Genomic DNA, 42497 nt, shown 5'->3' with positions numbered 1-42497 from the left:
GTCCAGGGTGGGGGCAGGGGTGGGCTCGGCAGAGGCCGGGGCGGCGGTTTCCGCCGTGGACACCGGTGCGGCCCCGGTGGGCACCGCCCCGGTGGGCACCGCCCCGGTGGGGGGCAGCACCAGGCAGAGGAAGGGAGCGGCCCCCGCCAGCAAAACCAGCAGCGCCGCGCATAAAATTGTATGTTTCACAAGGGTACCTCCCGGCAGGGACGGCTTGCATTTTGCGGCGCGGCAGGCTACAATAATAGGCATATCTGCGGCGCCGGGCTTGTCCCGCCCGCTTGTTTCAGTATATTCATCGGCCGGGACGAATATGCCCCGCCGGGAAAGGCGTTTCCCATGACCGAACCGAACAACGCGCCCCATCGCCTGCCCTTTTTCGGGATGCTGGCGGTGTGTCTGCTCACCCTGGTGCTGCGCATCCTGGACCTTGCCTTCTTCACCGACCCCGCCACCGGGTTTGTGACCAACGGGTTCTACTTTGCCCGCATCGCCCTGCCCCTGGTGGCGGTGGCTCTCAGCTATCTGGCCTCCGGCGGGGTGGCCCGCCGTCCCCGGGCTTTGCTGGGCCCCTGCACCGGGCTGGGCATCTGTCTGCTCCTGCTCACCGCCGCCCTGGCGGCCACAGCCCTGCTCAGCCTGCCGGAACTGCTGTTCGGCAGCGTCACCGCCCTCATCGGCGCGGTGGCCGCCCTGCTCTCCGCCTTGTGGGCCCTGCTGTGGGGGGTGCGGGCCTTCGGACCTCTGGCCGACCCCACCCGCAACCTGCCCCACACCCTGGCCGCCCTGCCCGGCACCGCCTTTTTCCTGTGGACCATGATCAACCGTTTTGCGGTGGCCCCCGCCTCGGTCATGCGCCTGGGCTGCACCCTGGGGGTGCTCAGCGCCGCAGCGGCCCTGCTGTTCCTGGCCATGGTGCTGCGGGTGTTCCTGACCCCCGGTCTGCCGGTGGGCCATGCGGTGTTTGCCGCCGGCATGATCGCCTTTATGCTGTGCACCTGCCATGAACTGCCCCAGACGGTGTTTGCCTTTTTCCACGGCGGCGCCACCATGGCCGAGCTGGCCGCCTCCCTGGCCATGGGCCTGTGGGGTGTGGCCGGTCTGGTCTGCGCCTGGTACGCCACCGGCGAAGGGCTGCATCTGCTGCCCGACCACATGTACAGCCGCAAGAAATAACCGGGTTCTGCCCGCAAAAAAGCCGCCCTGCCTTCTGCCGGATGCAGAAAGGCGGGGCGGCTTGTCTTATTGCTTGTTTTACGGTTCCTGCCAGGTGTCCGGCGGCGCGGGCGGCGTTTTGCGGGCGGGCAGGCCCAGGGCCCGGGCCGCCTGCACCCCCGCCAGCCCCACCAGAAACAATCCGGCCAGGCCCAGCAGGGTCAGGGTGCTGCCGTTCAGCCCGTCCACGGTGCCGTCCACCAGCACCAGGGGCGGAAAGTTTTCCAGGTCCGCCTCCTCCAGGCCGTAATAGCCGGTGAGCAGGTCGTAATACAGGGCCCGGGTTTCCTCGTCCATGGGGCGGATGCTCCCCCGCACCGTCAGGTAGGACCCGTCCCAGAAATAGTTGTCCGGGTCGCTGCGCCACAGCCCGGTCTGCCGCAGTACCGCCTCCGCCCGGTCCATCCGGGCCGCGGGCACCCGCACCCCCAGGAAGGTCCTGCCGTCGGACAAAGGCACCAGGTATTCCCGGGCGGTGACCCGGGTGGACCCGTCGGCTGCGGTGGAGACGCTCTCGGCGTACCAGTCCCAGATGGTATCCAGGTTGGCCGCTGCGTAGCTGCCTTCCAGCTCCGCCGGGGTCAGGTCGTACAGATCCCGGGGCCCCTGCAGCAGCATTCCCACCGCCGGGGCAATCCAGGCCAGCAGCAACAGCCCCGGCAAGGCCGTCAGCGCGGCCCGCACCAGGGCGGCGGCACAGGTTGTGCGGGTGGGACAGGTGGTTGTCATGACAGGGCTCCTCTTTATACGTAGATTTCGTTGCGGCGGGGCGGCAGGCGCTTGACCTCGGCGTGGGGAGCCGCGGCCTCCCGCCAGGCGGCGGGGCTGGTGCCCGTCTCCCGCCGGAAGACCCGGCACAGGTAGTTGGCGCCGGAAAATCCGCACAGGCTGGCGATCATCTCCAGGTTGTACTCCCGGTCCAGCAGCAGCAGTTTGGCGGCTTCGATGCGGGTGTGGGTGAGGAACTTGCCCGGGGAGATGCCCATCTCGGCGGAAAAGACCCGCACCAGGTGGCATTTGCTCACCCCCATGGCTTCGGCCAGGTCCTCCACCCCGTACAGGGCCATATAGTTGTTGCGGATGCTCTCCACCGCTTCGGCCACCAGGGGCGAAAGCCGACGGGGCGGCTCGTCCGCGTGGGCCAGGGCGCACAGCAGGGCGTAGGGCGCCGCCCCCAGGGCGGGGTCCGGGGCGGCGCCGGGCTCGCTTTCCGGGGCGGAACACAGCCGGGCCAGCTGTTCGGCGGCGGTGGGGCAGGCTGCGCTGTCCACAAAGCAGGAGGCCGGCAGGCCGCGCAGGAATTCCGCCACTGCCGACCCGTCCAGCCGCAGGCAGAGCAGGTGGCAGGGAGACAGGGGACGCAGCGTCACATCCCCGAAGGCCAGCAGGATGTCCCCCGAATGCCCCTGCACGCCGTCGGCGCCGGGGGCGTCCAGGGCGCAGGCGCCGCTGGACAGCACCCCCGTCCACAGCCCCGCACCGTCCAGCACCAGGGGGTCTTCCCCCTGCAGTTCCCGGGTTTCGCAGGCCCGGCAGCAGCGTGTCCAGTCAAATATCAATTTCTGGCCTCCTATATCAATAAAATGCTATTTCATTTCCCATTCTAAGCTGATATTATAAGTTTGTCAAGAAAATCAGGCGCCCAAAGGCGTCAATAAAAAACCATTTGGAGGGTATCAACATGGCCAGTATCAGCTGCCGTCACATCTACAAGATTTATCCCGGCAATGTCACTGCCGTCAAGGATTTCAACCTGGAAATCGCTGACAAGGAATTCATCGTCTTCGTCGGTCCTTCCGGCTGCGGCAAGTCCACCACCCTGCGTATGATCGCCGGTCTGGAAGAAATTTCCAAGGGCGAAATGTACATCGGCGAGCGCCTGATCAACGACGTTCCCCCGAAAGACCGCGACATCGCCATGGTGTTCCAGAACTACGCTCTGTACCCGCACATGACCGTGTACAAGAACATGGCGTTCGGCCTGGAACTGCGCAAGATGCCCAAGGACGAGATCGACAAGCGCGTGCGTGAAGCCGCCAAGATCCTGGAAATCGAACACCTGCTCGACCGTAAGCCGAAGGCTCTGTCCGGTGGTCAGCGTCAGCGTGTTGCCCTGGGCCGCGCCATGGTCCGTAACCCGGCCGTCTTCCTGCTGGACGAACCTCTGTCCAACCTGGACGCCAAGCTGCGTACCTCCATGCGTACCGAGATCATCAAGCTGCACAAGAAGCTGGCTACCACCTTCATCTACGTTACCCATGACCAGACCGAGGCCATGACCATGGGCGACCGCATCGTGGTTATGCGCGACGGCGTCATCCAGCAGGTTGATACCCCGCAGAACCTGTACGATTATCCCTGCAACATCTTCGTTGCCGGCTTCATCGGCAGCCCGCAGATGAACTTCCTGGACGGCACCCTGAAGAAGAACGGCGACCAGTACTCTGTTGATCTGGCCGGCACCGACATTCCTCTGCCGAAGGCCAAGACCGCGGACGGCAAGCTGGACGCTTACGTCGGCAAGAGCCTGAAGGTCGGCATCCGTCCCGAAGACATGAAGGACGACGAAGAGTTCCTGGCCAAGCATCCCGACAGCAAGATCAACGCCGAAGTGGAAGTTTCCGAACTGATGGGCGCTGAAATCTACCTGTACCTGACCTATCAGGGCCAGAACCTGATGGCTCGTGTTGCCCCCACCTCCAAGGCTCGCCGCGGCAGCAAGGTCGTCATGGCCATGGATACCAACAAGATCCACCTGTTCGATCCTGATACCGAACTGACCATCCTGAACTGATCCGGTATTACAACTGAATCATTCTGAACGGCGGCCCCGCCTTCTGCGGCAGGGCCGCCGTTTTCGTAAACAACACACGGAACAGGAAAACATACCATGCGCATCACCGAACTGCTGAGCCCGCAGCGTATCGTGCTGGGGGCCAAAGTGGCCGACAAGGCCGCTGCCATCCACACCATGACCGCCCTGCTGGACGACGGGGGCTGTCTGCGCGACGCCGCCCGCTACGAGCGGGAAGTGCTGGACCGGGAAGCCCAGGGTTCCACCGGGGTGGGCGGCGGGGTGGCCATTCCCCACGCCAAAAGCGCCGGGGTGGCCAAACCTGCCCTGGCCGCCATGACCCTGTGCGAGGACCTGGACTACGGGGCCCTGGACGGCGCCCCGGTACGGCTGCTGTTTCAGATTGCGGTGCCGGACACCGACGCCAACCTGCATGTGGCGGTGCTGGCCGACCTGGCTCGCCTGCTGATGGACCCGGATTTCTGCACCCAGCTGCTGGAAGCCAAAACCCCGGAGGAATTTCTGCAGGTCATTGCCGACCGGGAGACCCCCGCCGCGGCAGGCCAGCCCGCTGCCCGGGAGCCGGAAAAAGGCCCCTGCCAGGTGCTGGCGGTGACCGCCTGCCCCATGGGGGTGGCCCACACCTTTATGGCGGCGGAGGCCCTGGAACGCCAGGCGGCCGCCATGGGCATTTCCCTCAAGGTGGAGACCAATGGCGCCGACGGCCCCCGCAATGTGCTGACCCCGGCCGAGATCGACGCCGCCGGGTGCATTGTGGTGGCGGCCGACCGCACGGTGGACCTGAACCGCTTTGCGGGCAAGCCGGTGCTGATTGTGCCGGTGGCCGAAGCCCTGCGCCATCCCGAAGCCCTGCTGCGGCGGGCGGTTTCGGGAGGTGTGCCGGTGATGAACATAAACCCCAACGACGAAACCTTCTTTCCGCCCCTGTCCGCCTCCCGGGATAATCTGCGCAGCCGGGGCCAGCATGTGTACGCCCACCTGATGAACGGCATCAACCACATGGTTCCCTTTGTCACCGGCGGGGGCATCCTCATTGCCCTGGGCTACTTTCTGGACCGGGCCAACGTGGGCAACATCACCTTCGGAAGTGGTACCTCCCTGTCCTGGCTGGTCACCCTGGTGGGACAGCTTGCCTTCCGGATGATGTACCCCATCATGGCCGGCTTTGTGGCCAGCGCCATGGCCGGTCCGGCTGCGTTGCTGCCCGGCATGATGGGGGGCTTCCTGGCTTACCAGGGGGTGACCATCGGTCCCGAAAGCACCTGGATTTCCTCCGGGTTCTGGGGGGCCATTCTGGCCGGGTTCGTGTCCGGCTGGCTCATCCGGGGGCTGCGCAAGCTGTTCAGCCGGTTCCCTGCCGGGCTGGACCCCCTCAAGACCACCCTGCTCTACCCCGTTCTGGGGCTGACCCTGATTTCCCTGTTCATGGTGGTGCTGATCAACCCGCCTTTGGGCCAGTTCAATGACTGGCTGTACCAATGCCTGGAGTCCATGCGCGGCGGCAGCCGGATGGTGCTGGGCGCCGTGCTGGGCGGCATGATGGCCGTGGACTTCGGCGGACCGGTGAACAAGGCCGCCTACCTGTTCGGCACCGTCACCCTGGCCGCCGGGCAGGAGCGATTCATGGCCGCAGTCATGCTGGGCGGTATGGTACCGCCGTTTGGCGTGGCCCTGGCCTGCACCCTGTTTCCCCGTCGGTTCACCAAAACCGAACGCCACTCTTCCCTGATGAACTATCTGCTGGGAGCCTCCTTCGTCACCGAAGGTGCTTTGCCCTTTGCCCTGCGGGACCCGCTGCGGGTCATTCCCAGCTGCATGGTCGGCTCCGCGTTGGCGGGTGCTCTTTCCATGCTGTTCGGCTGCGGGGTGCCGGCCCCTCACGGCGGGCTGTATCTGCTGCCCCTGGCCGAGCGCCCCTGGCTTCTTCTGGTTGCTCTGGCAGCCGGGTCGGTGGTAACGGCCGGACTGCTGGCGCTGCTGAAAGCCCCGGTGCCCGACAACGAATAAGTTCCCACCTGCACCCTTGCCCATGGCCCTGCGCCCGGGCAGGGGTGCTTTTTTGTGCGGTTTCCCTTTTATTGAATTCCTGTTTACAATATGATAGACTTGTGATATGAAAATAGTGAACAATGGAAAGAGAAGGACCTCCTTATGCCAAAACTGGGAATTGTGATTTCCAACTACAACGGCTGGCAGGATACCCTGGCCTGCCTGGAAAGCCTGCGGGCCCAGACCTGGCAGGACTTTGAGGTGCTGCTGCTGGACGACGCTTCCACCGACGATTCGGTGCAGCGGCTGCAGAGCGCGGCCCACAGACAGGTGGTTTTTCTGCCCCAGAAGGAAAACCGCGGCTTTGCGGCGGTGAACAATCTGGGCATGCGCCGGGCGCTGGCGGACGGAGCCGACTGGGTCATGCTGCTGAACAACGACACCGTCTGCGCCCCCGATATGCTGGAAAAGCTGATGACCCAGACCCCGCCGGAGGGGGTTTCCTGCCCCAAAATGCTGTTCATGGACCCGCCGGATGAAATCTGGTTTGCGGGAGGTACCCTGGACCGCCGCACCAGCAAGGTGGTGCATCTGGGCGGCCACGCCAAGGATGGGCCCGCCTACTCCGAAAAGAAGCAGGTGGGATTCATCACCTTCTGCTGTGTGCTGCTGCCCCGCAGCGTCATCGAGAAGGTGGGGTATCTGGACGAAGATCTCTTCATGTACTGTGAGGATGTGGATTACTGCATCCGGCTGACCGAAGCCGGTGTGCCCCTGTGGTATCTGCCCGACGCGGTGCTGCACCACAAGGCCGGAGGCACGGCGGGGGGAATGCTGTCGGTGTACTACATCACCCGCAACACCCTGACCCTGCGCTGCCGGGGCCGCGGCGCTGCCTATCGCCGCCTGGCCGGCACGCTGGCCGCCCTCAAGGGCGGAGCCTGCTGCCTTGCGGCCGCCGCCCTGGGCCACCGCAAGGGCCGCAGCTACGGCGAATGGCGGGGTGCGGTGGACTTTTTGCGGGGCCATACCGGCCGCATGGGGCAATAAACTCCCAACGAAAGGACCCTGTGTATGCAAGACTTGATCTCCATCGTCATCCCGGTTTACAACTGCGCCCCCTATCTGGATGCCTGCCTGGAAAGCCTGCGGGCCCAGACCTGGCAGAACTGGGAAGCGATTCTGGTGGACGACGGCAGCCGGGACGGTTCGGCGGCGCTGTGCGACGCCTGGGCGGCCAAAGAGCCCCGGGTGCGGGTGTTGCACCAGAAAAATGCGGGGGTCTCGGCAGCCCGCAACGCCGGTATCCAGGCCGTGCAGGGGGCGTATCTGGCCTTTGTGGACGGGGACGACCGGGTGGAGCCCGGTTACCTGGAAACCCTCTACCGCACCCTGGGCGACAACCAGATGGCGGTGTGCTGTGTCTTTGACCTTTCGGACTGGAACGAGAAGGTGCGGCAGGAGGTGGTGCCCCTGGATATCTTCCGGGCCACCCCTTCCCGGTATGCCAATCCCGTGTACACCAACTACCCCTGCAACAAGCTGTTTCTGACCGCCCTCATCCGGAATAACCGACTGGCCTTTCCCGCCGGGGTCCGCCGGTGCGAGGACGCCTATTTTGTGCAGGATTACCTGCTGTGCTGCCGTTCCATTGCGGTGTGCCCCCAAAAGCTCTACCACTACGACCAGCACGAAGGGTCGGCCATGCACCGGTTCTATGCCGGGGTGTGCGACGACGAGATTCCCCTGATGCAGCGGCAGTATGAGCTGTTCCACATTGCCGGGCCCAACAGCCTGGTCAAAGCTGAGGAAGACGCCTTCCGGGGCTGGCAGTACGGCAAGGTGCTGGGCATTCTGCGCTACATCCTGCAATACGCCCCGGACAGAAAGACCGCCCTGGCCCAGACCCAGCGGCTTCTGGGGGTACCTCTGGCCCGGCAAAGCCTGCTGGACCCGCCCCCCGGCACCGGCAAAAAGGCCCGGCTGGCAGCCTGGCTGCTGCGGGCCAACGCCTGGGGGCCTTTGCTCCGGGTTCTGGCCACCATGTAAATACAAAAGACCTTCCGTCCGGCAGATGCCGTGGGGAAGGTCTTTTTGCATTTGTAGCAGGTTTATTCCTGTTCCCAGGTACGCTCGCTGATGATGTACCGGGGACGGGACTTGGTTTCCATGTAAATTTTGCCGATGTATTCGCCGATCACGCCCAGGCAGATGAGCTGCACACCGGACACAAAGCAGATGATACTGGTCATGCTGGCCCAACCGGACACGGTAGATCCCAGGATAGCCTCAATAACCGCCCACAGCACACCCAGGAAGGAGACGACCGCCACCAGCACACCAAACCCGGTGATAAACCGTATAGGTTTGATGGACAAGCTGGTAATGCCGTCAAAGGCCAGACCGAGCATCTTGGACAAGGGGTAATGGCTCTCGCCCGCAATGCGCTCGTGGCGTTCATAGGCCACGCTGGTGGATTTGAAGCCCACCAGCGGCACCATACCGCGCAGGAACAGGTTCACTTCCTTGAAATTGGCGAACTCTTGCAGCACCCGGGCACTCATCAGGCGGTAGTCGGCGTGGTTGAACACCACCTCCGCCCCCATGGCGTTGAGCAGCTTGTAGAAGCTTTCGGCGGTGAACCGCTTGAAGAAGGTGTCGGTCTGGCGGCTGGAACGCACCCCGTACACGATCTCGCAGCCGTCATGGTAGGCGTCCACCATGGCGTCCATGGCGTTGATGTCGTCCTGACCGTCGCAGTCGATGGAGATGGTGATGTCGCACCGGTCTTTAGCTTCCATCAGACCTGCCAGCACGGCGTTCTGGTGCCCGCGGTTACGGCTCTGGCTGATGCCCAGATAGTGCGGGTCCTGCTTGGCCAGGTCACAGATGATGGACCAGGTCTTGTCCTTGGATCCGTCGTTGACAAACAGCACCCGGCTGTCCGGGCTGACCTTGCCCACAGCGGCCAGGTCGGTGATCTTTTTCAGGAACAGCGGCGCCGTGATGGGCAGGACCTGCTCTTCGTTGTAGCAGGGAATAACAATGTACAGAACCGGCAATGGGGAATGTTTCATGGGTTAGGCCTCCATTCCTTTTTCGATGTTCAATCTTCTCCGATCAAAGCCACGCTGGCAAGATCGTAGTATTTGGCAAGCGACTGACTTTTCCAATCTAAAGGGCCATCGATTTCGGTCTCACCATGCTCCGTTTGAGGCGTCAGCGGAACTTTTTGGCTAGCGCTTGCCACCCCAGAACGGCCGCCAGTACAAAATACGGCCAGAACTGGATGAAATACCGGGCACGGCATTCAAACAGCAGCAGAAACACGCTTTGTCCCAGCAGTGCCACGTTGACAACGCAGCTCGCCTTAGTAAAATCCTGGGCCAGCCACTGCAACACCAACCCACACAGAATCAGGGCCCACAACAATTGTGCCCCGTATTCATAGGGGGCGACGTACTCCGCATCCGAAATGCCGTACAGCGCCTGCAAAGTGCCGTTTTCTCCCTTAATTTCCTGGAAGAATTCGCCATCCTTTTTCCAGCTGCCGGAACCGTCCGCATAGTTGCTGAGTGTCTTCCTGACCAACTGCCGGACCACACCGCCGGGCCCCATTTTCCGTATGCGGTCGGTAAAAACTTCAAAGTCTTTATCCACCCGCTCCTCATACGCTTCAATCGATGTGGAAAATTCTACATCATCATAGGAATATCCGCCTGCCCCTTGCTCATTCCATCCCATCATCAGATAATGTGCTGCGGACATGGACAATTCTGCATCGGAAATCGTGCCAGTGCGGACAGAATACGCCTTCAGCTGCGTGCCAAGAAGACTTCCGACGCCAATTCCCGCAAGGATGGTCACCGCCAGGACCACGCAGGACACCGTCCGGCTGCACAGCTGCATGACCCAGTTGTGGGAGAAAAGTTCCACCAGCACAAGTGCTATCCACACAATGATGGCATTGGGTTTGATAAAGCTGCCCAAAACCAGAACCAGTGTAACTGCCGGCGCCTTCACATAGCGGGACAGCGGCGCCGTGTACAAAAACAGTGCCAGAGCCGGCGCCAGCATACCGTATGTATCGGTATAGGGGATCAGGCACTGGGGCGACAGAATGATAAAGATGCCTTCCAGCGCAAGCACCGCATATCCCACGCAGTTGCTGCCGGTCATCCGCTTGGCCGCGTAGACCACCAACAGGCAGGACAGGGATACGATGAGGCCACCCACATGGATAATCAACAGATAGGCGTCGTAAAAATCAGATTTTCCGAACATGCGGCTGAGGAATCGGAAGATTCCCACAATGGCCAGATTGTTGGGATAGTAAGAGTAGGCATAGGCGTAGTATCCGGGGCTTACCGCCTCCTGCACCGCGCCATAGGCATCCCATCCGGTCACAAACCAGACCTGATTGATAGTCCACTGTTGCACCAGTGTCAGTAGCGCAACAATTCCCAACGTCCATCCGTAAAAATAGGGTTGTTCATTCAGCTTTTGGGTATACTTTTTGCCTTTGGACAGCACAAACGCCAGCAGCACACCCAAAACAGCCGCGCCCAGAATGAACCATACATTCCAGACTGCCACCTGCTTTTTGGTCGCATACCACATAAAACCGGGAAAAATTGCCACAATCAAAAGCGTGATACTGAACAGTGACAATGCAATTCCCCTGCCGAATTTTACCACAGGATTTTCTTCCTTACACACCTTGTTTTTCTCCGCCCCTTCACTTCTGATGGTCGATTTTGTACCGCTTCCAGAAGGGATATTTCCGGTTCGTTCTGCACAATTTGGCACTGAAAGCCTCCTTGACTTCCGGGCCCAGCCACTCTTCACCGGTAACGGTCACCCGATTGCGCATGTCCGCATAAGTGGGGGATTTCAGTTGCGGAATATCCCCAAAAGTCAACCAGGAATGGCCGTTGTAACAGTGGGCCTGGGTGCACTTTTTCCCGATGGCTTCAAACTGAAGTTTATCATCCGCAAAAATGTTGCCAATGCGCTTGCCACCATAACACTGCACGGCTTCTCCATCGCCCAGGCTTACATAAAAGCTCCAATCCCCCGCATAACAAAATTCTTTACGTTTGTGATAAAAAATAGAAGCCTTGAAGTCAAACAGCTGTGACTCGAAAGTTTCCCAAATTTTCTTGTACTCTGCGAAGGAATGTTCCGACAGATGGGGGATACGCTGGTCCGGGTCAATGTCCGACCTGGCAATGGTCAGATGGCACAGTGCCCCCAGGTTGTCCATGCAAACCTGCTTGATTTCGGGAATCAGGGGGATTTCCTCATCACAGGGAGTCATCTCTACCGTAAAGGAGATTCCGGCCTTCTGCACCATCTTGATGTTGGCAAAGTACTGTTCGAACAGGTTCAGACGTTTCAGTTCCAGATAATGGAAGGAAAATTTCAGGAACAGGTGCCGGCGCAGATTTTCCGGAAAAGCCGCCAACTGTTCGAAGCGGCGGGTCAGGGTTCCGTTGGTCACCACCGAAACAAAATGCCCCTCCTCCAGCAGCTGACGGATGATCTCCACCACTTCCTCTGCCAGAAGGGTTTCGCCGCCAGCGCAAAGGTTGCACACACAGGTACCACCCATTTTTTCCACCGAAAGCCCCTTGCGGATTTCCTGTGCAGTATGCTCAAACTCCGGCAGAGCATTCTTGAATAATCCCTGCTGGGCAATGTAGCAGTAAGAACACCGCAGATTGCAGGTAGTGACGGGAATGTAACAGTCAATAAAGCGCTTGATTTTAATGGTATTCATGGCGTTCTCATTCTCTTTCATAGGAAAGTCGTATTATTCCGTTTTTCTTTCCCCGCGAAGCAGAAGCGGGAACAGGAAAATCACCGGCAGCATATACAGATAGACCAGCGCATAGCGCGGCCAGTAGGCACTGGGAGAGGCCAGCAGCAAGGTAATCAGATTGCCCAAAGCCGGCGCAAAGAACAGGCAATACCGTCCGCAGCCCTTTATGAGGGCAAACAGAACCATGAACAGCACCACCCAGGTCAGCAGCCCCGAGGACGGCGCCGTGGTTGTCAGAGAGCAGATTTCCTGCAGCCAGTCACTGCCGGTCAGGTTGGTCTGCCGGATGCCGAAATCAATATACCACTCCGCCACTGCATTGAGATTGCCGGAAGTCAGGTTTTGCTCGTAGCCGTTCAGCTCCCACAGGTTGGGCGCCCAGTACCCGTAGGTGGTCAGGCACCATGCCTCCACATACCGCACCGGGTTTTTCAGCAGTGTGCGCAGCCACACCATCAGGAATTCGCCCTTGTTCCGGGAGAAAAAGTCTTTGTCAAATTCTGCATCCCACTTGATGGGGTCCACCAGCGCTGGGGTGTACACCTCTTTCCAGCGTTCCAGCGGGAGGAGGTTGTCCAGAAATTCCTTGTCCTGCTCGCTGATATTGCCATCGTAGGCCACCGTGCGGGCCAGCTGCTGCAACGGAATGCCGAAGCTTTCCACATCATCCTTGCCGATGCCCAGCTTGCTGTAGACCGGTCCGGTCAGAACCAGGATGCAGAGCACCGAGATCAGATGCAGCAGCACCATACGGCGATACACACGCAGATTTTTTCTTGCCGCCGCGATGAGGAACAACAGCACCATGCAGAAAGCGATGATGTACACGCCGTTGTTCCGGCTCAGGCAGATGACCACGATGCTCAGGACACACTGCAGAAGGAATTTCCGGCTTTTGGCCAGGGCGCCTTCTGATGCCAGCAGATCAAAGAGCTTCAGGCTGTAAAACATCAGCCCTGCAGAAAAGAAGGGATCTTTCCACATGCTCACCGCATGCTGGGGAAAATACCGCACCACGCCAAACATCAGCAGGGAAAATAAGGTCAGCACACGGGGAACGCCTTTGTTGTCCATCCAGCAGAGCATATAGGCCAGGAGCAATGCAAGCCCCGCCATCTGCACCAGGGTATAGATGGCACATCCCACCGTGATATCCGCAAAGGCCATCCCGATTTTCAGGCACAGCTCCACAAACAGGGTATAAAACAGCGGAAAATGGTTTTCATACGCCGCCTGGTGCATGGCCTCGGTGATGGAATTCATGGAGTCGCCGTAGATCAGTCCGGGATAATACACCAGAAAGTAAGGCAGCCAGGCCAAAAACAGAACGGCCGCCAGCACCAGCATAACTTTGCGCTGTTCTTTCCGGATGCCGGTGCGCAGCCGGGCCGACGTGTAGGTTTCTTTTGAACGGCGAAAACCGGCTGCAAAGACCCAGACCAGCGCCAGGCTGAACAGGTAGGTCATCGCCACAAAGGACACCGGATCCAATGCCGACAGCGCCGAAAACGCGTTGTGATCGGCCACCAGGCTGTATGCGTTGGAAGGGTCGATGTGAAACGCCAGGGTGACAAAGAAGGAAAGCAGGATGGCAAAGGGAAGAATCCATTTCAGTTTTTCCCTTTGTGCCTTGCGGTATGACAGTCCTTTCTGCTGCACCAGATACACAACCAGTACCATCGGCAGCAGCACGACCGAATCATCCGGAAGGCGGAGGCAGCGCACCAGCACCCAGGCCAGCGGAAAGGACAGAGCCATCAAAATTCCATTTTGTACCAGGGATATCCGGCTATTTTCAGGTAAAAAATTGCGGTCATTCATAGTATTGTGTTTCCCCCGAAAACCGTGCTGCCCTCTCAACGGCCGGCCTTGCGCTCGGCCGCCTGGATCAGGTACATCTCAAAATCCCGCTTGTCCTTCTGCTGCATGGTAGAAAGAATCACACCGGCCATAAGCAGCAGCAGAGCCATCAGGGTACCGATGGCGCAGACCACCAGGGTGGGCAGGCGGGGCACAAGCCCGGTGACCAGGTATTCCCCGAAGACAGGGATAAAGAACAACAGACTGACCAGGAACAAGACCAGCGCCAGAACCCCGAAGAAGGAGAAGGGGTGGTAGTTCTTGTACAGCCGGCCGATGGTGCACAGCACCTTGAACCCGTCGGAGTAGGTGTTGAGCTTGGAAACACTGCCCGCCGGGCGGTCACGGTACTCGATGACCACATTTTCGATGCGCATGTTGCGCTCAATGGCGTGAATGGTCATTTCGGTTTCGATCTCAAATCCCTTGGACAGCACCGGATAGGTTTTGACAAACTCGTAGCTGAATGCCCGGTACCCGGTCATGATATCCTTGATCTCGGTATGGAACAGGAAATTGATGGACGAACGCACGATGGTATTGCCGAAATTGTGGAACGGGCGCTTATTCTGGGTAAAGTAGGTGGAGGACAGGCGATCTCCCACCACCATTTCCGCCTTTCCGCTGAGCACGGGCTCTACCAGGGAGGGTGCCACCTCCGCGGGGTAAGTATCGTCTCCATCCACCAGCACATAACACTGGGCGTCGATTTCCCGGAACATCCGCCGCATCACGTTGCCCTTGCCCTGGGCGTACTCGTGCCGCACAATGGCCCCGGCCCCAGCGGCCAGTTCTGCTGTTCCATCCTTGGAATTGTTATCGTAAACGTAGATTTTTGCCTCCGGCAATGCGCGGCGAAAATCCTTCACCACTTTTTCGATGGTGGCACTTTCGTTATAGCAAGGAACCAACACTGCAATTTTATCCATAGGATCAGCCTTCCTTTTTCGTCGCCCCGGATTTTCCGGGCAACACTCGTTATATTATCCTTCACATACTGTCGTGCACGGCGGCCAGGTCCGCAAACAGAGCCCGGTCAAAGGCACCATACACCGGATTTTCCACCGCCAACGCCTGTGCAATAGCTTCTTCCAGGCGGTCGCAGTCGGTGCCGATATAGAAAACAGCATTGGAATCCTGCAGGAATGTGCGGTAAAAATCCCGGCTCTTGTGGGTGGCATTGTCCAGCACCACACAGGGCGTACCGGTCACCGCCGCAAAGATCATGCCGTGCAGCCGGTCGGTCACCACCACCCGACGCCGGGCATACCGCTGCAGCTCATCGTTGACCACAGCGGCACGCTCCACCCGGGAAATATCCTGCTGTGCAATGTTGGTGCGGATTTCCACATCGGGGTCAAAGCGCTGTACCGTATCCAGAATCTGTTGTTTGCTGTCCACCAAGACGGTTTCGCCGTCTCCTCGCAGGCAGAGCAGCATCCCGCTGCGGTCGAAACCGTAGTCCCGGTGCAGCGCGAGAACCACATCGGCCATCAGCTTTATCTTGGCATGCCCGAAATGACGGCTGGCAAAGTCGTAGCTTTCCCGGCCGCGGGCAAAGATGGTCAGGTCCTTGTGGTGGTTGTACACCCGGGCAGACAGGGCCAGCTCGGCCTGTCCTTCGGGGGTATCGGCAAAATAGATGGTCTGGGGCAGGACCACAATCTTGTTGTTGGGGAAATCCTGCACAATCCGGCGGTGCAGTTCTTCCTCTTCCCGGTACAGGCTGCCCATATTGCCGCCGCCGTTGATGAAAAGTATATCCGACGGATTGATGATGGCCTGCAGGAAATGGTACTTGTTGGGCATCTCATAGGTGGAGAACTCCACCTGGAAGTAATCCGGGAAATACTGCAGCAACAGGTTCTGTTCCGCCAGGTCGATGGCGGCGTCGCCGATGTTCTGGTGTTCGGCGGTGGCCAGCATCAGGGCTTTCTTCTTCTGCCGCAGTTCCATGACCTGCTGCTGTTCGAAGGTCTTGGTCTCATTCCACAGGGCGCCACGCATCATCTCCACGTCCGACTTCAGCTGCTCCAGAGTGTCGGTGACCGACAAGACCGGGCGGAACTGTTCCAGCGTTTGCTCCAGCGTCTGCTGCAGGGTGGCCAGTTCTGCGGTGTGTTCCTGGGACTTTCGGTCCAAGACTTCGGTCATCCAGCTTTCGAAATCGGCTTTCTGCCTTTCGTGGGCCATGGAGAGGGAAGCATCCAGCTGCAATTTCTGACTATGCACCGCCATATTCTGCAGCTGATTCTGCAGTTCCTGGGTCTGCAGGCGGTTGATATACCGGTTCAGGCGCTGCAGGGGATACAACACCTTTTGCAGCAAATGCTTGCATCCGGTTTTGAAGCCCGCCTTCTTTGCCTGCACCTTTTCTTCCAGCTCCCGCTTTTTCTGCACAAGCTGGGGGGTGGGGGTCTGCAGAATGTGCAGGGTCTTTTCGGCATCGCCGTCCAGCACCGCCTTGCGGGCCGCCACAAACTCATCGGGAATCCAGGAGTTCCGGGCACAGCCTTCCCGGAACAGCGGATCATCCACAATCTTGCGCACCTCTTCTAGGCGGGCTTCCTGGGTTGCAAACCGCTCGTCCGAAACCACGGCCGCCAGGCACTTGAACCCGGTACAGGCCACATAGCTGCAATAGCAGGACCATTCGTCGGGGTCCATCTCCTCCTGAGGGCCGATGAACTCCCGCAGCCGTTCGATCAGGTACATCTTGGTTTCGAACAGGTCCTTGCGGTACTGGTGGGTCAGGGAGTTGGACTGGGATTCGTTGTTGTAGTAGTATACCGTCCTGTTCAGGAAGGCAATGCCGTTGCAGGCGGCATAATACTGCATGTTGGTGACAAAATCTTCCCCCAGGGACAGTTCCGGCGGAAATTGCAGGTCCAGCTTCCGCCACAGGTCCAGGGAATACAGCTTGGCGCAGGGGCCTTCCAGCAAACTGGTGTTGAAGATCAGCCGCATCCGGTTGCGGGCAAAGGCTTCCTTGTCGTACACCCGCTCGCCCTCGCCGGCCCAGCGGGCACACAGCAGTCCCCGGGGAGCTTCCGGCCGGGCGAAATCCACCAGGCTCATATCCCCCGCCACCAGCTCCATGCCGGTGCGCCGGGCACAGTCCAGCATCACTTCCAGCATATCCGGGGTGACCACGTCGTCGCTGTCCACAAACACCAGATACCGCCCGGTGGCCTGGGAAACACCCAGGTTGCGGGCCCGGCTCACCCCGCCGTTGGGCACGTCCAGTACCCGGAAGCGGCTGTCCAGTTCGGCGTAGTTGCGGCAGATTTCCAGCGAATCGTCGGTGCTGCCGTCGTTGACCAGGATGACCTCAAATTCGGTCCAGGTCTGCGCCAGGAGAGAATTGAGGCAGTATCCCAGCCATTTTTGTGCATTATAGACCGGTACCACAATGCTGACTTTGTTTTCCGTCATTGCCCACTCTTCCCTTTCCAATAGGCCGCACAGGCGTTCAGGCCCTTTTTCTCCAGCACTCGGAAGCATTCCCGGTACAGCTGGTTCAAACCGTTTTCTTCCAGCATGGGCCGGTCCGCCATGGCATCCGCCAGGGTCCGGTCCAGTTCGGGGCCGCTCAGGCCCGCGTCGGCGCATTTGGCCAGACAGTCAAACAGCGTCCAGCCGTAGGTATCGCACATCTTCTGCCGGATGGGCGCCAGTTCCGGCGCATGGCAGACATCGTTGGTTTTTTCATGGTAAGCCTGGCAGGCATCCAGATTGCGCAGGCTGAACCGGGCCGTGATGCTGCCCTCCCGGCGACGGTCGTAATTGTAGGCCGAAATATCCACGTAGACGATGGTTTTGGCCGCCAGATAAAACTTGTGGGTGGTGAACTCGTCCTCGTGCAGTTTGCCTTTTGGGTAGCGGATGGCGCCCACAATGTCGGCGCGGTAGAGCTTGTTCCAGGCCACCGGCTTGAAGTTTTTCCAGTCCAGATTGCCCTCAATGGCCTGCAGAGGGGTGGCCACGGTCACCCGGCCGGTGCAGGGGGTTTCCTCCTTGACCATATCCTTGTACAGGTTGCGGTAGCTGCACTCGGCCAGTTCGGCGCCGTGCTTTTCCGCCTGGGTTTCCAGAATTTCCAGCATCCGGGGGTCCAGCCAGTCGTCGCTGTCCACAAAGGCCAGCCAGTCGCCGGTGGCCGCCTCAATGCCCGCGTTCCGGGCGTCGGACAAACCGCCGTTGGGCTTGTGGATGACCCGGATGCGGTCATCTTTTTCCGCCCAGGCATCGCACATCTTGCCGCAGTTGTCCGGGCTGCCGTCGTCCACCAGAATGATTTCCAGATTCCGGTAGGTCTGCCCCGCAATGGAAGCCACGCACCGGTCCAGGAACCCTTCCACCTTGTACACCGGCACGATCACACTGATCTTTTTCATCTCGACTCCTCCTGCCCCGCCGTTTTGCCCAAAAGGGCCTTCAAAGGTTTTTTCAGGGCAGCCATGGCCCTGGCCCGGCGCTCCTGCCGCTCTTTCCGGGCAAAGTATTCCGCCGCCGGCAGGGTGCACAGCCATTGCCACTGCTGTTTCTGGGTGCGGTTCTGGATTTGGGGCCAGCGCCGGGCGTCCTCCCGGATGCCCCGGACAAACAGGTCCCGGGCTTCGGGGGTCATGGCGTCCTGACGGCGCAGCAGGCTTTCGGTCACCCCCAGCAGCGAATCCACCGACCGGCAGGCCAGGTCGGGGCGGCCCTGTTCCAGGCAGAACTCCACCCGTTCCCGCATAGCCGCCAACCCGTCCAGACGCCGGGGGTCAATGGCGGTGTGCATGATGCTCTGGGGACGCTGCCGGTAGTCGTACAGCGGCAGGTCCACCCGGGCCACCTGTTCCGCCTTCCACAGCAGGCGATGGGCCACAAACTCATCCTCATGCAGCCGCCCCACCGGGTAACGGATGTCCTCGAACAGTTCCCGGCGATAGAGCTTGTTCCAGGCCACCACGTATTCCACCGTGATGGAACGGAAGATCTCTTCCCGCCCCTTGCGGCAGACCGGCAGCGTTCGGGGATCATAGACGGGATGTTCTTCGGGCAGGTCGGTCACCTCGTTGAACAGACCCATGGCCAGGGATGCCCCGGTCTGTTCCATCGCCCGGACCAGCAGGTCCAGCATCTGGGGGTGAAGAGCGTCGTCGGAATCCGCAAAGGCAAACAGAGAACCCCGGGCATGGTCCATGCCGAAGTTCCGCGCGTCCGAAAGGCCGCCGTTTGGCTTGTGCAGCACCCGGATACGCCCATCCTGTGCGGCCAGGCGCTCGCAGAGGGCCGGGCTTTCGTCGGTGCTACCGTCGTCCACCAGCAGCAGTTCCAGATGGGGGTAGGTCTGGCAGAGAATGCTTTTTACACAGGCTTCCAGATAGGGGGCCGTGTTGTACACCGGCACAATCACCGAGATTGTCTGTTGTTCCGTCAGCACCCTGTCCCCTCCGTTTTCCGCAGCCGTGGCCACACAAAATTTCAACGGGCAATGCCTGATCCCAGATTTTCGGCCATTTCCCGTTGTATTCTCGTACTCTGTCATTATACCTTATTATGATGGGGCAAACAACCCCTTGTCACCTTTTTACAAACGACTGAAACGGCAGAGATACGTCTGTTCTCCACCAACTTCAACAATCATTTTACATAAAACAACAGGGCCTGCCCGCCAGCGGCATCCCGCAGGCAGAGCAAGCCCCGTTTTTGTTCGTTGGGTTTTATTCGGCTTCTTCTTCCAGCTCTCTGGCCAGACGCCACAGTTCGTCCAGCGTTTCCACTTCCTGCAGACGGTCTTCGTCCACTTCCACACCGATGGCTTCCCCCAACTGCCAGGCCAGCTCGATCAGATCTTCATGGTCTGCGCCCAGTTCTGCCAAGGTGGTTTTCGAAGTCAGTTCGTTCTCGTCGCAGCTGAACTGTTCTGCCAGAATTTCTTTCAGTTCCTGCTTGGTCATAGGTACGGTATCCCCCATTCTGTCGGCTGCATTGCAGCACCTTCCTTTTGCCTTATGATACCCAATCCACACCGACATCGTCAAGGGGATCCCCCCCTGCCTTCTGTTAGAAATCAACAGCGGATTCTTGTGCAATCCTCACAAGGCACACCTCTTCACCCTTTGTTCTGCCGCTGGCTCTGGGTGCCGAAATAGAAGGCCACCACCATGGTGACGATGGTCATCACCGTGTCCGGCTGCAGTTTGCCCGCAAGGGCCAGGGCCGCAAACACCCCGATGACCACCAGGGTCACGATGGTCTTGACCTTGAGCAGAGCGGCCAGGTTTTTCCAGAATTCTTCCATCCTCTTCCTCCCTCAGTTCCCGCCGGAACGCACCGGCAGGGTTTCGCAGCGGCGCATGATGTGGGTCACCGAGGGGTCCCCGTCCCCCAGGGCCATGTATGGGTCATAGCAGCTGCGCAGGGTTTCCACCCCGTAGGGCGGCACCGCCTTTTCGTCGATGTAGTGCAGTCCCAGGTCGATGACCTTGGCCCGCAAAAGGCCCTTGACCCCATCCCGCAGGGCTTTTTCCTCCCTGCGGCTGCGGGTCAGCCGGGCCGCCGCCCAACCGCAGAAGGCGGTCAGCAGCGGCAGGACCGCCGCCAGCACATCCGTCACTTTGTCCACGGCTATCACCCCACCTCCTCGGCCCAGACCGAGCGGTACAGCCCCAGCTGGTCCAGGCTGCGCTCCTTGCACAGGGCCAGAATGGCGTCCGCATCGCCCTGGCTCACCGGACCGATGGTGATGGTCTGCAGCCGGGCAGCGGCCGGAGCGGCGGTCTGCGCCGGGCGGGAGGCGGCATATTCCCCGGGCTGGTAGGTGTACACGCCGGTGTTGGCGGTGGTGAAGTCATCGTCCAGCCACACCAACGGATTGCGGCGGTTGCCGCCCAGGATCACCTCAAAGTGCAGGTGGGCGCCGCTGATGTTGCCGGTTTCCCCGGTGTAGCCGATGAGCTGGCCTTCCTTGACAGTCTGGCCCTTGCTCACACACAGCCGGGACAGGTGGGCGTATCTGGTTTGCAAGGTCACGCCCCGGTAATCGCCGTGGCGGATGCGGATCATGGTGCCGTAGCTTTGCATGCCGGTCTTGGTGTGCCCGTCCCATGTCTGGGTTTCCTCCACGGTGCCGTCCTCGGCCGCATACACCGGCTTGACCACACTGCCGCCCTGGTTGGTGCGCAGGTCGATAGCTTCATGGCGGCTGCCGTCGCTGTAAAAGTAACCCGCTGTCAGCACATGCAGGGCCAGGGGCCAGCAAAGGACCACATCCCCGTTGTTCAATCGCATGGTTCATTCCCCCTTCTTTGCCAGAAAAAACACTTCCACATCGCTGGGCGGCTTTCTGCCGCCCCGGGTGGTGCAGGTCATGGTGCCGGCGCCGAAGCTCTTTTTCCCGGCATCCACCACCCCGCCGGACACCCGTACCTGGCGCTGGGTAGCGTCCGGGTAGGTATCCGCCACAAACACCGGGGAGGCCATGACCGACCCGGCCGTGACGTTTTCCACCCCGGCCACCGGGGTGACGGCGGCGGTCTGGGTATAGTTGCCGCTGGACGCTGTCCAGCGGTCCACCGCAAACGTTGCCTTGAACAGGCCCACCGCCAGGCTGGTGCCCATCTGGCTGAACAGGGTGGGATATTCGTCCAGAGTGGTGCCTGCCGGCACCGCCACCCCGTTCTGGGACAGCACCGCCGTCAGGCCGGTCTTAGCCGCCTGCAGACGGTTCAGTTCGGTTTGTACGCTCATCTTCTCACCGCCTTAAATGTCGGCCAGCGCTTCTTCAATGTCCCCGGTCAGGCTCACGGTGCCGCCGCTGGTATACCCCGCCGGCACTGCATAGCTGGTACCGGAAAGGCCGTCGATGCTGCCGGAGATGGCGCCGTTGTTCTTCATGCTGCCGGTGAGCTTGGTCCCACCCACATAGGCGGTCTTGCCGCTGAGAATGTCCGCCGCCGCGGCGGTGGCGTCGGTGGTGGTGATGTACTGGGCCGGAATGGCCGCCACCGTCACCTTGGTCAGCACCTTACCGGAGGTGGGGCTCACCGTCTGGGACGACTTGGTGGGGGTCACGCTCTTGGTTTCGGGAACGATGCTCACCCCGCCGGTGCCGTCGTGGTAGCCTTCGGCGATGGTCATGGCGGTGGTGCCGGCATCCAGCACCTTGCTCACGCTGCCGTTGTTGGGCATGGTGCCGGTCACTTTGGCGCCGCCTGCATAGGCGGTCTCCCCCAGCAGAATCTCCGCCGCCGCAGCGGTGGCGCCGGTGGTGTCCACGTAGGCGGCGGGGATAGCGTTCACCGTCACCTTGCTCAGCACCTTGCCCGACGTGGGGGTGATGGGCTGGGCGGACTTGGTGGGGGTGACGGTCTTTTCCTCGGTGACGATCTTCACGGTACCGCTGCCGCTGTGGTAGCCCTTGGGCACCGTATAGCTGGTACTGGCCGCGTCCAGGGTTTTGGACACGGTGCCGTTGTTGGGCATGCTGCCCGGCACCACCGACCCGTCCGCCGTCACGATGATCTTGCCTGTGAGCACGTCCGCCTCCCCTGCGGTCACCGAGGACACATCCTGGTACTGGGAGGGGATGGCCCCCACCGTCACGTCGGACAGGCCGTAGTAGCCCTCGTCCGGAGTGATCTGCTGGGGTTTCTTGGTGGGGGTGGCCTGCTTGCTCTGCAGGTTGTAATTGCCGCCGCCCGCCACACCGGACACCGTGCCGGTGCCGTCGTGGTAACCTTTGGGGATGGTGTAGGTCTCCCCTTCCTTCACCTGGGCCGTAACACCGCCCTGGTTGGTGATCCCGCCGTAGTCCTCGGCCAGCTCGTCCAGCTTTTCGGTGCCGGCGGAGATTTTCAGCTCCACCGCCTTGGTCCGCAGGGTGTCCCGGGCCGACTGGATTCGGGAAATTTCTGTCTGAATACTCAAAAGCGATCCTCCTCAGATGGTTCCCAGAAGCACTTCAATATTGCCTACCGTGGCGGCCACGGCGGCGGAAGTGACGGGAAGGGTGTTGTCCTGTTCCACCTGGTCGGCGGTATCCACCGACAGGGTGTTGGTGCTCTGGTCCAGCTTCAGGCCGTGGCCGATCTTGTAGGCGGTGCCGCCTGCGGCGTAGTGTTCCACCTGCATGTCGGCGGCCAGTTCCCCGGTTTGTCCCAGGGTGCAGTGAATCTCCCGCACGTCGGAGATGTCCCCCGCCAGCTTATAACAGGTCATGGTTCACGACCTCCAGCACCCGGAACACCCCCACCATCGGGGTGGCCACCAGATTCTTGTCCGCGTCATACACCCGCACATCGAATTTGTACTCGCCGGGGTTCAGCGCCTGCGTCTTTTCGTGGGGGATTTTCACCACGCCGTCCACCGCTTCCAGGCTGAACAGCAGGTCCTTGTACCGCCCCACCGAAAAGACGACCTTTTCCTGGTCCGGCACAAAGGGCTGTCCGTTTTCGGTCAGGTTCAGCTTCAGCTGTACGGTGTCCCCCTGCCTGATTTCAATGGTCTGCATCCGCTCACCTGCCCTTTATTGCCGGGAAAGAATCTCGGCGCACTCCTCTTCACTGAGCACACCCTTCTCTACGGCCTGCCGGACCTGGGTTTCCTTCCACAGGCCCATGGCGTACCATTTCTTGATCTTTTCGAACATATCACACCTCCAGCAGCGTATCGGTCATCATGGCGGTGTAGGTAGCCTGGGCATCCACCCGGTCCAGTTGGGTGGGGTGGGCCATGGCCGCCAGCTCACCTGCGGTGTATTGGTGATAAAACTGGCAGGCCTCGGTGATCTCCGCAGCCGGCACCAGCCGGCGCAGGCCCTCGGGTCTGTCCTCGGTGACGGTGCCGTCCATGACTTCCAGGTATTCCTCGGTGTGACCGGTGACGATCTCGCCGTCATACAGCCGCCCCGCACTCAGGTCGGGATCGGTGAGTTCCTCCCGGGTGATCTCATCGTAAATCTTCATGCCTTACCCTCCAAAGTTCACGCCGTATACAGCAATGGGAATATGCCAGTTGTTCTGTGTTTCCACATTGCCGGAACCGCCGTAGGTGACCATACAATCACTGAAGGTGATTTTGGTGGTGGACGTATAATATCGTCTGCTTTTCAGGTCATACGAAGCACCGATCTGACCGTTGGCCCAGATATTGGCCGAGGTATCAATGGCGTCCTGTCCCACCCGGATCCACAGTGAAGTACCGGCGCGCTGCAGAATCAGCACCGCATCATAGTTGGACAGGTCCATCTGCACCACCTGTCCGGCAAAGTTTCCGTTGGGGTTCGGGTTTTCCCACACCTTGGTAAACTGGGCCCCGGTTCCGGGAAACGAAAGTCCCATATCACACACCGCCTTTCCTGGCCATAAAGTAAAGTTCTGCATCCACCGTCGGCTTTTGGTCCACCGTCAGGGTCAGGGTCCCGTCGCCGAAGGTTTTGTTTCCGGTTTTGCCCAGGGACGCGGCCATGCCCAGCAGCAAGGTATAGGCCTGGGCTCCCAGGGTATCATCCACCCCGAACCCGCTGCACAGGGTGCTGCGGGCACTCACCGGCGGTCCGCCGTTAAGCGGCGTCACCGTGGCTTTCTGGGTGAAGGGACCGCCGCCGGACCACTTATCCAGGGAAAACAGCGCCTTGTACAGGGATGCCCCGCTCTCCACCCAGGCGTTGGCGTCCGGGCTCCACACAAACACCGTATCGCTGGCCCCCACCACCGCCCACTGGCCTGCCCGGCCGGTGGGGTGGGCGGATTTCAGGCCCGCGGCATCGGCGTACCATCCCAGGGCGCCGTCGGCCATCTGGGCCCGCTCACACCAGTATCGGGCGTTGTCGGTGTCCTCCCCCGCCCGGGCACCGGTGCCGCCCTGGGTCCAGCTCTCGGCCAGTTCGGCGCTTTGGGCCGCCGCGGCCACGCTGGCATCCAGCTGGGGCAGCTTGCGAAAAGCCGCGTCCAGTTCCTCCCCGGTCAGAGGACTGTCGTAATAGGTCAGGTTGTCAGCCATCCGCCTTGTCTCCCTCCTGTTCCAGTTCCCGCTGCTTGTCCTCCACCGCGTGCAGGATGTTCAGCAGCACCAGCCGCACCACCACCGGGTGCAGGTGGCTTTGGTTCACGGCGTCCACCAGCTGCTGTTCCAGTCGGGTCACCGCTTTTCCGGTTTCCATTTGTGCCCCTCCTTACTGCCCGCCGATGTGGCTCATAGCGTCCTTCTCCAGCGTCTCGATGGCCGCCAGGGTCTCGGCTGCCGTGGCCACATAGTTTTTCTTCATGTTCTGGCGCACAAACTCGCCCTGGTCGTTCACCTCGCTGTAGGTCACCACCAGGCGCTTGCCTTCCCCGGTGGCCACACTGGAAATTGCTGTAATCGCAATCATTCACTTTCCTCCCTTTCCGTTTGCAGAATCGGCCCGAAGACCTCATCCAGGACCTCCTCGTTCAGGAAATCTCCCGGTTTGCAGCGCACATCCGGGTATGGTTCGGCATGCGCTTCCGCGTACACCCCCTCATACCCGCGCTGGACGCTGCTTACCATCCAGTCGAAGGGCATTCCCGGGGTGCCGTGGACCACCGCGCCCCAGGGTGTCTTTTCCACCCAGAGGGTCCCTGCCGCCGTGGGCGTCACATACCAGCGCCGCTCCACGGTGGGGCTGGTGACTTCCTCATATACCGGGGCGGCCTCAATACAGCACACGCCGTTTTCGTCCAGCACGCCGGAACCGGCGTCAAAGAAGAGGGGTTCCGGGGATTCCATGGCCGCCATGCCGCGGCTGCCCCAGGTTTCGGTCTGCACCACCCGTTCCTTGGCGTCCCAGGCCAGCAGGGTGCGCACCGAGCACACCCCGCCCACATTCAGGCGGTTGGGCACGCTCACCGCGTTATCCACCTGTTCCATCTCCAGGCACTGGTATGTGCCGCTGGCTTCGTGGCGCCAGCCGAACATCTGGTATCTTGTGTCCGAGGTGACCCACAGCCGGTCTTCGGTGGCCCGGATCTGGCCGTGGGCGGTGGCGCCGTCCACATCCTGGCCGCCCCGCCAGGTAATGCCGTCCGGTTCCAGATGCACATAGACGGTGTCGTCCTTGCCCACCTGGAACACACCGCTGTCCAGATCCAGCCGGGTATACCCGGAGTTGGACAGCACCACGCCGGTGCGCAGGTTGGCGCCGTTGATGGCGGTGCGCCCCGGGGTGCTCAGGTCGGCGAACTCCACCATGCCGCTGAAGGTAATCTGGGCGCTGGTCAGGGTGGTCTGCCCCGCTTTCAGGGTCAGGGTGCTGGCCTTTTCTCCCGCCTGGGCGCTGAGGGTCAGTCCTTCCAGGTTCTGTTCGATGAGGGTCTGGGCATCCTGCCCGTCCAGCTTGCCGGACAGGGTGATCTTCATTCCGTCGATGTCGGTTTTGATTTCCAGCATCCGGCCGGACACATCCCGCCAGCTCTGCCGGTTCACGGCGGCGGTGGAATCCCGCCGGGCATTACCGGTAGATTCCAGCTCCATAATCTGGCCGGTGACGGTACGCTTCATCACCAGGGTGTGGTGCACCCGGCCGTAAGGGTCGAGAACATCCAGCCGCATTCCGGGGCGCAGGTCTTCGGAAAAAGGCAGGGTCACTTGCAACGGGGTGTAGGATTCCGCCCCCATCTGTTCGTACAGAGTCCGGGCCACCGTCCGCAGAGCGTCGGGGCTGTCGGCAGTCAGCAGCAGATTTTCCTCCAGCACCAGGGCGTTGTCCCCCTTGGCGTCGGCGGGCCACAGCACCCCCACATCCTCCTCGCTCTGCCGGATCTGCACCTTGTCCAGGGGTGCGGTGTCGTACTCCTCGTATTGCAGGGTTCCCTGCAGGTAGTAGCGGGTGGCGTTGCCCATCCGCCAGATGGTCCCGGCCCTGGTGCGCAGCACGCTGCCCGCCAGGCGCAGGGCGGTGCGGGCGACGGTTTCGCCCGGGGCCACGATGACCGATTTCCCGGAAGGCTCCTCGTACCAGGCCAGTTCCAGGGTGCCGTCGGCGGTGATGCGGGCGAACCGTCCCGCCGCCTGGGCGGCCCATTGCAGCAGCTGCCGCCCGGTCAGGTCGGATGCGCTGAATGCCCGGATCCTGTATCCGCCGTTGGGCAGGTCGTCCAGGGTGCCTGCTTTCAGCGCCACCCCGCATTGGTCGCACAGCTTGCGGAGAAATTCGGTCAGCGCCAGGGGAAACATGCCCTGGTTGTCCCGCAGCCAGGCGGACAGATCCTTGTCAAAAAGGTTCATCCGGTCGTAGGCCGTGACCTTGTAGACGTTGGCGCTGGACTTGGTGGGCTTTTCCGCCAGGAAGATGCCCGCCTTGGTCTCGGTTCCTGCGTCGGTGTCCAGGCGGTAGAGGGTCAGTGTCTCCCCCTGGGTGATGCGCAACCCGTTTTCCGGCGCCCACAGCTCCAGCTCGGCGCAGGCCGCGCAGGCCGCTCCGGGGCAAAGGTCGGTGCTGTCGCTCACCTGCTCGGTGAGGGTCACGCTGCGGATGGCGTTGCCGGTGCCCGGCCCGCTGGTCAGGACGGTGCCGTTCCCCAGCACCAGTTTGTGTTTCAGCATGGGCACCTCCTCAACACTGGATGATGTTGAACTGGAAGTTCCGCCACTGTCCGGTGCGCTGGTTCTTCCACAGGGCGCTGCACTGGCTCATGTAGGCGGTGCAGGTCTCGGTGGCGTTGCTCTGCCCCAGCACAGGATGGGTAAAGGAAAACTGGGCCTTGCCCGCAAACAGATTTCGCAGATAGGCCAGTTCCTCGTCGGAGAGATGGGCGTAGGAGAAGCTCCAGGTGCCCACCTTTTCCCGCACCATGATGCGGTGCATGACGCCGCTCTCGTCCCGGCCGGAATCGCTGGCATCCAGGTCGGCAAAGCTGAATTCCGGCTCCGCATCGGGGGCCAGCATGGGCACGCCGTCCACCTGGTAAAAATTCACCTTCTGTCTCATACAAAGCCACCTCCCGTGATAATGGCCTGCTTGAGCCGGTACCGTTCCACCGCCCGGCCGATGACCTCATCCCCCACCCGGATGCCGTACACGGCTTCCAGAATCTGGCGCAAGGTGGCCACCACCTGCTGCAAAGCGGCCAGTTCGCCGTCGGACATATCCTGCATGACGGCGGCCACCGCCTGCTGGATGGTGGCCAGGGGGGCTTCCACGTTGGTGCCGCTGCGCTGGTCGCCCAGCACGGCCAGGAATTCCCGGTTGGGCGGGATGACCGCGCCCCGGGCCAGGGCAGGCACCCGCAGGGTTCCCGCATCGGGCAGGGAGGGCAGGGCGTTGTAGGGCAGGGCCCGGCTTTCCGCCTCCGCCTTGCCCACCTTGTAGGTGCCGGCGGAGGCCCGGTCTTTCAGGCTGTCCAGGGCGGACAAAGCCCCCTTGACCGCGTCCACAATGCCGGAGGCAAAGCCGCTGACCAGCTCCTTGATGCCGTTGACGGCGTTGCTGACGGTGGTGGTGATGCGCTCCCACACCCGGGCGGCGGTGTCGGCCATATCGTTCCAGGCATCGCTCCACCGGCCGCAGAGCACATCGGACAGGAAATCCGCCAACCCCCGCAGGGCGGTGAGCAGGGTGCTGATAAGCCCGGCCACCACGCCCACAGCGGTGGTCACGGCGCCGCTGACCAGCAGACAGATCTGGGACACAGCAGGGCCGAAGGCGGTGACCAGCCATTGCAGCAGCGGGGCAATGGCCTGGTTCCACAGATTCAGCAACAGCTGTCCCACCGAGCCCAGCAGCATCATCAGGTCGGAAAACAGGGGCACCAGGGATTCCTGCCACAGGGTGTTGAGCTGGCCCACCAGGCCCTGCAGCAGGGGCAGGACGGTGCCGGTCCACAAAGCGTCCAGCACGGCGCACAGGTTGTCCGCCGCGGCAATGATGCCGTCATAGATGGGCTGGCCGTACACCTGCCAGGCGTTGTAGATGGCCTGCATCATAGTGGACCAGATGGCCAGGGCGTTTTCCAGGGCGGGGCGTACCACCCCGTCCATGGCCTGCTGCACCACCCCGGCCAGCCAGACGAAGGTGTTGCCCAGGGCGGTGATGGTGGCGGCTCCCAGCTGGCCCACCACCGACCACAATGCCAGGGAAAAGCTGTTCACAATGCCGGGCACGAACTGGGTGAGCAGATAGTTGCCCAGGGGCGCCAGGGTGTTCTGCCACAGGTCGAGGGCGGCGGTTTTCACCGGCTCCCACACCGCCAGAGCGGCCTCTTTCATCCGGTTCCAGGCAGCGCCCCAGGCCAGGATGGCCGGGGCATAATACTGCCGCACATAAGCCCAGAAGGCATCCAGCGCCCCCTTCAGCCGGGACAGTAGACTCTGCACCGGGGTTTCGGCCTCGGCCGCCGCCTTTTCCGCCGTCTTTTTGGAGGAGGAACCGGAGGACTTTTTGCCCGAAGAGCCGGAAGAGCTCTTGGAGGCGGTTTCGCTCACCGCCCCCATGCGGATGATCTCGTCGAACCCAGCCAGGCTGTGCACCGCCTTGGCGGTGGTTTTGGCGGCGGCCGCGGCGGCCTGTTCCACCTGGTCCAGACCGGCGGCGGTCTTGGCCACACCGCTGCGGCTGCCCAGGGCCCCGGTCAGGGTGTCCAGCTCGGCCAGGGCCGGGTTCAGGGTGTCGGTCAGCGGGGCGGCCGCATGGACAAAGGCCGCCCGCAGGTTCTGGGTGGAGGCCGCCGTGCGCCTGGCGCCCGCTTCGGCGGTGCGCAGGGCGGTGTCCAGGCTTTGCAGGCTGTCCCGCAGACGGCCCGCCCGGGTGCCCAGGGCGGCGGCTTCCTCCTCAAATGCAATGGTTTTTGCCAAAATCGTTCCCCTTTCTCACTTGGCCAGCAGGGCCAGCAGGCGGTCGTGTTCCTCCTGCTCGGCCTTGCTGCGTGCGGGGCGCAGATCCACCTCGCTGCGGTGGGCGCGGTAGTAGCTCATCTCCCAGGCTTCCAGCTTTTTGCCCCGGCGCAGCTTGTCCCGGATGGCCACCACCGTGGCCAGGGGCCCGTCGCCGATGGCCGAAAACCAGGCCAGAAAGCTCCACCAGTGCAGGAAAGGCAGGGCCCGCACCTCGCACCCCGCGGCCCGGTTCACCCCGGCCACGATCATGGGGGCGTCCTGCTGCCAGTCCAGCAGCCGGGGCCCGGGGGCAGCGTCGGGTTCCCGGCCCCCGGCCAGGAAATCCGCCAGGGCCCGGGCTGCCGCCGGGTGATCGGTGAGGGGCATGGCTGCAAAATCCCGGTAGAACAGGGCCATGGCGATGTACCACCGTTCCTCGGGCAGCAGATCCTCCCCTTCCGCCCCTTCCAGCCAGCCGATGATGTCCAGCATATCCCGGAAATCGGCGTTCACCTCGTAGGCTTTTCCTCCCACCGTCAGACGGGTGGGCAGGTCCCAGCCGGTCATTCGCCCGCCGCGCGGGCGGCGCGGGCGGCCTCGGCTTCGGCCACGGCTTCGGCGGCGGTGGCCTGCACCGTCCGCTGGGCCCCCGCCTGCAGGATGGGCGCCAGGGCTTCCAGCAGGTTTTCCACCACACGGCGGCCGTTGGTGCCCACACCGGCCAGGTTCACCCCTTCCAGCAGGGTGTCAAAGTCGTTGGGGGCGCCGAACACCCGGTTCAGCACCGCCTTGATCCGCCGGTCGTACTCGGCCAGCAGTTCCAGCGAAGCGGACCCGTCCTCCCCCTGGGGCAAAGCGGCGCCGCGCCGGGTCAGTTCCTCGTCCAGAGCGGCCAGTTCCTCCCGGGCCGCAAAAAAACGGTGGTAGATGTTGGGGTCGCCGGGGTTGAAGCGCAGCACGCCCCGTCCGTTGACCTCGAATTCTTCCACGCCGGTATCCACCAGCAGCTTGTGCATCAGAATTCACGCTCCTTTGTCATTTCCCGCCCACCCGCCCGGCAGGCTCAGCCCGCCGGGGTAAAGGTCTTGGTGTTCACGTCGAAGGTGCCGGCGGTCTTGACGCCGGTGTAGTGGACGTTGAAGGGGATCTGGTAGCCGGTGGTGTCGCCGCCGTAGCTGACGATCTCCACGTACACTTCCTCCTTCACGGCGGGGAAAGCGCCGTCGCCCTCATCGCCCCACAGCTTGACCTCCACCATGTCGGTCTTGAGCTGGTCCAGCACCAGGTCACCGTCGATGATGGCCTGCAGCTTTTCAAACAGCGGGTCGTCCTTCTCGGCGTAGTAGGGCGAAACCTCGCCCTGTTTCTGGTAGCTGTCGATGACCACCGAGGTCTGGCCCAGAATGTTGGTCTTTTTTTCCACATTGGCGCTTAGTTCGGGGGAATACTCCTCCAGGTCGGCGCCCAGACGGCAGTATTCGCTGTCCGAATCCGAAAAGGCCGCGTTCAGGTAATGGGCCATGTATTTGCGTTCGATCTTCAAAAAGGTTCTCTCCTTTCAGTACTGCAGGGTGTATTCGGCTTTCAGCTGCACGGCGTAGACGGCGGTGCTCTCGTCGGTGACCCGTTCCAGCTTGGCGTCGGCGGCGGTCAGCCGTTCCCGGGCGGTGTCGGCGTTGCCGAACACCGGGGCCAGACCGGCGGCACTCTGTTCCAGCACCCAGCGCTGGAAGGCCAGCAGGGTGGCCGCATTGGGCTGGGTGCTCTGCCCGTCATAAGGCAGCACCAGCCGCAGGGTGAAGGAGGCCCGGCAGCGCAGGCGCACCTCCCCCAGCAGGTTCACCCGACGTTCGGTCACCTGGACCCCTGCGAGGAACAGCCCCGCCGTGCCCGGCACCGCCGGGGCGTCGTCCACCCAGAGGGTCCCGACCCCCGCCAGGGCGGGGGCGGTGCGCAGCCAGTCGCACAGGGTCTGCAGTTGGGTTTCGTCCATGGGCGGTTCCTCCTTAGTTGGTCAGGCTGTGGGCGCCGCTGCCCGAGCGGGTCCACCAGCCCCCGGCTTCCAGATGGCACAGCCGCCCGCCCAGAATTTTGGGGGCGGTGTACTGCACGCAGCACAGCCCTTCCACCGCGGCGGGCACAAAGGCGGACCAACCGGCCCAGGCCAGGTCGGGGCCCACGCCTTCCAGCACCCGGTCCCCGGGTTCCAGGGTGTAGTCCCGGTCCGGCTGCCCCGCCGCGGCGGGGATCACCAGCAGAAAGGCCTGGGCCAGCTGGCGGCCGGTTTCGGTGCGGTTGAGTTTGACCCGCCGGTCCAGAAACACCCCGTCCAGCACGGTGCGCACCACCTGCCGGGTGGTTTCGTCCGGGTGGTAGAGGGTTACCGTCTGGGTGCACAGGGCGTAGCGAAGGGCCTCACCCATGGCGCACCCCCCGCTTCATGAGCAGAAAGTCCGCGGCCACCTGGCGGAAGTAGGATTCCCGCAGATAGAGGGTGGTGGCGGAGAGTTCCGCCGGGGCGGTGTAGGTTTCGCTCACCGAGCCCACGCTGGCCGACGCCAGACCCCGGCGCTTGTCCTCGCCGTCGAACTCGTACATGGCGTCGGCGATGGCGCACAGGGCGTTGTCCTCGGCGTCGGGGATGCCGGGGCGGGCACTCACCCGGAAGACCTGGTGGAAGTAGGCCAGCTTGGCGGCGGCGCGTTTAGCATAGCGGGGGAAGTCGTCTTCCGGAATGTCCTCCCCCAGGTAGGCATCGGTGTAAAAGGTGTAGTCCGGCAAGGCGATGCCCCCTCTCAGGCCTGGAACTTGGCCAGCACCACCTTGGCTTCGTTGGACAGCACCGCCACATAGAACTCGTCGGCGGTGATTTCGGTGGTGCGGATCTTGGGTTTGCGCTCGGCCTCCACATTGACCTCCCGCTTGCGGTAGATGGTCAGGGCCGGGATTTCGTCCTCGGTTTCGGGGTCGCTTTCCAGGCGGACGATGGGGCAGGAGTAGTTGGCCTCCTCATCCACCAGCGGCACCTTCTTGGAGGGCACCACCCGGCAGCCGGCCACCATGCCGATTTCGCCGGAGACCATGACCCCGGCCTGGTACTTGTCGGCGGAGAGGAAGTCGGGGTCCTTGCGCAGCCGGGTAACCTGCTTGGGGTGGACAAAGATGACCTTGTCGCTGCCCTGCTCCTCCTCGAACAGGTCCAGGGCGTCCACGATGCCCGCATAGCTGATGGCGGCGGCGCTGCCGTCAAAGGTCAGGCTGGCGCCCTGCAGAGCGTCCATGCAGTCGTTGTCGATCTTGGCGGCGATGGACAGGGCCAGCTGGGTGTTGGCTTCGCCCACCGGGTTGCCGTAGCCGGACAGCACCGCCTCGTCGGTGAGGCTGATGCCCTTCATGGCCTTCTTGACGGTGGCCTTGCGGGTGGAGGTGGTCATCTTCTCGATGGCCACCTCGGCGCCTTCGGCCACGTCGTCGGCGTCACCGATGTAGCCGTAGGCCGGCACGGTGATGGTATCGCCCGGGACCCCCACCAGGGTGTCGTCCACCTTGGCAAAGGGTGCCACGCGCAGTTTTTTCGGGATGCGGGCGCTCACCATATCGCCCATGACTTCGGGGTCAATGAGGTCCGCCAGTTTGGTGGTCATATCCGCCATGTATTCGTTCTCCTTTCACAATCGGGTGTAACTCAGCCGCGGCGCAGCTGTTCGTAGGTTGCGGGATCGCTGTGCTTGAGGGCCAGCCGTTCCCGATAGCTCATGCGGTCCAGCGCTTCCCTTCCGGGGAGCATGGCCGCCGTGCCGGTTCCCGCCGCGTAGGGGGCGGGTGCCGTCACCTTAGGGTCATTGGTTTCCATCCGGTTTCACCTCCCTTTCGCCGGGCATATACCGCGCACGCACCGCCGCCAGGTCGGCTTCGGTTTCGTGCGGAAGGCCAAAATACCACGCCAGGGCCAGTTCGGGGCGCAGAAGTCCCCCGTCCACCATGTCCAGGTACTCGTTCCAGGTGCGGGTGCGGTCGTACAGCACCCCGTCGCCCCAGTCCAGGGTCAGGGCCGTGGCGGGGTCAAAGGGTTCGCCGCCGCACAGGCCGTAGGCCCGGCCCAGAGCATCGCAGAGGGTCAGGGCCTCCCGCAGGGCGTTCTCCCACATGGCCTGGAAGTCCCGGATGGTCAGGTCGTAGTCCCCGGTGCTGGCCGTCACCTCGGTGGCGGTGCGCTCGGTGGCTTCCACCTCGCTGAGCAGCCCTCGTTTCAGACCGATGAGGCTCTCGCAACCCCGCAGGATGTCCTGCTTGCGGGCCAGGTAGCTCTGTTCCCGCAAAGCGGGGCTGTACACCGTCACTCCCAGGTTGGCGGGGTCGTCGGGCAGGCCCACAAAGAGGTCGTCCCGCAGATTGCGGCGGCCGGCGCCGTCCTCCTGCAGCAGGTCCTCCGAGGCAAACACCCGGGAAGCCCCGTTCTCGAACTCCCGGCGCAGCTGGTGTTCGGTGCGCCCCAGGCTGTGGATGAGCCCCACCGCCGGGGCAAAGACCGCCACCGCCTCGGGGCCGCCGTCCACGCAGTTGAGCAGCGGGGTGCGCAGGGTGGCCAGTCCCACCCCGGGCACGCCGGGCAGCAGTAGGGTGGGGCGCAGGGCCTCGGTCTCGGGCAGGGCACAGAGGGGGGCTTCGTGGCCCAGGGCCTCCCCCGCCAGCTCAAAGAGCCGGGTCTCGATGCACAGCCCGTCGGCGGCGGCGCTGCGCCGCTCCAGCAGAGCGTACCGCCGGCCGCCCCGGGCCAGCAGTTCCATGGTGCCCACCGCCTGCAGCCGGCCGTGGGCGTCCCGGGCCAGGGGGGCAAAGCAGTCCCGGCGCACCGGCACAAAGTCGAACCCCTGGCCCCGCAGCACCGGTTTCAGCAGACATTCCCCGCCCACCAGGGCGTTCTGCAAAGCCCGGCGCCGCACGGCGTTCAGGGCCTGCAGGTTCTGGTCCATCCAGCCGCCGGGGGTCAGCCGGGTTTCGTACTCCGCAAAGACGGCCCGGCAGAGCTTGTCCACAATCAGCACCGGCAGCCGGCCGGCGGGGTCCTCGCCGGGAACGGGACGGCCGAAATACAGGTCGAACCATTCCCGGATGGCCGCATGCATGGCCGGTCCGGTGACATCCGCCCGGCCAAAGGCCTGTTCCAGAAAACTTTTCAATCCATCCTCCTTGTTGTGGCTTTCAGCTGCCCCGCCGCCGCCAGACGGTTTCCACCGCATACCGCACCGCGTCGATGTGGTGGTTGTTCACATCGGGGTAGCCGGGCAGCACCTCGCCGGTGCGGGGGTCCCGGGCGTACTCGTAGGCCGAAAACTCGGCGGCGGTGTGGGGGCAGCGGGTGGGGTCGATGACGATGGCCGCCAGACTTTGCAGCCATTTCATGCTCTGTTCCACACTGCCGGGGCCTTTGCGGGCTGCCCGGCAGGGCAGACCGTAGGCCCGGTAGTCGGCGCAGCTTTTGGGTTCGGCGGAATCGGCGGTGAGCCAGCCGCCCTCGTCCCCGCCCACGCCCCGGTCCAGCAGCAGCTTGGCGGTGTCCCGGTTGGGGGTGCGGTGACGGGTGAGCTCATCAAAGATGTACAGCACCCGCCGGGCCGGGTCGTAGGCCACGGCGTTGTAGGCCCAGGGGTCTGGGTACCAGCCCCAGTCCACCCCGTGGTACAGCCGGTCGAATCCGGCAATCTGCTCTTCCGGGATTTCTTCCAGCCGCAGGTTGTCGAACACGGCCGCCCCGCTGCCCACCACCTCGCCCAGATACTCGTGGCGGTAGGCCACCGGGTTGGTCTGTTTCAGGTGTTCGGCATCCGCCAGGAACCGGGGTCCCAGCCAGTGAGGCGGCAGGTCCTTGTAGGTGGCGTGGAGCACCCGGCGTCCCGGGCGCTGTTCCAGCACATACTGGTTGACCCAGCTGCGGCCCATGGCGGGCGGGTTGAAGCTCTTGATGGCCAGGGTGAAGTCCCCGCCTCGGAAGACGCTCTGCTCCACGCTGCGCACCTCCTCGGGACCGTCGAACTGGTCCAGCTCCTCGAACCAGGCCAGACCGATGTACCCGAAGGGGGCCCGCACGCTCTTGAGCTTGCCCGCGTCGTCCAGCCCGAAGAAGAGAATCTTCTGCCCGGTGGGCAGGTAGGTGCACTCCATGGGGCTGACGGTACACCGGAACCGCCGTCCCAGTCCCAGGGCCGCGATGGCCCAGCAGATCTGGGTGTAGACGCTGCTGCGCATGGTGCCGCCCACCTTGCGCAGCACCACGGCGTGGCAGTCAGGGTGGCGCAGCAGCTGCAGGATCAGTTCCAGCGAGGCATAACTGGACTTGCCGCTGCCGCGTCCGCCTTTCAGCACCAGTTCCTGCACCTCGCCCCGGCGCACCGCACAGTGCACGCCCCAGAACACCGGCGCAATCACATCTTTCAGTCGTACACGGATGTGTTGTTCCTCCTTTCCCGTTTGGGGGTCAGTCCCCGTCCAGAATCACCACCCCCTCGTCGCTGCCGGCACCCTCGCCCATGCCCAGGTAGCGATAAATCATCTCCAGCGCCCGCAGCTTGTCCGCCGCCTTCACCGGCAGGTCGCCGCTGCGCAGATCGGCAAAGGCGATGAGCGCCAGTTCCCCCAGCACCTGCTCGGGCGTGATCTCGTCCTGCATCGTCCATCCCCCTTTCCGCACCACAAGACTACCACGCCCCGCCCCGAAACTTCAACAAAACGTTACCGTATTCTGTAAGAACAGATTCCGAAAAAACCCCGAAATCCTCTGAAAATCCGCCTTCCACCGGGTATTTTTCCTTTCGGATTTCTCACAGGTCCGGGGTTCCCCGCTTCAGCCGCGCCTTCTTTGCGGTTTCCGTTCCGGTTTCCTGTACTTCCACTGCAAGCAAACGCACCCCCTCGGTCTGCAATTGCTCCACCCGCCGGGGTACCACGCCCATCTCGTCGGCAGCCTCGGCCACCGTCTGCCCCTGCAAAAACCGGCGGCAGAGTACCTCCCGCTGGCGTTCGTCCTCCAGCCGGCTGATGGCCTTGACCACCCGGCGACGCAGCAGCACGCACCGGGCCCCCTGTACTTCCATCTCCTGCCGGGCCTGGGCCAGGTCCCGGGCCAGCCAGTCCGGCATGGGGGCATCCTCCCGCCCGTCCCGGGCGCGGCAGAGTTCCCACCCCTGGGCCCGCAGGGCGTCCAGCTCGGTGCACAGCATCCGCAGACGGCTCTGCTCCCGGCGATACTGCTCCAGCCACTTGATCTTTTCCCGATTGTTCATAGCTCCTCCTTGTATTGTCCGGTTCGTTGTTACTGTTTTCTGTAAAAGAAGTATATTCCAACAACCATAGGTTGTCAAGTGGCAATTTACCAAAATTTGCAGCGGTTTCTTGTTCACCCACAAAAAATCCCCGGCGCCAAAGGCGTCGGGGATTGGGAATCTTCAGCAAAGGGGGGCCAGCAGGCGCAGGGCGGCGGAAAGCAGGGTGCCGAACCAGCTGGTGCGGCATTCGCTCAGGTCTACCAGATGGCTTTTCTCCTCAATGTCCAGCATGTCGGCCCGCAAATCTTCCAGGGCTTTGCAGCCGTACAGCACCACACTGCACTCAAAATGCAGGTACAGGCTGCGGTAGTCCAGGTTGATGGACCCCACGGCCCCCATGCGGCCGTCGCACAGCCAGTTCTTGGCGTGCAGGAAGCCGGGTGTGTAGGTGAACACCTTGACCCCGGCCCGGATAAGCACCGGAAAGTAGCTGCGGGTGAGCTGGTAGATGCTCTTCTTGTCCGGGATAGCGGGGGTGTACACCCGCACATCCACCCCGCGCTTGGCGGCCAGGCACAGGGCGGTGAGCATGTCGTTGTCCAGGATCAGGTAGGGGGTGGTGATGAACAGTTCCCGCTGGGCCTGGTTGATCATCTCCAGATACACGTTCTTGGCCACACATTCGTCGTCCACCGGTGTGTCGCAGAAGGGCTGCACCAACCCGGTATGCTGCACGCCTTTGGGCGGTTCCGGCCGGGGCACCGCCCGTTCGTCGCTCTGGGGACGGTTGGCGGTCCAGAATTCCAGAAACATGGTGGCAAAACTCCAGGCCGCCGGGCCGCACAGCCGCACCCCGGCGTCCCGCCAATGGCCGAAACGGCGGATGCGGTTGATGTACTCGTCCGCCAGGTTGATGCCGCCGGTGAAGGCCACCTTGCCGTCCACCACCAGAATCTTGCGGTGGTCCCGGTTGTTCATGACCAGGTTGAGCATGGGCACAAAGGGGTTGAAGGGCAGTGCCCGGATGCCCTCGGCTTCCAGCTTGCGCCAGTATCCCACCGGCAGGCGGGTCACACTGCCGGCGTCGTCGTAAATCACCCGCACGTCCACCCCCTGGGCAGCCTTGCGTTTGAGCACGTCGTGCACGGCGTCCCACATCTTGCCCTGGGCAATGATGAAGAACTCCACAAATATGTACTGTTCGGCGCTTTCCATGGCGGCCAGCATATCGGGGAAGATGGCCTCGCCGGAAGGATAGTAGGTCACGTCGGTGTCCCCGTACAGGGGAAACCCGCCTTGGGTGCGCAGATAGTCGGCGGTGCGGGCCGCCCGGGGATCCACCGCCTCCAGGGCCTCATAGGGGCCGGGGGCATCGGTGCGCAAAGGACGGATGCGCTCGCCGGCCTTTTCCAGCTTGCGGCGCAGGCGGTAGGCGGGGCGGTGATCGCCCCACATCAGGTACAAGAGCCCGCCCTGCACCGGCATGAGCATGAACAGCGCCATCCAGCTGATTTTGAATTCCGGCACGGTGGAATCCCGCCGGATTAGGGCGGCGCACATGATGATGCTGATAATCAGGCACAGGATGTTGATCCAGCTGGCGTAGGCGGTGAGCTCGTTGAAGAGCACAAACATCCAGATGGCCTGCAGCAACAGCAGCAGCATGGTGACCACCAGACGGCTGAAGACAAATTGCAGCAGATTCTTGATTTTTTTTCTGACTTCCTCCATAGGATTCCTTTCCGTGGGACGGTGCCCACAGGCCCGAAGTGCGGTATCCATACCGTATCACGGCGTTGCCGAAAATGCAACCGCCAATACAAAAAGCCGCCCGCGGGCGGCTGCAAAAGAGTCTTATTGTTCGCCCCGGCGCATGGCTTCCTCGTACTCGGTGCACACCTCGTCCACCGGGCCGTCGCCCCGCTTGACACCGTGGTCCAGCCAGATAGCCCGGCTGCACAGCTTGCGCACCTGCTCCGAACTGTGGCTGACGAAGAGCAGGGTGGTGCCGTTGGCCAGCATACGATTCAGGCGGTCCAGGCACTTCAGCTGGAACATGAAGTCGCCCACGGCCAGCACCTCGTCCACCACCAGCAGGTCGGCGGTGACTTCGGTGGCGATGGCAAAGCCCAGGCGGGTCACCATGCCGGAGGAGAAGTTTTTCACCGGCACGTCGATGAAGTCCCGCAGCTCGGAGAACTCCACAATGTTTTCAAAATGCTGGTCCATGTATTCCCGGTCGTGGCCCAGCACCGCGCCGTTGAGGTAGATGTTTTCCCGGGCGGTCAGGTCCATGTCGAAACCGGCGCCCAGCTCGATCATGGGGGCGATGCTGCCGCTGACGGTGCATCCGCCCTGGGAGGGGTACATGACGCCGGCCACCACCTTGAGCATGGTGCTCTTGCCGGAGCCGTTGCGGCCGATAAGGGCCACAGCCTCGCCCTTGCGCACCTGGAAGGACACATCCTTCAGGGCGTAGAACTCGTTGAAGGTCAGCTTGCCCTGCAGGCGCTTGACCAGGGTTTCTTTCAGGGTCTCGGTCTTTTCGGTGGCCAGGTTGAACCGCATGGAAACATGGTTCACGTCCACGATAACCGGTTGTTCGTTCACGCTCATGTCGGCCTCCTTACACATACAGGATGAAGTTGCGCTGCAGCTTGCGGAACACCCACAGGCCAAGGCAGAGCATGACCAGGCTGGAGAAGATGCAGGCGATCCAGGTATTGGGGCCCGGGATGTTGCCGTGCATGACCAGGTTGCGGAAGAAGTTGATATAGTGGTACATGGGGTTGAACTTCATCAGCGTCTGGGCAAAATCGGGCAGCTGTTCAATGGGGTAGAAGATGGGGGTGGCATACATCCAGCCCAGGGTGATGACGCTGAACAGGTGCTGGATATCCCGGAAATAGACGGTCAGGGCCGCCAGGGTCAGGGCGATGCCGCAGCAGAAGAGCAGCAGGAACAGCAGCGGAATCCAGAACAGCAGGATGGTCCAGTAGATGGGCGAGCGGGTGAGCAGCATGACCAGCACGACGGCGGCCAGGCTGAAGCTCATGGTCACAAAGCTGGACACCACCCGGCTCAGGGGGAAGATATACTTGGGGATGTAGACCTTCTTGATCAGCGGCGCGTTGTAGATGATGGAGGTCAGACCCATGTTGGCGCTTTCGTTGAAGAAGGTGAACAGGGTGTTGCCGCAGATCAGGTACAGGGGGTAGTTGGGGATGTCGGTGCGGAACATGTAGGAAAAGATGATGGTCTGCACAATCATCATCAGCAAGGGGTTGAGCACGCTCCACACATAGCCCAGAAAGCTGCGGCGGTACTTGACCTTCAGGTCACGGCCCACCAGTTCCCGTACCAGGGGCATATACTGCACAAAGTGAGTCATCATCACCTTGTACTGGCTGTTTTTCGGCTGTTTGGCTGCGTTGTCCACGCTATCACTCCTTTGTGTTTCGGCGGTTTTCACTGGGCGCCGCCCTTGTGCATGGCGGCAATTTCCGCCTCAAAGGCGTCGAAATCCCGGATATATTCGCTCTCGTCATAGTGCTCGCTGGCCAGGCACAGCAGCACCGCGTCGGGGCTGAAATCATACATTTCCTTCCATGCCATGGTGGGAATGTACACCCCGGTGCGGGGGCGGTTCAGGCAAAAGACCGCCTCGTTGCCCAGGCCGTCCATCACCTTGACCTTGCTCTGCCCCGCCACATTGATGAGCACAAACTGGCTTTTGCGGTTGGCGTGCTGGCCGCGCACCATGTCGGTATCCGACCCGTAGATGTAGAACACCCGCTGGATGGCAAAGGGAACGTCCCGTTCCCCTTCCACCACCACCAGATTGCCCCGCTCGTCCCCGTGCTCGGCAAACTCGATGAAATACGCGCTGTCATTTTTATTCATAATATTACTCCTCGTAATCAACGAAAGGCATTGATGGCGTCGATCACGTAGCTTTGCTCCTCCTCGGTCATGCCGTTGTACATGGGCAGGCTGAGCACCTCGGCGGCGTAGCGTTCCGCCACCGGGAAATCCCCCGCCTTGTGGCCCAGATAGGCGTAAGCCTGGCTCAGATGGGGCGGGATGGGATAGTGGATGATGGTACCGATGCCCTTCTCCTTCAGGTAGTCGGCCATACGGTCCCGGCATCCGGGCAGATGCACCACATACTGGTGCCAGCTGCTGTCCGCCCCGGGGCGAATTTTGGGCTTTTGCAGGCAGGGATTGGTCAGTTCGGCGTCGTAGCGGTCGGCCAGACGGCAGCGCTCGGCGTTGAACTCTTCCAGATGGGTCAGCTTGACCCGCAGTAGCCCGGCCTGAATCTCATCCAGGCGGCTGTTGGCGCCCACCACCTCGTTCTGGTAGCGCACACGGCTGCCATAGTTGCGGAACACCCGGCAGCGGTCGGCCAGGTCGGGGTCGTTGGTGGTCAGGCATCCGGCGTCGCCGAAGGCCCCGCACCCCTTGGTGGGGTAAAAGCTGAAGCACCCCGCGTCCCCGAAACTGCCCACCACCTGGCCGTGCCAGTGGTTGCCGTGGCTCTGGGCGCAGTCCTCCACCACCTTCAGGTCATACTTGCGGGCGATGGCGCCGATGGCGTCCATATCGCAGCTCTGGCCGTACAGATGCACCGCCAGGATGGCCTTGGTGCGGGGGGTGACGGCGGCCTCGATGCGGGCCGCGTCGATGTTGTCGTATTCGTCCGGTTCCACAAAGACCGGGGTGGCGCCGTTGATGGTGATGCCCATGACGCAGGCGATGTAGGCATTGGCCGAGACGATGACCTCGTCCCCGGGGCCGATGCCCAGCAGCCGGAAGGCGATCCACAGCGAATCCAGACCGCTGGCCAGGCCCACACAGTACTTGGTGCCCACCATGGCGGCCCATTCCTTCTCAAAGGCTTCCACTTCTTTGCCCAGAATATACCAGCCGCCCCGCAGCACTTCCAGTGCTTTGGCCTCGTATTCCGGCGCGTGCAGATCATACTGCCGCTTCAGATCATTTGCCAGGATGCGCAATCGCGCACCTCCTTCCCCGGTTGCCCGTCAAAAAACATGACTTCTGTTTATTATAGCATATTCCGCCCCAAATTCAAAGCGGTTCCTGCTCTCCGGCAGCAAAGGTTTTGCCCATGGCCCGGTACATTTCGCAGGCTTTGCGCAAAAACGCCTCGGTCACGCAGAAGTATTCCGCCGCTTCGGCGGGGGTATCCCCCGCCCGCAGCCGGGCGGCCAGCTCCCGGTAAGGCAGGTATTTCAGCACCGCGGCCTTGTCGGCCCGGTGTTCGGCCTGGGCCTTGAGCTGGTAAGGGCTGTAGGCCGTGTAAAATGCGCCGGAGGCAAAATGGCCGTCCTCATGGATCAGGGCGGTGCGCAGTTCGGCCTGGGTGTCAAAGCGGCGGGTGTCCACCCCCACCAGACGCCCGTCGGCCAGGGCCAGGCAGCGGTTGGCCCGCAGCGAGCAATCCAGCACACAGATATCCTCCCGTTCCAGTTCGGCCACGGTGCTTTCCAGGTCGTATGACATGGCGTTCCTTTCTCCGGGACAAAGGGTCAGCGCCGCCCCCGGTTGATCTCCGCCCGCAGGCGGATCAGGGTGGCGATGTCGGCCTTGTCGTCCTCGGTCAAATATCGCTTGCAGTTCTCATAGGCCGCAATGGGTTCGTCCAAAAGCGCGGGGTCGTCCCCCGGGGCGGGCAAGGTGGGGTCGG

At 62.3% G+C, this 42497-nt stretch carries 51 protein-coding genes; 5 read left to right on the top strand and 46 right to left on the bottom strand.

The features are described 5' to 3' along the window. Positions 1 to 189 (bottom strand): hypothetical protein (locus H6B15_RS12230; RefSeq protein WP_204648281.1); only part of this gene is annotated, 189 nt, incomplete at its 3' end. Between the two features lie 150 nt (positions 190 to 339). Here H6B15_RS12230 and H6B15_RS12225 point away from each other — a divergent pair. Further along, on the top strand, positions 340 to 1176 hold the full coding sequence (locus H6B15_RS12225) for a hypothetical protein (protein ID WP_204648280.1): 837 nt from the start codon (positions 340 to 342) through the stop codon (positions 1174 to 1176). 78 nt (positions 1177 to 1254) lie between these two features. Here H6B15_RS12225 and H6B15_RS12220 read toward each other — a convergent pair whose 3' ends face one another. After that, a complete protein-coding gene (locus H6B15_RS12220) occupies positions 1255 to 1944 on the bottom strand; it encodes a DUF6709 family protein (RefSeq protein WP_204648279.1) in 690 nt (229 codons plus the stop codon). A gap of 14 nt (positions 1945 to 1958) precedes the next feature. Beyond that, positions 1959 to 2774: a helix-turn-helix domain-containing protein gene (locus tag H6B15_RS12215; RefSeq protein ID WP_204648278.1), complete on the bottom strand. Its 816-nt coding sequence runs from the start codon at positions 2772 to 2774 to the stop codon at positions 1959 to 1961. 122 nt (positions 2775 to 2896) lie between these two features. Here H6B15_RS12215 and H6B15_RS12210 point away from each other — a divergent pair, with 122 nt between their 5' ends. The 4 genes from H6B15_RS12210 to H6B15_RS12195 all read left to right on the top strand — a co-directional run bounded on the left by H6B15_RS12210 (position 2897) and on the right by H6B15_RS12195 (position 8068). Continuing rightward, the gene (locus H6B15_RS12210) at positions 2897 to 4009 is read left to right on the top strand and encodes an ABC transporter ATP-binding protein (protein ID WP_204648277.1); all 1113 of its coding nucleotides are present in this window, start codon (positions 2897 to 2899) and stop codon (positions 4007 to 4009) included. Between the two features lie 96 nt (positions 4010 to 4105). Next, entirely contained in the window at positions 4106 to 6037 is a 1932-nt protein-coding gene (locus H6B15_RS12205; RefSeq protein WP_204648276.1) for a PTS fructose transporter subunit IIABC, read from the top strand. Positions 6038 to 6181: 144 nt separating this feature from the next. Next, positions 6182 to 7069, top strand: a complete 888-nt coding sequence (locus H6B15_RS12200; RefSeq protein WP_204648275.1) for a glycosyltransferase family 2 protein — start codon at positions 6182 to 6184, stop codon at positions 7067 to 7069. Positions 7070 to 7093: 24 nt separating this feature from the next. After that, positions 7094 to 8068, top strand: a complete 975-nt coding sequence (locus H6B15_RS12195; protein ID WP_204648274.1) for a glycosyltransferase family 2 protein — start codon at positions 7094 to 7096, stop codon at positions 8066 to 8068. 62 nt (positions 8069 to 8130) lie between these two features. On the opposite strand, the gene H6B15_RS12190 is transcribed toward H6B15_RS12195, so the two are convergent. From H6B15_RS12190 to H6B15_RS11980, 43 genes are all read right to left on the bottom strand, one after another. Then, positions 8131 to 9096 carry a glycosyltransferase family 2 protein gene (locus H6B15_RS12190; protein ID WP_204648273.1) on the bottom strand — a complete coding sequence of 322 codons (966 nt, stop codon included), beginning with the start codon at positions 9094 to 9096 and terminating at the stop codon, positions 8131 to 8133. Between the two features lie 142 nt (positions 9097 to 9238). Further along, entirely contained in the window at positions 9239 to 10615 is a 1377-nt protein-coding gene (locus tag H6B15_RS12185; protein ID WP_204648272.1) for a hypothetical protein, read from the bottom strand. A 142-nt stretch (positions 10616 to 10757) separates the two neighbouring features. After that, entirely contained in the window at positions 10758 to 11822 is a 1065-nt protein-coding gene (locus tag H6B15_RS12180) for a radical SAM protein (RefSeq protein ID WP_204648271.1), read from the bottom strand. A gap of 12 nt (positions 11823 to 11834) precedes the next feature. Then, positions 11835 to 13601, bottom strand: a complete 1767-nt coding sequence (locus H6B15_RS12175; protein ID WP_204648270.1) for a DUF6020 family protein — start codon at positions 13599 to 13601, stop codon at positions 11835 to 11837. Between the two features lie 98 nt (positions 13602 to 13699). Continuing rightward, positions 13700 to 14632, bottom strand: a complete 933-nt coding sequence (locus tag H6B15_RS12170; protein ID WP_204648269.1) for a glycosyltransferase family 2 protein — start codon at positions 14630 to 14632, stop codon at positions 13700 to 13702. Positions 14633 to 14693: 61 nt separating this feature from the next. Beyond that, positions 14694 to 17138 (bottom strand): glycosyltransferase, encoded by a 2445-nt coding sequence (locus H6B15_RS12165; RefSeq protein WP_204648268.1) that lies wholly within the window; start codon positions 17136 to 17138, stop codon positions 14694 to 14696. Beyond that, positions 17135 to 18100, bottom strand: a complete 966-nt coding sequence (locus H6B15_RS12160; RefSeq protein ID WP_204648267.1) for a glycosyltransferase family 2 protein — start codon at positions 18098 to 18100, stop codon at positions 17135 to 17137. Before H6B15_RS12160 ends, H6B15_RS12165 begins: the two co-directional genes overlap by 4 nt. Then, positions 18097 to 19134 (bottom strand): glycosyltransferase, encoded by a 1038-nt coding sequence (locus tag H6B15_RS12155; RefSeq protein WP_204648266.1) that lies wholly within the window; start codon positions 19132 to 19134, stop codon positions 18097 to 18099. Before H6B15_RS12155 ends, H6B15_RS12160 begins: the two co-directional genes overlap by 4 nt. Before the next feature lie 280 nt (positions 19135 to 19414). After that, on the bottom strand, positions 19415 to 19669 hold the full coding sequence (locus tag H6B15_RS12150; RefSeq protein ID WP_204648265.1) for an acyl carrier protein: 255 nt from the start codon (positions 19667 to 19669) through the stop codon (positions 19415 to 19417). 137 nt (positions 19670 to 19806) lie between these two features. Then, positions 19807 to 19995: a hypothetical protein gene (locus tag H6B15_RS12145; protein WP_204648264.1), complete on the bottom strand. Its 189-nt coding sequence runs from the start codon at positions 19993 to 19995 to the stop codon at positions 19807 to 19809. A 12-nt stretch (positions 19996 to 20007) separates the two neighbouring features. Next, entirely contained in the window at positions 20008 to 20319 is a 312-nt protein-coding gene (locus H6B15_RS12140; RefSeq protein WP_204648263.1) for a hypothetical protein, read from the bottom strand. Positions 20320 to 20324: 5 nt separating this feature from the next. Beyond that, the gene (locus H6B15_RS12135) at positions 20325 to 20984 is read right to left on the bottom strand and encodes a M23 family metallopeptidase (protein ID WP_204648262.1); all 660 of its coding nucleotides are present in this window, start codon (positions 20982 to 20984) and stop codon (positions 20325 to 20327) included. Between the two features lie 3 nt (positions 20985 to 20987). After that, entirely contained in the window at positions 20988 to 21443 is a 456-nt protein-coding gene (locus tag H6B15_RS12130) for a hypothetical protein (RefSeq protein WP_204648261.1), read from the bottom strand. Positions 21444 to 21455: 12 nt separating this feature from the next. Then, positions 21456 to 22622, bottom strand: coding sequence for a hypothetical protein (locus H6B15_RS12125; RefSeq protein ID WP_204648285.1), 1167 nt, complete (start codon positions 22620 to 22622; stop codon positions 21456 to 21458). Between the two features lie 12 nt (positions 22623 to 22634). Continuing rightward, positions 22635 to 22913: a hypothetical protein gene (locus H6B15_RS12120; RefSeq protein WP_204648260.1), complete on the bottom strand. Its 279-nt coding sequence runs from the start codon at positions 22911 to 22913 to the stop codon at positions 22635 to 22637. After that, positions 22900 to 23205, bottom strand: a complete 306-nt coding sequence (locus H6B15_RS12115) for a hypothetical protein (RefSeq protein WP_204648259.1) — start codon at positions 23203 to 23205, stop codon at positions 22900 to 22902. The genes H6B15_RS12120 and H6B15_RS12115 overlap by 14 nt, the downstream gene beginning before the upstream one ends. A 15-nt stretch (positions 23206 to 23220) precedes the next feature. Then, positions 23221 to 23343 (bottom strand): XkdX family protein, encoded by a 123-nt coding sequence (locus H6B15_RS12110; RefSeq protein WP_204648258.1) that lies wholly within the window; start codon positions 23341 to 23343, stop codon positions 23221 to 23223. A 1-nt stretch (position 23344) separates the two neighbouring features. Then, entirely contained in the window at positions 23345 to 23659 is a 315-nt protein-coding gene (locus tag H6B15_RS12105) for a hypothetical protein (RefSeq protein ID WP_204648257.1), read from the bottom strand. A gap of 3 nt (positions 23660 to 23662) precedes the next feature. Then, the gene (locus H6B15_RS12100; protein ID WP_204648256.1) at positions 23663 to 24034 is read right to left on the bottom strand and encodes a hypothetical protein; all 372 of its coding nucleotides are present in this window, start codon (positions 24032 to 24034) and stop codon (positions 23663 to 23665) included. Between the two features lies 1 nt (position 24035). Then, positions 24036 to 24695, bottom strand: coding sequence for a hypothetical protein (locus tag H6B15_RS12095; protein WP_204648255.1), 660 nt, complete (start codon positions 24693 to 24695; stop codon positions 24036 to 24038). Further along, the gene (locus H6B15_RS12090; protein WP_204648254.1) at positions 24688 to 24855 is read right to left on the bottom strand and encodes a hypothetical protein; all 168 of its coding nucleotides are present in this window, start codon (positions 24853 to 24855) and stop codon (positions 24688 to 24690) included. Before H6B15_RS12090 ends, H6B15_RS12095 begins: the two co-directional genes overlap by 8 nt. A gap of 12 nt (positions 24856 to 24867) precedes the next feature. Further along, a complete protein-coding gene (locus tag H6B15_RS12085; RefSeq protein ID WP_204648253.1) occupies positions 24868 to 25065 on the bottom strand; it encodes a hypothetical protein in 198 nt (65 codons plus the stop codon). Beyond that, positions 25062 to 27257, bottom strand: a complete 2196-nt coding sequence (locus H6B15_RS12080; protein WP_204648252.1) for a hypothetical protein — start codon at positions 27255 to 27257, stop codon at positions 25062 to 25064. The genes H6B15_RS12085 and H6B15_RS12080 overlap by 4 nt, the downstream gene beginning before the upstream one ends. 10 nt (positions 27258 to 27267) lie before the next feature. Then, a complete protein-coding gene (locus tag H6B15_RS12075; RefSeq protein ID WP_204648251.1) occupies positions 27268 to 27642 on the bottom strand; it encodes a hypothetical protein in 375 nt (124 codons plus the stop codon). After that, positions 27639 to 29504 (bottom strand): phage tail protein, encoded by a 1866-nt coding sequence (locus H6B15_RS12070; RefSeq protein WP_204648250.1) that lies wholly within the window; start codon positions 29502 to 29504, stop codon positions 27639 to 27641. Before H6B15_RS12070 ends, H6B15_RS12075 begins: the two co-directional genes overlap by 4 nt. A gap of 15 nt (positions 29505 to 29519) precedes the next feature. Beyond that, positions 29520 to 30092: a Gp15 family bacteriophage protein gene (locus H6B15_RS12065; RefSeq protein WP_204648249.1), complete on the bottom strand. Its 573-nt coding sequence runs from the start codon at positions 30090 to 30092 to the stop codon at positions 29520 to 29522. Then, entirely contained in the window at positions 30089 to 30541 is a 453-nt protein-coding gene (locus H6B15_RS12060; protein ID WP_204648248.1) for a hypothetical protein, read from the bottom strand. Before H6B15_RS12060 ends, H6B15_RS12065 begins: the two co-directional genes overlap by 4 nt. Before the next feature lie 47 nt (positions 30542 to 30588). Next, positions 30589 to 31068, bottom strand: a complete 480-nt coding sequence (locus tag H6B15_RS12055) for a hypothetical protein (RefSeq protein ID WP_204648247.1) — start codon at positions 31066 to 31068, stop codon at positions 30589 to 30591. 15 nt (positions 31069 to 31083) lie between these two features. Next, positions 31084 to 31518, bottom strand: a complete 435-nt coding sequence (locus H6B15_RS12050; RefSeq protein ID WP_204648246.1) for a hypothetical protein — start codon at positions 31516 to 31518, stop codon at positions 31084 to 31086. Between the two features lie 13 nt (positions 31519 to 31531). Beyond that, complete coding sequence (locus tag H6B15_RS12045) at positions 31532 to 31948, bottom strand: hypothetical protein (protein ID WP_204648245.1); 417 nt, start codon at positions 31946 to 31948, stop codon at positions 31532 to 31534. Next, positions 31941 to 32306, bottom strand: coding sequence for a hypothetical protein (locus H6B15_RS12040; protein WP_204648244.1), 366 nt, complete (start codon positions 32304 to 32306; stop codon positions 31941 to 31943). Before H6B15_RS12040 ends, H6B15_RS12045 begins: the two co-directional genes overlap by 8 nt. Positions 32307 to 32320: 14 nt before the next feature. Continuing rightward, entirely contained in the window at positions 32321 to 33178 is an 858-nt protein-coding gene (locus H6B15_RS12035; protein WP_204648243.1) for a N4-gp56 family major capsid protein, read from the bottom strand. Positions 33179 to 33210: 32 nt separating this feature from the next. Next, positions 33211 to 33378 carry a hypothetical protein gene (locus tag H6B15_RS12030; protein ID WP_204648242.1) on the bottom strand — a complete coding sequence of 56 codons (168 nt, stop codon included), beginning with the start codon at positions 33376 to 33378 and terminating at the stop codon, positions 33211 to 33213. Then, complete coding sequence (locus H6B15_RS12025; protein WP_204648241.1) at positions 33365 to 34705, bottom strand: hypothetical protein; 1341 nt, start codon at positions 34703 to 34705, stop codon at positions 33365 to 33367. Before H6B15_RS12025 ends, H6B15_RS12030 begins: the two co-directional genes overlap by 14 nt. Before the next feature lie 22 nt (positions 34706 to 34727). Continuing rightward, on the bottom strand, positions 34728 to 35951 hold the full coding sequence (locus H6B15_RS12020; RefSeq protein ID WP_345941987.1) for a PBSX family phage terminase large subunit: 1224 nt from the start codon (positions 35949 to 35951) through the stop codon (positions 34728 to 34730). Positions 35952 to 36000: 49 nt separating this feature from the next. Continuing rightward, complete coding sequence (locus H6B15_RS12015; RefSeq protein ID WP_204648240.1) at positions 36001 to 36192, bottom strand: hypothetical protein; 192 nt, start codon at positions 36190 to 36192, stop codon at positions 36001 to 36003. A 151-nt stretch (positions 36193 to 36343) separates the two neighbouring features. Continuing rightward, positions 36344 to 36805: a sigma factor-like helix-turn-helix DNA-binding protein gene (locus H6B15_RS12010; RefSeq protein ID WP_204648239.1), complete on the bottom strand. Its 462-nt coding sequence runs from the start codon at positions 36803 to 36805 to the stop codon at positions 36344 to 36346. Between the two features lie 162 nt (positions 36806 to 36967). Continuing rightward, on the bottom strand, positions 36968 to 38518 hold the full coding sequence (cls, locus tag H6B15_RS12005; protein ID WP_207751532.1) for a cardiolipin synthase: 1551 nt from the start codon (positions 38516 to 38518) through the stop codon (positions 36968 to 36970). Between the two features lie 123 nt (positions 38519 to 38641). Beyond that, positions 38642 to 39403: an ABC transporter ATP-binding protein gene (locus H6B15_RS12000; RefSeq protein ID WP_204648238.1), complete on the bottom strand. Its 762-nt coding sequence runs from the start codon at positions 39401 to 39403 to the stop codon at positions 38642 to 38644. A 10-nt stretch (positions 39404 to 39413) separates the two neighbouring features. Beyond that, on the bottom strand, positions 39414 to 40259 hold the full coding sequence (locus H6B15_RS11995; protein ID WP_345941986.1) for an ABC transporter permease: 846 nt from the start codon (positions 40257 to 40259) through the stop codon (positions 39414 to 39416). Continuing rightward, positions 40256 to 40690 (bottom strand): sugar 3,4-ketoisomerase, encoded by a 435-nt coding sequence (locus tag H6B15_RS11990; RefSeq protein ID WP_204648237.1) that lies wholly within the window; start codon positions 40688 to 40690, stop codon positions 40256 to 40258. Before H6B15_RS11990 ends, H6B15_RS11995 begins: the two co-directional genes overlap by 4 nt. Before the next feature lie 17 nt (positions 40691 to 40707). Continuing rightward, complete coding sequence (locus H6B15_RS11985) at positions 40708 to 41805, bottom strand: DegT/DnrJ/EryC1/StrS family aminotransferase (protein ID WP_204648236.1); 1098 nt, start codon at positions 41803 to 41805, stop codon at positions 40708 to 40710. 73 nt (positions 41806 to 41878) lie between these two features. Beyond that, a complete protein-coding gene (locus tag H6B15_RS11980) occupies positions 41879 to 42313 on the bottom strand; it encodes a hypothetical protein (RefSeq protein ID WP_204648235.1) in 435 nt (144 codons plus the stop codon). Between the last annotated feature and the right edge of the window lie 184 nt (positions 42314 to 42497).

The sequence above is a fragment of the Gemmiger formicilis genome (assembly GCF_016900095.1).
Taxonomy (GTDB): Bacteria; Bacillota; Clostridia; order Oscillospirales; family Ruminococcaceae; genus Gemmiger; species Gemmiger formicilis_A.
This window is presented reverse-complemented; position numbering and strand designations above follow the sequence as displayed.

What these genes read in the sequence shown, in the direction of transcription:
- H6B15_RS12065 (WP_204648249.1), bottom strand. Translation starts at nt 30,092, where the DNA reads ATGACCGGCTGGGACCTGCCCACCCGTCTGACGGTGGGAGGAAAAGCC.
- H6B15_RS12035 (WP_204648243.1), bottom strand. Translation starts at nt 33,178, where the DNA reads ATGGCGGATATGACCACCAAACTGGCGGACCTCATTGACCCCGAAGTC.
- H6B15_RS12180 (WP_204648271.1), bottom strand. Translation starts at nt 11,822, where the DNA reads ATGAAAGAGAATGAGAACGCCATGAATACCATTAAAATCAAGCGCTTT.
- H6B15_RS12120 (WP_204648260.1), bottom strand. Translation starts at nt 22,913, where the DNA reads ATGACCTGTTATAAGCTGGCGGGGGACATCTCCGACGTGCGGGAGATT.
- H6B15_RS12150 (WP_204648265.1), bottom strand. Translation starts at nt 19,669, where the DNA reads ATGGGGGATACCGTACCTATGACCAAGCAGGAACTGAAAGAAATTCTG.
- H6B15_RS12115 (WP_204648259.1), bottom strand. Translation starts at nt 23,205, where the DNA reads ATGCAGACCATTGAAATCAGGCAGGGGGACACCGTACAGCTGAAGCTG.
- H6B15_RS12145 (WP_204648264.1), bottom strand. Translation starts at nt 19,995, where the DNA reads ATGGAAGAATTCTGGAAAAACCTGGCCGCTCTGCTCAAGGTCAAGACC.
- H6B15_RS12205 (WP_204648276.1), top strand. Translation starts at nt 4,106, where the DNA reads ATGCGCATCACCGAACTGCTGAGCCCGCAGCGTATCGTGCTGGGGGCC.
- H6B15_RS12175 (WP_204648270.1), bottom strand. Translation starts at nt 13,601, where the DNA reads ATGGCTCTGTCCTTTCCGCTGGCCTGGGTGCTGGTGCGCTGCCTCCGC.
- H6B15_RS12200 (WP_204648275.1), top strand. Translation starts at nt 6,182, where the DNA reads ATGCCAAAACTGGGAATTGTGATTTCCAACTACAACGGCTGGCAGGAT.
- H6B15_RS12220 (WP_204648279.1), bottom strand. Translation starts at nt 1,944, where the DNA reads ATGACAACCACCTGTCCCACCCGCACAACCTGTGCCGCCGCCCTGGTG.
- H6B15_RS12050 (WP_204648246.1), bottom strand. Translation starts at nt 31,518, where the DNA reads ATGGACGAAACCCAACTGCAGACCCTGTGCGACTGGCTGCGCACCGCC.
- H6B15_RS12060 (WP_204648248.1), bottom strand. Translation starts at nt 30,541, where the DNA reads ATGCACAAGCTGCTGGTGGATACCGGCGTGGAAGAATTCGAGGTCAAC.
- H6B15_RS12165 (WP_204648268.1), bottom strand. Translation starts at nt 17,138, where the DNA reads ATGACGGAAAACAAAGTCAGCATTGTGGTACCGGTCTATAATGCACAA.
- H6B15_RS12010 (WP_204648239.1), bottom strand. Translation starts at nt 36,805, where the DNA reads ATGAACAATCGGGAAAAGATCAAGTGGCTGGAGCAGTATCGCCGGGAG.
- H6B15_RS12045 (WP_204648245.1), bottom strand. Translation starts at nt 31,948, where the DNA reads ATGGGTGAGGCCCTTCGCTACGCCCTGTGCACCCAGACGGTAACCCTC.
- H6B15_RS12210 (WP_204648277.1), top strand. Translation starts at nt 2,897, where the DNA reads ATGGCCAGTATCAGCTGCCGTCACATCTACAAGATTTATCCCGGCAAT.
- H6B15_RS12160 (WP_204648267.1), bottom strand. Translation starts at nt 18,100, where the DNA reads ATGAAAAAGATCAGTGTGATCGTGCCGGTGTACAAGGTGGAAGGGTTC.
- H6B15_RS12190 (WP_204648273.1), bottom strand. Translation starts at nt 9,096, where the DNA reads ATGAAACATTCCCCATTGCCGGTTCTGTACATTGTTATTCCCTGCTAC.
- H6B15_RS12095 (WP_204648255.1), bottom strand. Translation starts at nt 24,695, where the DNA reads ATGGCTGACAACCTGACCTATTACGACAGTCCTCTGACCGGGGAGGAA.
- H6B15_RS11980 (WP_204648235.1), bottom strand. Translation starts at nt 42,313, where the DNA reads ATGTCATACGACCTGGAAAGCACCGTGGCCGAACTGGAACGGGAGGAT.
- H6B15_RS12100 (WP_204648256.1), bottom strand. Translation starts at nt 24,034, where the DNA reads ATGGGACTTTCGTTTCCCGGAACCGGGGCCCAGTTTACCAAGGTGTGG.
- H6B15_RS12075 (WP_204648251.1), bottom strand. Translation starts at nt 27,642, where the DNA reads ATGAGACAGAAGGTGAATTTTTACCAGGTGGACGGCGTGCCCATGCTG.
- H6B15_RS12105 (WP_204648257.1), bottom strand. Translation starts at nt 23,659, where the DNA reads ATGAAGATTTACGATGAGATCACCCGGGAGGAACTCACCGATCCCGAC.
- H6B15_RS12090 (WP_204648254.1), bottom strand. Translation starts at nt 24,855, where the DNA reads ATGGAAACCGGAAAAGCGGTGACCCGACTGGAACAGCAGCTGGTGGAC.
- H6B15_RS12195 (WP_204648274.1), top strand. Translation starts at nt 7,094, where the DNA reads ATGCAAGACTTGATCTCCATCGTCATCCCGGTTTACAACTGCGCCCCC.
- H6B15_RS12030 (WP_204648242.1), bottom strand. Translation starts at nt 33,378, where the DNA reads ATGGAAACCAATGACCCTAAGGTGACGGCACCCGCCCCCTACGCGGCG.
- H6B15_RS12085 (WP_204648253.1), bottom strand. Translation starts at nt 25,065, where the DNA reads ATGATTGCGATTACAGCAATTTCCAGTGTGGCCACCGGGGAAGGCAAG.
- H6B15_RS12130 (WP_204648261.1), bottom strand. Translation starts at nt 21,443, where the DNA reads ATGAGCGTACAAACCGAACTGAACCGTCTGCAGGCGGCTAAGACCGGC.
- H6B15_RS12225 (WP_204648280.1), top strand. Translation starts at nt 340, where the DNA reads ATGACCGAACCGAACAACGCGCCCCATCGCCTGCCCTTTTTCGGGATG.
- H6B15_RS12135 (WP_204648262.1), bottom strand. Translation starts at nt 20,984, where the DNA reads ATGCGATTGAACAACGGGGATGTGGTCCTTTGCTGGCCCCTGGCCCTG.
- H6B15_RS12170 (WP_204648269.1), bottom strand. Translation starts at nt 14,632, where the DNA reads ATGGATAAAATTGCAGTGTTGGTTCCTTGCTATAACGAAAGTGCCACC.
- cls (WP_207751532.1), bottom strand. Translation starts at nt 38,518, where the DNA reads ATGGAGGAAGTCAGAAAAAAAATCAAGAATCTGCTGCAATTTGTCTTC.
- H6B15_RS11990 (WP_204648237.1), bottom strand. Translation starts at nt 40,690, where the DNA reads ATGAATAAAAATGACAGCGCGTATTTCATCGAGTTTGCCGAGCACGGG.
- H6B15_RS12080 (WP_204648252.1), bottom strand. Translation starts at nt 27,257, where the DNA reads ATGCTGAAACACAAACTGGTGCTGGGGAACGGCACCGTCCTGACCAGC.
- H6B15_RS12110 (WP_204648258.1), bottom strand. Translation starts at nt 23,343, where the DNA reads ATGTTCGAAAAGATCAAGAAATGGTACGCCATGGGCCTGTGGAAGGAA.
- H6B15_RS12015 (WP_204648240.1), bottom strand. Translation starts at nt 36,192, where the DNA reads ATGCAGGACGAGATCACGCCCGAGCAGGTGCTGGGGGAACTGGCGCTC.
- H6B15_RS12000 (WP_204648238.1), bottom strand. Translation starts at nt 39,403, where the DNA reads ATGAGCGTGAACGAACAACCGGTTATCGTGGACGTGAACCATGTTTCC.